This is a genomic window from Rhodothermales bacterium (genome assembly GCA_017643395.1).
Taxonomy (GTDB): domain Bacteria; phylum Bacteroidota; class Rhodothermia; order Rhodothermales; family UBA10348; genus JABDJZ01.
In genome coordinates this window covers 865,072-922,742 of the sequence record JAEPNP010000001.1, presented here as the reverse complement: position 1 = coordinate 922,742, position 57,671 = coordinate 865,072, and the positions used below count along the sequence as shown (strand labels likewise).

Sequence of the window (57,671 nt, the reverse complement as noted above, 5' to 3'; positions counted from 1 at the left end):
GCTCCTCGCACAACTCCGCCGCCCATGGTTTGCGCGTCAGGAAGACGTCCGGACCGTGCTCGATCACGAACCCGTCTGCCCGCTCGGTCATGAGCTTGCCGCCGGTGCGGCGTGCCTTTTCCAGCACGGTGACGCGGGCCTTACCCCGGAGTCGATATGCCACGGTGAGGCCGGCAATTCCACCGCCGACTATGACCACATGCGGAAGAGTCACCCGGCGCTGGATTCGTGCACGTAGTCTACCAGGCGCCTCACGTTGTCGACCGGCGTGTGAGGCAGAATGCCGTGTCCCACGTTGAATACGTGGCCCGGCCGCGCCGCCGCTCGACGCAGCACATCCTCTGCCCCGCCGCGCAGCGTCTCCCACGGCGCATGCAGCAGCACGGGATCGAGGTTGCCCATCACGTTCCGGTCCAGGCCAACCTGCTCCCAGGCGCTGTCGAGCGGAAGACGGAAGTCGACCCCGACCACATCGCCACCCGCGGCCGCCACCGCATCCAGGTGGCCCGACGTGCCGGTCGAGAAATTGATGACCGGCAGCCCCGTCTCCTGGGCTGCTTCAATCACACGTCTCGTATATGGTTGTACGAATCTTTCGTAATCAAGCCGTCCGACTGCGCCGGCCCAGGAGTCAAACACCTGGAGTGCGTCTACCCCGGCCTCCGCCTGGGCCGTCAGATAGTCTGCAACCACATCGCTCAACTTGCCCATGAGTTCGTGCCAGGCCTCCGGGTCGCTGTACATCAGCCCCTTCGCATGCGCGTAACTCTTGGAGCCGCCACCCTCAATCGCGTAGCTGGCAAGCGTGAACGGAGCACCGGAGAACCCGATGAGGGGTACGCGCAGCTCCTGCCGAACCAGCCGAATGGCTTCAAGTGTACCGCTCATCACGTCCGCCATCGGGGGAGTGGCCAGGCGCTCGATGTCGCCTCTGTTCCGCACGGGGTTGTCCAGGCGAGGTCCCACGCCCTTCACAAACTCGAGAGGCAGACCCATGCCCTGCAGCGGAGGCAGGATGTCCGAAAAGATGATGGCCGCATCCAGGTCGAAGGCCTCAATCGGCTGGAGCGTGATCTCGGCGGCCAGATGGGGCGTGTTGATGCAGTCCAGCATCGAGAAGCGCTCGCGCAACGCGCGATACTCCGGCATGTAGCGCCCCGCCTGCCGCATCAACCAGATGGGCGTGCAGTCGGCCCGGCGGCCATGACATGCTTCGAGAAATCGGGAGGTGCCTCGCTTCATTCGCCCGGCATCCGCGCGCGCTGCCACACCGCCTTGCCCACGAAGAACGGTCCCATCTGGGTGATGAAACCGGCCGTCTGCCTGGTCGAACGCATGTGCTCGACCACTTTCGAAAGCGGGGCCAACTCCTTGCCCATCAGGGCCACCAGGAAGTCGTTGTCATTCTGATCGAGGCCGTGACAGGACAGTCGCACGTCGTGCGCCAGATCGGCCTTGCCGTAGGCCCGCCCAATCCCTCCGTGCTCCATGAGCATCGTGCGCTGCTCGTCCGCACTCAGCATGGAGAACTCGCCACTTCGACGCAGCGGATACCAGATGACCCAGGGCCAGGCCGGGTTGCAGGCGTGTCGAACGGGCCGGCGGAGCAGGACATCCTCCAGGTCCTTTTCATAGCCGATGGAGTAGGTGCGCCCGGTCATGGTCATCTCCGGCCGACGGGTCAGCCCGGAAAAGGGGGCCGCGTTCAGCAGGTTGCGGAGCCCATCGACAAACCAGGAGGGGTCCTGGCTGTACGTCAGTAGCCCGACACCCTGCGGGTTCAGCACATCGGCGTACAGTGTTCCGCCAAGGCCGGAATCCTCCATGGCCTCCTGGAGTGGCTCCAGGCTGCGGGCGCCCGTAAACACCTGTAGCTGCATGAACAGGCGGGCGTCCAGGTAGGTGGTTTCTCCCTCGGCGTTACGGCCTTTCTCGGCCACGTTGATTCCGGAGGGTTTCTCTACGGCGATTTCCAGTGCCATCAGCTCAGCCAGCGGGCTGCGTCCTTTGCGTGATAGGTGAGAATGATGTCGGCGCCTGCGCGTTTGAAACCCATCAGGGCCTCCAGCACCACGGCAGGCTCGTCCAGCCATCCGTTTCCGGCGGCCGCCTTGATCATGGCATATTCGCCGGACACGTTGTAGACCGCGATGGGGTATTCGGGGAATGCCTCCTTCAGAGCCCGCACCACATCCAGATAGGGAAGCCCCGGTTTGACCATCAGAATGTCGGCGCCCTCGGCAATGTCCAGGGACGCTTCCCGAACGGCCTCGTGCGCGTTGGCAGGGTTCATCTGGTAGGTCTTCTTGTCGCCCGGCACATCCGTGAGTTGGCGCGGCGCGGAGTCCAGCGCCTCCCGGAACGGCCCGTAGAAGGCAGACGCATACTTGGCCGTATAGGCAAGAATGCCCACATCCGTATATCCGCCCTGGTCCAGCGCGGTGCGAACGGCACCGACGCGTCCGTCCATCATGTCACTCGGGGCGATGAGGTCTGCGCCGGCCTCGGCATGCAGAACGGCCATGTCGGCCAGGAGCGGAAGCGTGGCGTCGTTGTCGATGGCGCCGTCCCGGACCAGGCCGTCATGGCCGTCCGAGGAGTACGGGTCCAAAGCCACGTCCGTGATGACCAGAAGGTCCGGGCAGGCCTCCTTGACCGCCCGAATGGCCCGCGGATAGAGGCCTTCGGGGTTCAGCGCTTCGGTGGCGTCCGCATCCTTGAGCACATCCGGAATAGCCGGAAACAGCGCCACGGCCGGAATCTGCAGGGACTCCACCTCGCGACACTCCTCTACGAGCTGATCAACGCTCATTCGGAACTGGCCCGGCATGGAGGCGATGGGCTCGCGGCGCTCGGAGCCCTCCATCAGGAACAGTGGGGCCACGAGATCCGAGGGCCGCACGTGGTTCTCCTGCACCATCGAGCGCAGTCCTTTGGTGCGGCGGAGGCGGCGAGGGCGCTCCTTGGGACCTGTCAGGGTATCAGTCAACAAGAGGTTCATGCCTTGTCGAGGAAGTGGTCGGTCAGGGCGTCAATCAGCCCTTCAACCGTGCTTGGGTCGGCAGTGAGGTGTACCCGCATCCCCGCCTTCTGTGCCGCCGATGCGGTCACCGGCCCTATGCACGCGACAACCGCATCTTCCGCACGGCCACCCTGCTCGCGGAAGCCCGAGACGGTGGATGGGCTGGTGAAAGTGATCGCATGTACGTCTGACGGTGGCGGTCCCAACGCCGCGTTGACCGTTCGATAGGCCGGCGCACTCACTAGCCTGGCACCGCGTCCGCGGAGACGGTCGGCCAGTACCGGTCGCGCCCCTTCTGCCTGGGGGAGTAAGATGGTGGCCCCGCGCGCTTCCGGAAGGCCCTCGGCCAGGTGCTCGGCCTGGAACAGGCGAGGCACGTAGTCCGCCTCGATACCATGCTCGCGCAAAGCCTGGGCGGTCGATGAGCCGACAGCGGCGGTGCGGGTCGTCAACGGCCCGGGCGCCGCCGCAAAGAAGTACCGCACGGCATTGGCGCTCGTGAATACAATCCAGTCCGCTTCCGAAAGCGCATCCAGAACAGGTGACAGGTCTCCAGACTCGAATGCTATGGCGGGATGGCGCACGGCCTCGAAGCCCGCACGCTCGAGCCCATCGGCCAGACCGTGGGCCTGCTCGGCTGCTCGTGTGATGAGCACGCGCTTACGCATGCATCAGAGCCGCCGCGCCCGCATGCAGCGCCTGCGCGGCCAATTCCTTTCCAAGTGCCTCGGCCTGGCTACCGCGGCCCGAGACGCGCACCACGCGGGAGCCGTCCTCAGAGAACACTGCACCAGTTAGGGCAATGTCGCCCGAATCACGCACGGCAAAGGCGCCCACTGGACTGGAGCAACCGGCCTGCAAGGCCGCAAGGAAGGACCGCTCTGCGCTCGTTTCGGCCGCGCACGCGTCGTCATGGATAGCGCCCAACAGCTCCGTGACCCGCTGATCGTTCGCGCGACACTGCACGCCGATGGCGCCCTGACCGGGCGCCGGCAGCATGATGGAGGGCTCAAACGTCTGGGCAATACGGTCTTCCATGTCGAGTCGCTCGAGGCCGGCACGGGCGAGTACCGCCGCGGCGTACTCGCCGCGGTCCACTTTCGCCACGCGCGTCGGCACGTTGCCGCGAATGGAGCGGACCTCCAGGTCTGCACGCATGGACAGAATCTGCGCTGCGCGGCGCGGACTGCTGGTTCCGACCACGGAACCGGGCGGGAGTGCATGCAGGGGATCGCCGACCATGACATCCCGCGCGTCTCCGCGGGCAGGCACCGCTCCAACGGCGATTCCCTCCACTGCGGCCGTCGGAAGGTCCTTGAGCGAGTGCACCGCGATGTCGATGCGGCCGTCCAGCAGCGCGCCTTCCAGTTCGGCCGTAAACAGGCCCTTGCCGCCGATTTCGGGCAGGGGCGCATCGAGCGTGCGATCCCCACGGGTAACGAACTCCACGACCTCGATCTCAAGGTCCGGCCATGCCTGCTTCAGCAGCGCGCACACGTGCGCAGTCTGCCAGCGTGCCAGCCGGGACGTTCGGGTGCCCGCCCTGAGCGTCATGATTCAGCCGGCGCGCTCGCGCAACTGAAACAGGGCGCGTACCGTCCGGGCCAGCTCCTCGGCCTCCCCCTGGCCTGCCTCGCGGCGCAGGCCGGTCGTCGGGTGGTGATACAGCTTCTGCACCAGGGCCTGCGAGAATCGTTCGATGTGCTGCAGCACATCATCCGGCAAATCCGGAAGCCGATCCGCCAATCGTTCGAGCTCCGTGCGACGAATGTCGTCCGCCTGCCTGCGCAGGTCCGTGATCAGCGGCTGCACGCGCGCCTCGAGCAGGAAACGCTCATACCGCGCCAGTTCATCTTCCAGGATGTTCTCCACTGCAGGGATCGCGGTCTGGCGCTTCTCCAGAGATCCGGAGATCTCGACCTGCATGGCGTCCACATCAAGCCGCTGCACGCCGGCGATTTCGCTGACTTCGGGCTCTATGTCATGCGGTACGGCGAGGTCCACCAGCACCAGAGGTCGGTCGGGCCGGGACGCCATCGCCCGATCAACAAGCGCACGCTTGACCAGCGGATAGGGGCAGCCGGTGCAGCAGAACACCACGTCCGCCTGCCGAAGCACCTCCGGAAGCTCCATGAAGTCGAGGGCGCGTCCCTGTTCGCGCTCGGCCTGCTCCTGCGCAATCGAAAGCGTTCTGTTGACGAACAACAGATCTTCTGTGCGCTTGCGACGCAGCACCTTGATCACCAGGCGGCCGGTCTCGCCCAACCCGACGACGGCTGCACGCTTGCCTTCCAGGGTGCCGAGGGCCTGTTCGGCCTTGCGCACGGCCACTGAACTGACACTGACCGGGTTGGTGGCGATGTCGGTTTCGGCACGAGCACGGCGCCCCGCTTTCAGGGCGGATCGGAAGAGGTCATCCAGGGCAGGGCTGGAGGCATGATTCTCCTGGGCCAGTCGCCACGCGGCATCGATCTGCCCCAGAATCTGGGCTTCACCAAGCACGAGAGCGTCGAGTCCCGCGGCGACGCGGGCAAGGTGCTGGGCGGCGGCGAGGCCGTTCAAGCGGTACAGGTGCGGCTCCAGTCCCTTGATGCGCTCCCCGAGCATGCGCTCCAGAGTCTTCACTCCATCGTCCACACGATTCTCCGGCACGCTCGCGTAGAACTCCACCCGGTTGCAGGTGCTCAGTGCGACCAGTCCGGTCAGGCCGCTTTCGTGAAAAGCCAGCCCGAGCAGGGCGCGCATCTCCGCCGAGGTGAGCGCCAACCGCTCCCGCACCTTCACCGGGGCGCGGTGATGGCTTATACCCAGACAGAAATACGGAGCGACAGGTGTCATGCGATGGGGAGATGACGGCCGGAAAATGGCGATCGGCCGCCCTGCACGCAACGCATGCCGGCAGGTTTGACCGCCGAACGCGATTCATGCCGCCTTGGCGGGGGATTGGCGGGAGATTCTAGTACTCGGGAATGGTTGGATCGACCTCGCGGCTCCACGCCCGGATGCCGCCCTCAAGGTTCAGCACCCCTTCCACCCCGCGATCCGCAAGCAGCGCCACTGCCCGCGCGGAGCGCACACCGGTTCGACAGTAGACGACAATACCTCGACCTCCCGGTATTTCGTGGACGCGCGCTGCCAACTCCGCCAACGGAATCAGCACACCGCCCAGGGAGGCGATGTCTCGCTCCTCCGGCTGACGCACGTCCAGCAGGAGGTATTCCTCCCGGCTGGCGGCGAGCTCGCGGGCGGAAATGCCCGGCACCTGCGGCGGATCAGCCTGCACACCGCAGAAAGCTTCATAATCAACCAGCACCGTGATGCTTGGTGACGGCCCACACACCGGGCAATCCGCGCTGCGGGGCACGCCCAAGAGCTGCACGTCCATCGTCAGTGCATCAAAAATCAGAAGCTGCCCCACTAGCGCCTCCCCAATACCGAGCAGCAGCTTCAGCACCTCGGTGGCCTGCAGGGTGCCTACCGTGCCGGGCAGAACGCCCAGGACCCCACCTTCGGCGCAGGAAGGCATCAGCTCGGGCGGCGGCGGCACGGGATACACGCACCGGTAGCACGGCCCGTCCGGCATACCAAACACTGACACCTGCCCCTCAAATCGAAATACGCTGGCGTGCACGTTCGGAATGCCGAGCAGCACGCAGGCGTCATTCACCAGGTAGCGGGTGGGGAAGTTGTCGGTGCCGTCTGCGACGACATCGAAGCCCTGCAGCACCTCCAGCGCATTGCCGGCATGCAAGCGCGTGTCAAACCGCACGATCTCGACATGCGGATTGATCTCTCGGAGCCGATCCTCAGCCGAATCAAGCTTCGACCGGCCGATGTCGGAAGTCCCGTGCAGGATTTGCCGCTGCAGGTTGGTGGCGTCCACCGTGTCGAAATCCACGATGCCCAGGCGGCCCACACCCGCAGCGGCGAGATACAGCGCCAGTGGGGATCCCAGCCCGCCCGCTCCAACGATCAGCACGGACGCGGCTTTCAGTTTCTCCTGCCCCTCGACGCCGACTCCCGGCAGGAGCAGGTGGCGGGCATAGCGATTTCGTTCCTGGGGGGTAAGCACCCGGGGAAGGTAGTCTCGCGGGCGATGGGCAGGAAAAGCGCAAAAACGGAAACGGGCGGGCCGACCGTAGCCTACCCGCCCGCTCCATCGGCTGCCCGGACTATTTCAGCAGCAGCATCGTGCGTGTCTGTACCTGTCCACCAACCTCGAGCCGGTAGAGATAGGTGCCCGAGGCCACGTGTCGCCCGGAGGCGTCGCGCGCATCCCAGGTCACGCTGTGAGCGCCAGCAGGCAGTTGACCGCTCGAGAGGGTGCGCACACGGCGACCCAGCGCGTCGAATATCTCCAGCCGCACGGCCGATCCCTCGGACAGCGTAAAGGCGATGGAGGTCGTCGGGTTGAACGGGTTCGGGTAGTTCTGGTCCAGCGTGAAGGCTGCCGGGAGGGCCTCCGGCTCCACGGTCGCCGGCCGTTTGCGCGTCAGGGAGGACAGGCCGCCGAAGTAGTCATCGCGAAACTCGCCCTCAACGGCGGCTGCCTGCGACTCGGTTAGCGCTTCATTGAAGTACCGCATGCCGGCGATGGACCCGGAGAAGTAGTGACCGGTGCCGCTTGAGGGGCCGTCGTGGAATCTTGTGGCGTTCCACATCGCCCCGAGGCCGACTCGCCCGCTGTGCGCGAACAGCTGTCCGGCACCCGCCACCGAACCGAGACTGGTTCCGTTGAGGCGGCCTGATAACGTACCGTTCTCGCCGTCCAGCGTCAGCACCACCGTGTAGAGCGTGTAGTGCTCCACCGAGCCGGAAACCGTCACCGGTCCCCAGTTTCCGGCGCCGCCGTCTGCCGGGAGATTCCAGGCGGACAGGTGAACCTGCCCCTGATCCTGATACACGGCCAGGCCACGAGACGCACCGCCTTCCTCGAAAATGACCTCCCTAGCCTGCGTGTCGGGGCCGGTCTCGAACACCATTGCAACGGTCTTCGCGGCGTACGGTCCACCCAGGTTGATGTCCTGATGGTTGCTCAACCGCAAGTAATCATTGTGGCCGTCGAAGACCACAGCCGGCGCATCGCCAATCCACCCAGTGAGCACCCAGGGCTGCCGGCCCCCACTTCCTTGCGCGGCATCGTGCCCGTTGCCGGTCGCGTCAGGCCAGAGGTCCAGCGTATCGCCGTCAAGGTCCACCAGGTCCGTCGCCTCGAACTGGAGGACTGGATCGGGCGTCGGATCAGGCGTGGGATCGGGCGATGGCGTCGTGCCGCCTCCTGTGACGGTCAAGGTGACGGGCACATCCACCCGCAGCGCCCCGCCGTCGGCCGAGATGGCGATCACCGCCTGATGGGTGCCCTCGGCCAGTGTCGCGGCATCTATCGACACAGTCAGCGTCGCGGCAGCGCCGGCCGCCAGCGAACCGGACTCTGACGAGACCGCAATCCAGGGCCCGGGAGCGGGTCCGCCGGCACCACCGGTCAGGAAGTTCACGGCACCGGACAGGAACTCGGCGCGGTCCGCATCGCCCAGGTGAGCCGCCGCGAACGAGGCAGCCAGCGTGCGATAGGAGCCGGCGTCAAGGGCTACCGCTACGTGGTAGCCCCCCGGCGTATTCGTGAGCACGGGCTCGCCACCGTTCACGGGCTCCAGGTGGTCCACGAAATCCGCGAGGTCCGGGTCGGTCGTGTAGGTCCAGTCGGCCCCGGCGGCCCAGGTGCCGGAGACGCCCGAAATGCGATCCAGGTCGTTCGTGCCGTCGTCGACGCCTACCGCGCCGAAGTAGTCATGCACCGAGCGAGGGGTGTCGTAGGCCCACGTATCACCGCCCTCCATGTAGAGCGCTCCGCCGCCGTCCAGATAGTTCGACAGCGTATTGGCCTGCCCGCGTGTCAGCACGTGGTTGTACGGAAACGAACCCAGCGTGACGAGCACCATCTGGTAGCTACCGAGGTCGCCGGCCGCTCCGAGGGAGGTGACGTAGTCCGTCTGATGGCCCAGCGCGGCGAGATCGTTCGGAAGGTCTGCCCCGACCCCGGAGGGATCCCACACGAGCACCGAGCCACCGGAACGCAGCGTCACGTCTCTGAGGGCGCGAACCTGTCGTCGCAGGTGCTCCTTGTCGCGGCGAAGCACGTCCCTGCGCGCGTTGGTAGACGGCGGCACGACTGCGGCCGTGAAGGTCAGCGATGCAGAGCCCGTGTTCTGAAGGTTCAGTTCGAGCGATGTGGTCCCACCGGCCTCGACCGAGGCGCTGAGACTGGTGGGCTGAGCGACCAGCGACGGCCCGTCCGCGGTGGTGCCGCTGACCTGCGCCGAAACGGGGCCTTTGTTGCCGGCCTCGTCCACGGCGCGCAGGGCCACGTAGTACGTGGTGCTGGATTGCAGACCGGTCAGGCTCCAGGCTTCCTGCTGGCCTGCGTTTGCCGGAGTCGGTCCCACTGCGGAGGCGGCTGCTTCGAAATCGCCGATGGGGGTCGTGGCGTACCGGATGTCGTAGTGATGCGCCCGACCGGTCGAGCCGTCGTCGCCGGTTGCCGTCCACGTCAGGGCCAGCGAGCCCGATGTGGCACCCGACACGGAGAGCGCGGCAATGGCACCCGGCGCTTCATGGTCCGGGGCCGGGGGCACGGCGAGCGCCAGGGCTGCCGCGGCGTTCAGCCGACCTGCACCGAGTTGCCCCACTCTGGACGGGTTCAGACTGTCGATGTTGTCGGCAGACTGCTCCAGAATTGAGCGCACCTGTGCGGCCGTCATGCCGGGTGCATAGGAGGCCACGAGGGCGGCCACACCGGCCACGTGCGGGCAGGCCATGGAGGTGCCGTCGTAGGTGTCGTACCCGTTCACGACGGTGCTCAGGATGCCCGCGCCGGGTGCGGAGATGTCGACGTAGCTGCCGTAATTGGACCAGTTCGGAATGCGGTCCCCCTGGTCTGAGGCGGCCACGCCCATGACGCTGGGCAAGGAAGCCGGATAGCCCCAGGAAGGGTCGTTGGAGCCGTCGTTTCCGGAGGCAAAGACCACAAGGCCCCCCACCATGGGCTGGCCCTGGCCGCCGGCATTCTGGTTGAAGTAGTTGATCGCGTCCTCGATGAGGGAGCTCTGGTCGCCACCGCCCCAGCTGTTGGAGGCGATGACAGCGCCGTTATCGGCGGCATAGACGAACGCATTTGCGATCAGGTCATCCAGCGCGTTCTCAAAAATCTTCAGCGGCATGACGCGCGCACCGCCGCCGTCAAAGCCCCCGGCCACGCCGGCCACACCGACGCCGTTGTTGGTCGAGGCGGCGATGGTCCCTGCGGTGTGGGTGCCGTGGCCGTCCACATCCTGCGGACTGTTGTCGCCGTCAGAGAAATCCCAGCCGTGGATGTCGTCCACGAAGCCGTTGTTGTCGTCGTCGATGCCGTTCCCGGCGATTTCGCCCGGGTTGGTCCAGAGATTGTTGACAAGATCCGGGTGGTCCAGGTCGGCCCCGGAATCCAGGACCGCAACGATGACATCCGGCGAGCCGGTGGTCAGGTCCCAGGCCTCGACGAGGTCGATGTCGGCGTCATTGGCGGCGTTGTACTGCCACTGTGCCGAAAAGGACGGGTCGTCCGGCGTGCGGGCCGCAGCGGCTCCGGTGGTGGCTCGGATCTCGGTGCCCCGGCGCAGCGGTGTCTCCGAGCGGCCGGGCCGCGGTGTTGCGTCCGGGCGCAGCGGCGCTCCAGAGGATCCGCCCCGCATCGAGCGCTTGCGCACCCGGTCCACACGCTCCACGCTCAGGCTGCTCCGGTAGCGGTCCAGCAGCGCTTCGGACACGTCGACCTCCTTGACACGCAGCTTGTACCAGCGGTGCAGGCCGAATGCCCGGTGCCGCGCCTCGTGACGGCCAGCGTCCGGGAAGACGCGCACCATCTCGGCCGCACCAAACTCACGGTGCAGGCTGTCCAGGGAGGGGATGCCGGTGCGTACCCCGGCCTTGGTGGTGCTGATGCGCAGGGCCCGATCGGCCTCCGGCGTCAGCTTGATGAGAAAGGATCGTTCGACGCCCTGGGCAAACACAGCCGGGGCCGTCAGAATCGCGGCGAGTAGCAGCAGTAAGACACGCATGACTCCAGGAGAGCTATTGAAACATGGCTCAACCTATCTGTGCGGGTCTCCAATGCGCCTGAGGCACAGGGCGGAAACGGGGTGCGACCGGAGTGGGAAATGCGGGTCACACTTTAGTTGGGGCGGGCTAGGCGGGGTGGACCATCTGTATAGTAGAAGGTGGTCCATCTGTATAGTTGAAAGTGGTCCATCTGTATAGTTGAAAGTGGTCCATCTGTATATTACAATGTGGTCCATCCGTATTTTTCATCGCCCTTCCTCGATTTCTATTCGCTTTATCGCGTACCCAAAAGCGCGATTTAGGACCAATCAAGACGGATCCCGTGGAATCAGCTGCCTATAGAACACGCATAGTCGACAAAGAGCTCGACGAACTGCTGCCGCAGCTGCCGGCCATTTCACTGGAAGGCCCGAAAGGAGTCGGCAAGACTGAAACCGCGTCGAGACGCGCGGCCACGACGTACCAGCTGGACAGGCAGGCCCAGTTCGAGGTGATGCGCGCATCGCCCGACCTTCTGACCGAGGGGACTCCGCCTATCCTGATCGACGAGTGGCAGCGTATCCCGGAAAGTTGGGATGCCGTGCGCAGGGCCGTCGACGACAATCCGGCACCCGGGAGGTTTCTGCTGACCGGCTCTGCATCCCCGAGCACACCGCCGACCCACTCCGGCGCGGCCCGCATCGTGAGCGTGCGCATGCGCCCCTATTCCCTTCAGGAGCGCGACCTGGCATCGTGCACAGTGAGCCTGTCCGAGTTGCTGAGGGGTGAGGCAGCCAGAGTCTCTGGTGCTTGCGACCTGGAGCTGCGCGACTACACGGAAGAAATCGTTCGATCGGGCTTCCCCGCAATCCGACGCTATTCGGGTCGCGCGCTCCGGGCGCAGTTGGACAGCTACATCCAGCGGCTGGTTGATCGCGATTTTCCAGAGGCGGGCTACTCGGTCCGGCGCCCGCAAGTCCTCAAGGCGTGGTTGGCGGCTTATGCTGCTGGCACGGCAACTTCGGCCAGCTACGAGACCATTCGGGATGCGGCAACGCCCGGTCTGTCAACCAAACCGACCCGTGCCGCGCTGGAGCCCTATCGAGATGCGCTGGAACGCATGTGGGTGCTGGACAGCCTGCCCGCGTGGCTTCCCAGCCGGAACCCCATCGCACGGTTGACGCGCCCGCCGAAACACCACCTGGCCGACCCCGCGTTGGCAGCAGTGCTACTCGGGGTGGATGAGGAATCCCTGCTAACTGGCGTCGGGGGCGCGGTGGAATTTCCGCGTGACGGCACGCTGCTGGGGCACTTGTTTGAGAGTCTCGTGACGCAGAGTGTGCGGGTCTATGCGCAGCAAGCCGAAGCCAGGGTCTGGCACTTGCGCACCAAGGGTGGCAGGAGAGAAATAGACCTGATCGTAGAACGGAGAGATCAGCGCGTTGTCGCGCTGGAGGTCAAGCTGGGCGGCACGGTGGACGATTCCGACGTGAAGCACCTGACTTGGCTCAAGGAACAGCTGGGGGACGATCTGCTGGATGCGGTTGTCGTCAACACGGGTCCGGCAGCGTATCGGCGTCCAGACGGTATCGCCGTTGTGCCCGCCGCTCTGCTCGGCGCGTAGCCCTCACACCGGCCCCGACAGCCCTCGCCGCCACGCCCACGCCGCGGCCTGCACGCGATTCTTGACGCCGATCTTGGCGTAGATGCTGTAGCAGTGGCTCTTGACCGTGTTCTCGGCAATGAACAGACGCTCGCCGATCTCCTGGTTGTCCAGCCCGGCAGCAACCAGCCCGAGCACCTCGCGCTCGCGATCCGAGAGGACCGCATCGTCCGTGCCGCCACCACCCGCGGTGCGACGCTTCATCAGCCGCGCGGCGATGCGCCGGCTCAGCCACCCGTCCTCGCCACGCGCTACGCCGCGCACGGCGTCGGCGATGGTGGCGGGCACCTCATCCTTGACCAGATAGCCTGCAGCCCCGGCTTCCAGCAGGCCGAACACGTACTGCTCGTCATCGTGCGCGCTGAGAGCAAGGATGCGTACGGACGATCCTTCGGCCACCAGTTGCCGCGCGACCTCGATGCCCTCCATGCGGGGCATTTCCACGTCGAGTAGCAGTACGTCGGGCTCCACCCGGCGGGCGGCTTCCAGCGCCGCCTCCCCGTCCGCCGCCTCTTCGACCACCTCGATATCCGCGGCGTCATCCAGAACGCCGCGAATCCCCGCCCGAATGAGCGGATGGTCATCGGCAATCACGACCCGGATTTTCGCACTCATGCCGGCACCCTGAATACGAGCCGCGTTCCGCTGCCCGGTCGCGAATCCACCTCCATGGAGCCTCCAAGCGCGACAACCCGCTCCTGCGCGCCGAGCAGGCCAAAGTGTCCATCGGCCGCCAGTGCGGCAAAACCCGAAGGCACGCGGAATCCTGGCCCGTTGTCCGACACTTCGAGCACCGTGCCGTCATCGCCGACGCGCAGGGACACCCGCACCCGGCACGGCCGGGCATGGCGAATCACGTTGCTCATGCTCTCCTGGTACATGCGAAACAGGCCGAGGCGTGCGCGCTCGGGCAGCATGGTACCCTCGGCGGGCAGGTCCAGGTCCATTTCGAGGTCGTCGTACCGTTCCAGCAGCCGTTCGGCGTGGCTGCGAATGGCCGGCCCCAACCCGAAATGCACCAGCGCCGGGGGTCTGAGTTCGCCGCAGATGGCGCGTAGCTCATTCATGGCCTCGCCAATGGCACCGCGCAGGCCCTCCACCTTGCCGGGCGCGGTGTCCTGCAGCGCCTGCAGCTCAAAACCGGACAGCTGCAGTTGCTGTAAAGGCCCGTCGTGCAGTTCGCGGGCAATGTGCACGCGTTCCTCCTCCAGTCGCTGATTGATGCGCTGCTGCACCAGGATACGCGCATCCCGCTCGCGCACGCGATACCGCGTCCAGGCCCGCACGCCCTGCACGGCGAGCCCCAGCAGCACCAGCCCACCCATGAGCCTGAACCACCAGCGTTGCCAGAAGGGTGGCACGATGGAGATGTCCAGCGCCAGCGTCTGGGCGCTCCACAACCCATCGCCATTCGTGCCGCGCAGCCGGAACGTGTAGTCTCCCGGGGCCAGGTTGTTGTAGCTCTGGTAGCGTCGGGTGCCGGCCTGTGTCCACTCGGTTTCATCCGGCTCCAGCCTGTAGGCAAACCGGTGGTTTTCCGGAGCGACAAAGTCGAGCGCCGCGAATTCCAGCGACACATAGTTGCGGTCATGGGCAAGCCGCAGGGCCGCTCCGTCCGTCAGGTCGTGGGCGATGGGCTCTCCAAACACGTCCACGGTCGTGACCATGAGGGGCGGGTCGTAGGCGCGGAAGGACCATACCTCCGGATTCACCCGCGTGATGCCCTCGATGCCGCCGAAGAGCAGGGAGCCGTCGGGTGCCGTGGTGTGAGCACCATGGTTGAACTCGTGGCCGGGCAGCCCATCGCCCGGATCAAAGGCCCGGATGTCTCCGGTGGCCCGATCCAGCACAGCCAGGCCGGCGTTGGTGCTCATCCAGAGTCGGCCGTCTTCGTCCGGACGCACGGCGTAGATCACGTGGTTGGGCAGGCCGTCCGCTTCAGTGTAGACACGCGTGTCGGGGCCTGCTAGATGTACGAGTCCGTGGGGAGTACCGGCCCACTGGGTACCGTCTTCCGCCGGCCAGACTGAAAAGGCGGTGGGGCCGAGCAGGCCGTCATCGCTCACCGTCGCCTGAAGCGTCTCGGGGTCGAAGCGGGCCACGCCGCCTTCGGTGCCCAGCCACAGCGCACCGGCCGCATCCTCGGCGATCGACAATACCCAGTTTGCCCCGTGCAGGGAGTCCGGGTGGATGAGGTGTTCACGGACCTCATCGTCCACCATACGCGCCAGTCCCCAACCCGCTGTGGCCAGCCATACGGAGCTGTCACGGGCGATGTGAATCGCGGTGATCATGTCCGCTTCGAGCCCTGCCGCTTCGCCCGGGAGGTAGTGGGTGAATTGGTCCGTGTCAGGGTCCCAACGCGCGAAGCCCTCCCCATCCATGCCCAGCCAGACAGCGCCGTCCGGGTGTTCGGCCATGGCCAGCACCAGACCCCAGGGGATTGCGCCTTCCTCATCTTCGTCGGGGGTGCGATACTTGCGCAAGACCTCGCCGGCGGGAGTCAGTACGTCAACGCCGGTGTCGCTGGAACCGGCCCAGATCTCGCCGCCGCGGGTCTCCAGAAGGCTCCATACCTCCCGGTTCTGCATGGCCCTACCTAGCGCATCAAATCGCCGGGAGACCGGCGTGAGCAGCTTGGCTCCCGCCGAACTCGTTCCCACCCAGACCAGGCCGGAGGCATCCTCGAGGAGGCTGTAGATGGTGTCGTCTCCAAGCTCGAGCAGTTCATCGACCCGCACCGCCGTGCCGCCGGGAGGTATGGTGTAGAGCCCACCGTCTCCCGTGCCCACCCAGACCGTGCCGTCCGAGTGCGCCAGCACCGAAAGCACGAACTCGTTCTCGAGACCTGGCGTGCGGTGCACGGTTTCCGAAGCGGCATCGAGGTGCACGAGCCCTTCCGGCGTGCCCAGCCAGATGCCGCCGGAGGGGTCGGTGTCCGCTTCGATGCCCACGGGCAAGTAGGTGGTGTCGCCGTCGGTCGGCCAGAGCCCTTCAAATCGGAGTCCGCCGGCCATGCGTGTGAGCCCACCCCCTTCACTCGTGATCAGTAGGCTGCCGTCAACGGCCGTGCGCAGATCGATGACCCACGCGCCCGCCAGCCCTTCGCTGTAGCGTGTGGTGTCACCCGTCGCCGGGTTCAGCCGGAGCAGACCGTTGTCAGTGCCGAGCCATAGTGCTCCTGAAGTGTCGGGTGCGACCGCCGAGATCAGGATGTCCGGCAAGGCGACTCGTGAGAACGTGCGGGCTTCCCGGTCAAAGCGCGCAAGCCCGCCGGGCTCTGTGGCCACCCACAGGCTGCCCGCCTCATCTTCGGTGATGTCAACGACCGATGCCCCCGGCAGCGATCCTGGCTCATCCGGTCGATGGTTGAAGCGCGTCACTTCGTGACCGTCGAAGCGGTTCAGGCCGACTTCCGTGCCGATCCACACGATGCCCAGGCGGTCCTGGTAGATGACCTGCGCACTGGATTGGGACAGGCCCTCCGAAACCGAGAGCGTGCGCACCTGAAGGTTCTGTCCGGAGGCGCGAACGCACACCAGACAAAGGACCAGGAGGGGCAGCAAGCGGGGGGGCATGCCTCGAATATAGCCGCCTGGATGCGCTTTCTGCGGCACACGCGGCGCGGGCCGGGGTTGCAGGCTGCATGGCCCGAATTGTAGTCAAAATCGGTACGAGCGTGCTCACCGGAGGCGGGCTGTCCCTGGACACGGCACATATGGCGGAGCTCGCCGGGCAATGCGCCCGCTTGATGGCCGATGGGCACCAGGTGCTGCTGTGTTCTTCCGGCGCGATCGCCGCTGGACGCGCGCGCACAGGCCTGGCACCCTCAGGGCTACCGTCCCGGCAGATGCTTGCCGCCGTCGGACAAACCCATCTCATGCAGGCCTGGCAAACGTGCTTTGTGCCTTTTGACGTCGTGGTGGGTCAGCTCCTGTTCACCCGCGCCGATGTCGAAGACCGTCGTCGCTACCTGAACGCGCGCGATGCGCTGGAGGCCATGCTGGGGCACGGCGTGCTGCCGATTGCCAACGAGAATGATGCCGTCGCCACGGCCGAAATCCGGCTCGGCGACAACGACGCACTCTCCGCACTTCTGGCCGGGCTTTGCGGTGCGGACCTCCTGATCCTTCTGACGGATCAGCCCGGCTTGTTCACCGCAGATCCGCGTTCCAATCCGGAGGCGCGGCTGATCACGGATGTATCTCGCGTGGACGACAGGCTCCGGGCCACGGCTGGTGGCGCGGCCTCAGACGTAGGTACCGGCGGCATGGCCACCAAGGTGCTGGCGGCCGAGATCGCCGGCCGCGCCGGGGCGGCGGTTGTGGTGGCATCAGGGCATGCGCCGGACGTGATCATCCGAGCCACCGCCGGGGAGCCCGTGGGCACCCGATTCGCACCGACAAACACGCCGCTCGAGCACCGCAAACGTTGGATTCTGGCGGGGCCGGCGGCGCGGGCGTCGATCGTGGTGGATGCAGGAGCCGCCAATGCCGTGTTGTCGAACGGGCGCAGCCTATTGCCGGCGGGTATCCTTCACGTGGACGGGGCGTTTTCGCGAGGTGACACGGTCCGGGTCAGGGCCGAAGGTGGCCGCGAGCTCGGACGAGGCATAGTGCAATATGACCACGCGGAACTGATGCAGTTGGTCGGCCGGCGGTCCACTGAGATCGAGCAGATTCTGGGCTACTCCCGGGGCCCGGTAGCAATACACAGGAATGATTTTGTGGTGCAGGAATGAGTGTTGATCTGGAGTTGATGGGTCGGCAGGCCCGCGCGGCGTCTCGCGTTCTGGCTCGGCTGACGGGCGATGAGCGGGCTGCCTCGGTGCGGGCCATGGCCAAAGGACTGCGAGCCGCCAGTAAGGAAATCCTCGAGGCCAATCAGGCCGACTGTGCGGCGGCAGAGGGCGTGCTCGGCGCTGCGCTGATGGATCGCCTGCGGCTTGATGCGCCCAGGTTGGAGATGTTGGCAGCAGACGTCGATCGTGTGGCAGATATTCCGGATCCGGTCGGGAAGGTGATGGACCGGCGCGAACTCGAGAGTGGCCTCGACCTCAGCCGCGTGCGCGTGCCGCTCGGGGTGGTGGGCGTGATCTACGAGGCCCGCCCCAACGTCACGGTGGACATCGCGGCGTTGTGCATGCGCACCGGCAATGCATCCATCCTGCGGGGCGGCAAGGAGACGTTGCTAACGAATCGGGCTCTGGTACGCGTCATTCGTCAGGCGCTGCGGGACGCAGGCGTTTCCGCTGACGCGGTGCAATTCGTTGACTCCACGGACCGTGCCTACGTGCAGGACTTGCTGCGACTGGACCGTTTCGTCGACATGATCATTCCTCGCGGCGGTGCTGGGCTGCACCGGTTGTGTGTCGAGGCAGGCACGATTCCGGTGATCACCGGCGGTATCGGCATTTGCCACGCCTTTGTGGATGAGACGGCTGACCTGGACAAGGCCTTCGCGGTGATTCACAATGCCAAGACGCAGCGGCCCAGTGTCTGCAATGCGCTGGATACGGTCCTGGTGCATCGAGGCATTGCTGACGATTTTCTGCCGCGGCTACCCGGGCGCCTGCCCGGCGTGTCGCTGCACGCCTCTCCGGCGGCCGCGCACTGGTTGCCCCAGGCCGAGGAGGTCAAAGACGGCGACTTCGACCGAGAATGGTTGTCGCTCAGTCTGAGCGTGCATGTGGTTGAGGGGCTGGAGGACGCTCTGGACCACATCGACTGTCACAGCTCCGGCCACTCAGACTGCATTCTCACGCAGTCTGCGGAGAACGCCGAGCGATTTGTTGCCGAAGTGGACTCGGCCGCGGTATACGTGAATGCCAGTACCCGATTCACCGATGGTGGGCAGTTCGGATTGGGCGCGGAAGTGGCCGTATCAACGCAGAAGCTGCACGCACGTGGGCCTATGGGCCTGGAGGCGCTGACAACCTACAAGTGGGTCGGGCGCGGGGACTGGCTCGTGCGCGTCTAGGCCTCCGGGGCAGTCAGGGACTTGAGGATCGAGCAGGGATCGTCCTTGGTGGAGGCGGCGCAGCAGCTGGCCAGGTTGGAGAGGGCTGTCTCTATGCGCTGCAGGTCTGCGATGCGAGACCGCACGACCTGGATTTTTTGCAGGGCCTGTTCGCGTACCTGGTTGCAGGGGTTGCCGCCGGAGTCATACAACTCCAGCAGGACTGCGGCCTCGTTCAGGGTAAAACCAAGGTCCTGGGAGCGTTTGATGAAGAGCAGCCGTGCCACATGCTCGTCGCTGTAGACGCGGTACGAGGTGTGGCTGCGCGGCGGCTCCGGCATGAGGCCTCGTCGCTCGTAATAGCGCACCGTTTCAGGATTCACGCCGGCGCGCGCGGCAAGTTGACTTCGGGTCATTGCAGCGTGATGAAGGGGGGTGCCAAGGTAACGCTGGGCGGCCAGGGTGTGAGCGGCCATCCTCCGCCGCTCACACCCTTGTGGCGCTCCAAGGCCCGGGGAGGGCACGCAAACGGCGCGTAGTATGGTACAGGGTTCCCGGCGTTTTTCAGGCAGCGGGACTTGTGGGCGCGTGCCGCAATGATCGGCCCGGCCAGTGTCAGGAGGTGAACGCCTCCATGGTCACCGCGCAGTCAGGGAAAGCCTGGGCCAGCTTGCGGTCACCGGTGACGAGCGTGATGCCGAGTCGCCGGGCCAGTGCGATGTACTGCGCGTCGTAGGCGGTCCGGTTGCCTTCCGCTACGGCGTTGAGCACCTCACGGGCCGGCACAGGAATCGTCCTGACCCGAAAGCGGTCACTGACGGCGGCAGCCAGGCGGCGGGCTGTCCTCACCGGCATGCCGTGGAAGCGTACGTAGGATGCGAGCACGTTCCAGAACTCGTGCGGCCAGACGGTCGGCATGGCCCACTCGTCGTCCTTCTCCGTGACCCTGTCGGCCAACTCGGAGCGCTCGGGGTCCAGCCTCAGATAGGCGTAGCAGAGCACATCCGTGTCGACAACAATCACTTCTGTCCCTCCCGTTTCATGGACGGGTGATAGGGTGGCAGTCCCTCCATGCCAAGGTCCTGCCAGAGCGCCTTTCGTTCGGCGATGATCTCCTGTGCCGTCTGTTTGGCAGGCATCACAGCACTTTGCAGGCAGGCGATGACCTCCCTGTTCATGCTGCGGCCAGTGATCTCCGCACGCTCTCGCAGTGCCTGGAGCAGTTCCTCCGGGATCTGCTTGATGGTCAGGTTGGGCATGGCCGAATGGTGCCGAAGTGAAACCATTTTGGTTACCTACTCAGTTAGCTTGAGTTCCATACCCATTCAGAGGCCTCAGGCCTGAAGTGTGTAACGCTTGACCCGCCCACACCCCGTGAGTTTGATTGCGGAATGAAGCGCGCAGCCCCCATCGTTCTCTTGCTCCTGGTCGCCTGCGCGGCGCCGGTGCCGGAGGACGTGTCGCGGGAGATCGCTCTGCTGCCAGAGCGCGTGGACTTCAACTTCCACGTCAAGCCGGTGCTGTCGGACCGGTGCTTCAAGTGCCACGGCCCGGATGCAAACACCCGGGTGGAGGACATCCGGTTCGACACGCCTCGTGGGATCCGGGCGAGCAGGAAGCACATCGCCCGGCGCATTCTGGCCGAGGATCCGGAGGTGCGCATGCCGCCACCGGAGTCCAACCTGACGCTGTCTGCGCGGGACAAGGCGGTGCTGCTCAGATGGGTGGATCAGGGTGCGCCGTACGCGGATCACTGGGCGCATGAAACCCCGGTCCGTCCAGTCGTCCCGGTGCCTGCCCGGGCCGCCGGTCTATCGGCGGGCTCGGAGTGGCCTGCGCAGCCCATCGACCGTTTTCTGCGCGCCGCGCAGGAGCAGCGGGGCCTGGAGCCCGCCCCGCCCGCCGCCCCGGAAACGTGGCTGCGCCGGGTGCACTTTGTCCTGACCGGACTGCCGCCAAGTCCATCGGCCGTGGAGTCCTTCATGGCCGGTGAAGAGACCCGGGAAGAGGTGGTCGATGCGCTCTTCGCCAGCCCGGCGTACGGCGAGCGCATGGCTGTGGACTGGCTGGATCTGGCGCGCTACGCGGACAGTCACGGATACCAGGATGACGGCTGGCGTAACATGTGGCCGTGGCGGGACTGGGTCATCTCGGCGTTCAACCGCAACATGCCGTATGACCAGTTCGTGACGTGGCAGCTGGCGGGAGACCTGTTGCCGGAGCCCACACGTGAGCAGCTTCTGGCGACGGGCTTCAACCGGAACCACCTGCAGAGCCAGGAAGGCGGCATCGTGCTGGAGGAGTACCGCGTGGATTATGTGGCGGACCGCACGAACACGTTTGGCAAGGCGTTTCTGGGGCTGACGGCGGAGTGCGCGCGGTGTCACGACCACAAGTACGACCCCATGTCGCAGGAGGAGTACTTCGGGCTGTTCGCGTTCTTTAACAGCGTCAACGAGGTCGGCAACATTCCGTATGCGGGGGAGGCGTCGCCGACGGTGGTGCTGACGGACTCGCTGACGGAGGCGGAGCTGGCTGGCTTGCGGGAGGAGATCGCGGAGTTGGAGGGGCTGGTGGATCCGTCGCATGCGCGGTGGGATTTGGGCTTTTCTCGGTGGGACGCTCCGGGTCGGCTGGAGCCGGTCGGATTGATCGGGCACTTCCCGCTGGACGGGTTTGAGCTCGTGGACGACATCTACCGGTTGGAGGACCGGGCCTCAGACGAAACGGCCTACTTCTGGGGCGACACGGACAAGCTGCCGCACGTGGTCGCCGGCGTCGTGGATAGCGCGCTGGTTCTGCGCGGCGACGGTTGGCTCGACACGGGCAATCAGCGCTTCCGGTTCGACTGGCAGGACCCGTTTTCGATCGAGGTGCAGGTCAAGCGGTTGTCCCACAACGCCATTGGCCCACTCATGGGCAAGAGCGGGGGCCTGATGAACGGCAACCGCGGGTACATGATGTACATCGATCCGGACGGTCGGCTGCGGGCGGGGCTGTTCCACGTGGCGCCGGACAACGGGCTGGAGGTGGTGTCTCGGGACACGGTGGGCACGGGGGATTGGGAGCGCATCACCATGACCTGGGACGGATCGGGCACGGCCGATGGGCTCCGGCTCTATCGCAACGGCCTGCTGATGGAGACCGACGTGCTGGTGGATCGGCTGGAGCAGAGCATCGCCTACACGGTGGATCCGTTCACGCAGGACTCGACGAATTGGGGCGATCCGGGCAACCTCAGGCTGGGATTCACGGAGACGAATCAGCCGATGTTGAAGGAGGCGGCGCTGGATGAGTTCAGGGTGTGGGATAGGGCGCTGACGGCGGGAGAAATTTCGGGCCACCCCCCAAGTGCAGAGGAGGCTCGCGCGTTTTTTGTAACGGTCTACGGCGAGGATTACCCCGAACTCCACGCACGCCTCACCGCCCTCCGGGCCCGCAAAAACCGGCTCCTGACCCACACGCCGAGCACGATGGTCATGCGTGAGCGCAACGCGCCCCGGCAGACCCACCTGCTGAACCGCGGCGCGTATGACGAGCCGCGCCAACGTGTCGAGCACGCCACGCCGCTCGTGCCTTACCCCGATGACGCCCCGCGCAACCGCCTCGGCCTCGCCGAGTGGCTGTTCCAGCCTGACCATCCGCTCACCGCCCGCGTCGCCGTGAACCGCCTCTGGCAGCAGGTCTTTGGCATCGGCCTCGTCAGCACCAGCGACAACTTCGGCAGCCAGGGCGCCCTTCCATCCCACCCTGAGCTGCTCGACTGGCTGGCCGTGGAATTCCAGGAGTCCGGCTGGGACATCCAGCACATGCTGCGGCTGATGCTGCTCAGCGAGACGTTCGCGCAGTCGTCCTTAGGCGACACCGCTGAAGACTCCGACAACACCTGGCTGGCCCGCGCGCCGGTGCGCCGCCTGTCCGCCGAGATGATGCGGGACCAAGCGCTTGCCGCCTCCGGCCTGCTGGTCCGGGACATCGGAGGCCCGCCGGTCAGGCCCTACCAGCCCGAAGGTCTCTGGGCGCAGCTCGCAACCCGCAACGCCGTGCGCTACGAGGCCGACTCCGGGGAGAAGTTGTACCGCCGCAGCCTGTACACCATCTGGAAGCGCACCGTGCCGCCGCCGATGATGCTCACCTTCGACGCCACCGAGCGCAACCTCTGCACGGTGCAGCGCCAGTCCACCAGCACGCCGCTGCAGGCACTGGTGCTGATGAATGACCCGCAGTTTGTCGAGGCCGCACGGGTGCTGGGTGAGAAGCTGGTTCGGGAATACGATGAGCCCATCGCCCGAGTGCGCCATGGATTCCTGGCTCTCACCGGACGGCCGCCGAGTACGGAGGAGCAGGACGCGCTCCTGACCCTGGCCACCGAGCAGGCTGCCGCCTACGCCCGGAGTCCCCGTGACGCCCGGGCGCTCCTCGAGGTCGGGGAGTACCCCCGCGACCGCTCGCTGAGGCCTTCAGAAGCTGCCACCTGGGCCGTGGTGGCGTCCACCATCATGAACTTCGACGGGGCGACCACCTTGCGATGAAGTGTGACTGTGACCATCCGCTCGAGGACCTGAAGTTTCTGTCGACGCGGCGGCACTTCCTGTCGCGCGCCAGCATGGGTGTCGGGGCGATGGCGTTGGCGAAGCTCTTGGGCCTGCCAACAACCGTCAGCGCCTCGCCGCGGATGGCAGACCCGCTCGGCCCGCACTTCGTGCCCAAAGCCCGCCGCGTCATCTACCTCTTCCAGTCCGGCGGCCCCTCGCACCTCGAGCTCTTCGACTACAAGCCCCGCCTGCGCGAACTCAACGGGCAGGAGCTACCGGACTCCGTGCGCCGCGGCCAGCGCCTGACCGGCATGTCGGCCCACCAGAGTTCGCTGCCGATGGCCGGGTCGCACTACGACTTCGTGCAGGATCCGCGCACCGGCGGCTGGTTCTCGGAGCTCATGCCGCACACCATGAGCATTGCCGATGAGCTCTGTGTGGTGCGCTCCATGCACACCGAGGCCATCAACCACGACCCGGCGATCACGTTTTTCCAGACGGGCAGCCAGCAGACCGGCCGGCCGTCGATCGGCTCCTGGATCAGCTACGGCCTGGGCTCCGAAAACAAGGATCTGCCGGCGTTCTGCGTGCTGCTTTCCCGCACGCGCGACGGGGACCAGCCGCTCTACTCCCGGCTCTGGGGCAACGGCTTTCTGGCGTCCCAGCATCAGGGCGTGCAGTTCCGGAGCGGCGCCGACCCCGTGCTGTACCTGAACGACCCCGACGGCATGGACCGCACCATGCGCCGCAAGATGCTGGACGCGCTGCGTGAGATGCACCTGGCCGAGCATGCCCGCGTGATGGATCAGGAGCTCGATACGCGCATCGCCCAGTATGAAATGGCCTACCGCATGCAGGCGTCCGTGCCGGGGGCCATGGATCTGTCCGGTGAGCCCGACGAGGTCTTTGAGCTCTACGGCGAGCGCGCACGCACCCCCGGCACCTTTGCTGCGAATTGCCTGCTGGCGCGTCGTCTGGCGGAGCGCGACGTGCGCTTCATCCAGCTCTACCACCAGGGCTGGGACCAGCACGGCAACCTGCCGAACGACATCAAGCTCATGGCGGACGACACGGACCAGCCGTCTGCCGCGCTGGTGAAGGATCTCAAGCGACGCGGCCTGCTCGACGACACGCTCGTGATTTGGGGCGGCGAGTTCGGCCGCACCAGCTACTCACAGGGCAAGCTGCGGCCAGACAACTACGGGCGTGACCACCACCCGCGATGCTTCTCCATCTGGATGGCCGGCGCCGGTGTGGCGGCCGGCACGGTGTACGGCAGCACGGATGATTTTGGCTACAACGTGGCCAGCGATCCCGTGCACGTGCATGATTTCCAGGCCACGATGCTGCACCTGCTCGGGTTCGATCACGAGCGGCTGACGTATCTGCACCAAGGGCGGCGATTCAGGCTGACCGATGTGCATGGGGAGGTGGTGAAGGGGCTGTTGGCGTAGACGATTGTTGCATATTGTTGCGTACCGGTGCATCTTGTGGTAGCAACCACAGGGACCGATGAACACAGAGCAACTTCTCGCAGCCGCCCGGGAGGCACCGCAACAAAATCGCCTCGACGACCTGGCCGAAGTCGTCGAAACGCTCCGCACCAAGGGATACAGCTGGCGCCAGGTGGCAGAATTCCTGCAGGAGCGCGGCATCCAGACCGACCACACGCGGCTGTTCCGAAAGTTTGGCCCCAAGCCGGCCAGCCGCGGAGGCGTGGTCAAACCTATCACGGTGCGCAAGGCCAGGTACCGCGGGGAGCGGCTTACCAAACGGGGCAAGACCTGGCAGATCATTGATTTGCACCTGCCGTCGCCCCTGGTCAGCGAAATCCCGTTGACCGGCTACGCGTGGGCCGAAGATGGGGCCTCGTTCGATGTCGGCCAAGACGGCAGCGTGAGCATGCGCAAGACGGAGCTCGTGACCAAGTCCGGCGGCGCCTACCCCATGGCCTACGTGCGCGGCGAGTTCAAGACCGATCAAGGCGACTGGCGCGAGCGGGAGCTGTACATCGTGCCAAACTGGGATCTGCTTCTGTGATCGCCGCCGGGTTGCCGGATTCCGCGCCCCCGGATATGTTGGGCTCCCGCCAATCCCCTGACGCCATGTTGCGACTCCGCCTTCTCGTCTGCAGCCTCTTTCTGGTTGCCACCGCCACCGCCCAGTACCAGACCCCGCCGGATGAGCTGGCGCGCCTGGTCGATGCGCCCTCTGCCCCGCAGGTCAGCATCAGCCCCGACAACGCGATGATGGCGATCCTGGATCGGCAGGCACGGCCGACGATCGAGGACCTCGCCCAGCCCGAATTGCGGCTCGGCGGTCTGCGCATCAATCCGCGCACGTTTGGTCCCAGCCGGACCACCTACACGACGGGCATCAGCTTCAAAGAGGTCGCCCCCGGGAACGCGCAGCGAGTGACCGGCCTGCCCGATGACGTGCGCATCTCGTACGCGAACTGGTCGCCGGACAGTCGGCACCTGGCGTTTGCAGTGACACGCCTGGACGGCATCGAGCTCTGGGTGGCCGATGCGGAATCGGGCAGCGCCCGTCGCCTCATCACCACCGACGTCAACGCCGTGCGCGGATGGCCCTACCGGTGGGCGCCGGACGGGGAATCCCTCTACGCCCTGCTGGTGCCGGATGGCGCCGGTGACGCCCCGGCCGCACCGGACGTGCCCACCACCCCGGTGGTACAGCAGACCGATGGGCAGGCTGCCGCCGCCCGTACGTATCAGGATTTGCTGGCTTCGCCGCATGACGAGGACGTATTCGAGCATTTCGCCACCTCGCAGCTCGCTCGGGTGGGCCTGAACGGCATGGTCACGCCGCTGGGAGATCCCAACATCTACATGGGCTTCACCCCATCGCCCGACGGACGGTATCTCCTGGTGAGCACGGTGCATCGGCCGTACTCGTACCTGGTGCCAGCCAGCCGCTTCCCGAGCTACTCGGATGTCATCGCTGCCACAGACGGCAGCCTCGTTTTCCGCCTGGCCGACCAACCCGCCATCGAGAACATCCCCACGGGCTTCGGCTCCACCTACCTCGGCGTGCGCTCCGAGGCATGGCGACAGGACCAGCCCGCCACGCTCGCCTGGGTCGAGGCCATTGACGGCGGCGACGGCAAGGTCGAGGCCGAAGAGCGCGATGCCATGTTCCACCTCGCCGCGCCGTTCGACGGCGATCCTGCCCGCATCGCCACCCTGAAGTACCGCTACGCCGGCGCTTTCTGGAGCGATGAGGGCTACTTCCTGGTGCAGGAGCGCTGGGTGCAGAACCGTGCGCGCCGCATGTATCGGGTCGATGACAACGGTGATCAGACCCTGGTCATGGACGTGTCCTACGAGGACCGCTACGCAGATCCCGGCTCCCCGATGTTCCATGAGGGCGAGATGGGCTACGTGCTGGCTACCCGAGGAGACGCCGTGTACTTCACCGGCGCGGGCGCATCGGCCGATGGGCAGCGTCCCTTCGTACAGCTCCGCAACCTGTCGGACGGCTCCGTGGAGGAGGTCTTTCGATCCCGGGATCCCCGGTATGAATCACCCATCGGCCTGGTGGGCGATGGGCACCTGCTGATTCGCACAGAGGCGGTCGACGACCCGCCGAACTACGCGCTGGTGGAGCTTGGCAGTGGGGAGACAACCGCCGTCACCGACTTCCCGCATCCGTACCCGGATCTGAAGGACGTGCACAAGGAGCTGATCACATACGAGCGCAAGGACGGCGTGAAGCTGTCGGCGACGCTCTACCTGCCGCCGGGCTACGAGCGCGACCGGGATGGTCCGCTTCCGGCGCTGGTCTGGGCCTACCCGCGCGAGTTCAAGTCGGCCGCCGCGGCCAGCCAGACCACCGGATCGCCGTTCCGGTTCACGAGCGTGTCCGCCAGCGGCGCAGTGCCGTTTGTGACGCGGGGCTATGCCGTCATCAACAACGCGGCGATGCCGGTGATCGGCGAGGGTGACGCCCAGCCGAACGACTCGTTTGTCGAGCAACTGGTCATGAACGCCGAGGCGGCCATCGATGCGGGCGTTTCCCGCGGTGTCGTGGACCGGGACCGCGTGGCCATCGCCGGCCATTCCTACGGTGCGTTCATGACGGCGAACCTGCTGGCGCATTCGGATCTCTTCCGCGCCGGCATCGCCCGAAGCGGCGCCTACAACCGGTCACTGACGCCGTTCGGATTCCAGGCTGAGCCGAGGACCTTCTGGGAAGCGCCTGAGACGTACTTCGCCATGTCGCCCTTCATGAATGCGGACCATGTCGACGAGCCCATCCTGCTGATCCACGGCATGGCCGACAACAACTCCGGCACCTTCCCCGTGCAGAGCGAGCGATTCTACCACGCGCTCAAGGGCCTCGGCGGCACCGCGCGCCTGGTGATGCTGCCGCATGAGAGCCACGGTTATCGCGCCCGCGAGTCGGTGATGCACATGCTGTGGGAGACCTCGAACTGGCTGGACAACCACGTGCGCGACGCCGTGCCGCGGCGCGTATCGGTAGACGGTCCGGTCGGAAACGACTAGACCCGCACCAGCCTGATCGGGTACGTCTGCTCGGCGTTCCACTGGCACACGTACAGGTTTTTATCCGCGTCCACGCACACGTCGTGACAGTGGCGGAAGAGGTCCTCCTGCTGCACCATCAGCTGGAGTTCGCCGTCCCGGTATTCCGGCGCGGTGCCGCCCGGGTTGGACACCACGCGGTTGTCCCTGTCGAGGATCGTGACGAAGCCCGAGTTGGGCGTCTGGTTGAGGTAGCGCAGCCGCGACCAGCACACGCCGCTGAAGAGCATGTCGCCATGCATTACCGGTCGGCACACGTAGGCGCCGGGCAGGAAGACGGTCTCCAGGTACTCCCCGTCGAGGGTGAAGCGCTTGAACGCGTTGTGTCCGCGCGATGTGCAAATCAGTGTTGGCTCGGCCCCGCCCCTGGTGTCGATGGCGACTCCGTGCACCGTCGAGAACTGGGCGTCTTCGTTGCCGCTGCCGCCGAACTTGCGGATGAAGTCTCCTGTGGGGGAGAACTGCAGGACGAACTGAGAGCCGTAGCCGTCGGCCACGTAGATGTCGCCGTTGGGGGCGACTGCGGTCTCTGTTGGTCGGTAGTTCTGGTCTGTCTCGTAGGCGCCGACTTCCTGTGGGGTGGGGAGTTGTTGCAGCACGCGCCCGTCCAGCGTGGTCTGGACCACGCGCGGGTTGCCGTCGAAGCCGTTGTCGCAGATCCAAAGGGTGTCCCCGGAGAGCGTCAGCCCGTGGCCGTATGGGTACTCAGTGCCCCAGGAGTCCAGGAGCCGGCCCGAGCGATCGTAGATCAGCACGTTGTTGCGCGTCTCATCCGTGATCATAATGAGGCGACCCGCCGCGTCCTGCACCATCTCATGGCAGTTCTTCACCGGGTGCGCCATCGGGTCCAGGTTCCCCCACTCGAGGTCCACCTCGTAGCGGTAGTCGCCGTGGCCAATGATGATGCCCGACAGCGCACGCTTCGAGATGATGGTGGGCAGCGCCGGCAACGCGGCGATTCCCGTGGCGGCGGTCCTGACGAAAGCGCGGCGATTCATGGCAGCTCCGGGCGATGCGGTCTTCAATCTACTTGACCCAAGCCGTCGGGGCAGACGATTCTGGCGACGTCATGTCTGTGCGCGTTCTGAGATTCCATCTGGCGGCTGTTCTGGTGGCCGTCGTGGCGTTGCTGCTGGGGTTGGATCCGGCGGACTCGCCGTCTGATGCGGCGCGGTTCTTCGGGCGGTTTCATCCGGCGCTGGTCCACCTGCCGATCGGCGTGCTGGTGGTGGCGGTGCTGGCGGAGTTTGTCGGACCGGAGCAAGCCTGGGCGCAGCGGTTGTATCTGCTGGGGGCGTGGATCGGGGTCGTGGCGCTGGCGGCCGGGCTGAGTATGGCGCAGGCCGGCGGGTATGAAGCAGAGACGCTGCGGTGGCACAAGTTCGGAGCGGTGGGGCTTACCGTGTTTGCGGTGGCGATGCCGCTGTTGCCGCGCCTGGCCTCTTTGGTGGTGTTACCGCTGCTGGTGGTGGTCGGGCATGAGGGCGGATCGCTGACACACGGGCCGGACTTTCTGAGTGAGCATGCGCCTGCGGCCTTGCGGCCTGTGCTGGGTTCTCCGGCGCCCGGGCTGCGGCTGGGTGATCCCGATACGACCACGGTGTTTAGTGGCGTGGTGCAGCCGATTCTCGAGGCGTCCTGCACATCCTGCCACGGCGCTGGGCGGATGCGCGGCAATCTCGACCTGCGTTCCCGCGACGGGATTGAGGCCGGTGGCGGAGACGGGGCTGTGGTGCTGGCCGGGCGACCCGAGGCGAGTCCGCTGATTCAGCGCACGCTGCTGCCGCCCGGGGAGGAGAAGGTCATGCCGCCGCGTGACGGGCCGGTGCTGAGCCCATCGCACGCGAGGTTGCTGGCGTGGTGGGTGGCGGACGGAGCGTCGTTTGAGCGCACGCTGGCGGAGGCGGGGTTGCCGCCGGACGTGCAGCAGATTCTGGAGGCGGCCGGTCTCGGGGCGGTGCGGACGGGTGTCTGGGCGCTGGACGTGGAGCCGGCGATGGAGGAGATGATCTACGCGCTGACCTCACGCGGCGCGCGGGTGCAGCCGGTGGCGGAGGGGGAGCCGTTTCTGCAGGTGCGGTGTGATACGGCAGAGGCCTGTCTGGGCGATGGGGGGCGTGCGCTGCTTGGGCTGGCGGATCAGGTGGTGTGGCTGGATATGGCGCGGAGTGATGTGACGGATGTGTCCGCGCTTGCGGGGATGCGGCACCTGGAGAAGATTTGGCTGCAGAAAACCGGGGTGGTGGATGTGTCTGCGTTGGCGGGGTTGGAGTATTTGGAGTACCTGAATCTGTCGGAAACGGCGGTGGAGGATGCTTCCGCGGTTGAGCATGTGCCGGGGCTGTACCTGTGGGGGAGCCCGGCAGGCGAACTATGACTATCCAAGCGATTGAGCGATGAACACAATTTGGCTTGTTGTATCCCCAGACGGTCAGGACGAACCTGCCGAAGCGTATGTGCGACGCGTAGACGCCTTGGCCAGCGTCGAGGGAAGTCGAGAGGGCGCGCTGATTCAGGAACTGCGGCTGGTATTTCCCGCGGAGGCGGAGGATCGCCGCTGGAAGGCCTATCAACAGACCATCATCACAGACTCTTTTGGAGTGCGTTGGACAGGCCACGGGGCCGTTGAAGAGCTTCCCGGAGACCCCATCTATGGGGTCACAGCTCACAATCCTAACGGCGTGCCGCTCTCCGCCATGGAAAACGAAGACCGTCAGGCGACAATGCTACGCGAAGTAGCGGACCACGGATGGACCTACTGGCCCGTGGTCGGAAGTTCTCAGGATGGCCTCTTGAGTGAGGAAAGCGTGGCGTTGTGCGGATTGGGAGAGGAGCAGGCCCTGGCCCTCGCGCGAAAGTGGGAGCAAATCGCCCTGTTCTTATTGACGAATGATGACTTGATGGTCATTTCGTGTGCCGATGGGCAGCCGGTTTCGCGGCGCCCGCGCCGCTCGTAGAAATGGTCATTCGATGGTTGACGTACCACAGGCTGGGTTTGTGTGTGTCTGCTGAAAAAGCCGTAGGCCCGGAACTGCGGTTGTCCCATCGACATTTGGGGACGCTATCTTGCTACGCGCGAGATCATTTGCCCTATAGCTCAATTGGCAGAGCGCCTGACTCTGGATCAGGAGGTTCAAGGTTCGAATCCTTGTAGGGCAACATGGGGGACAAGGAGTTAGGGGATCTACCCTTTCTTCTGTCCCCCTTTTTTATGACTTGGGTCTGACTTGGGGGGGGGGATCGACGCCCCCCCTTTTCTACACCCAAGCGTTATACCCAAGAAAGACCTTCGCATCCCATGTGTCTGTAACAAAAACCCCCAAGTTGCGTATAAAATAGCAGTTATTGGGCCAATTGAGTGACTCCAATGTTATACCCAAATGGCCATTTACCAATCAGATAGGAGGTATCTATTATGGTGGATAAGAATCAGAAGAAAGAGGCGGTCGAGTTGATCATGGACTTCCTCGACCACGTCGTCGAAAACACCGACTACCGTGTGTATGGACGGTATAAGGACTCGGTGACGATCAAAATCCCACAAGGGTGGGGGACTAAGGAGGAAAAACGAGGTTTTTGGTTCTCGTTCAAATTGGACGTTCCCACACGTACCGACCTCAAGTCAGAAGTCCAACGGTACATGGACACAATCCACTAAGTGGGGTCGATTCCGTTACATCATTCGTTTTGTAGTCCTCTAATGGGAAAACCCTTGTGAGGTCAACGGATGAAACGGTTTACTCAAGTCCTAAAACACGTAGGACTGATTGTCGGAGTGTGGTTGTGTGAGTGGTCAACGAAGGATCTCGTAGCCGAAGTTCTTCGCTCGTCGAATCTCAATGATCAAGTAGATCCAACTTGATGGATTGGAAGTGTTTGTCGAACCCTTCGGTCTTCCACCAATCCATTCCCCAATCCACACATTCACGTTTGTAGGATTCAAGATCTCCATCGACCCAAATTCCACGTTGGTCCTTCTTGAATCCTGTTTTTCGTCGTAGACGGTGTTCCACATCTGTTGGAACCATCTTTTCTCGTCTGAACGAACGACCCCTTTCTATCTCTCCTTTTCGTTCACCACGTTTCACCCTTCCCAAAGTGAATCGCACGTAGGTGTAGAGGTAGTCCCGAACACGTTTGAACGTGACCGCGGTTTTTGGTCGGTACCCAAGAGTCTCTCTAATCGTCCGATTGAAATCTTGAACCTCACTCAGTTCTGAAACGAGTGGTTCAAGTTCTGCAATCCTCTTGTCAATCATTCTGACAAGAGTTCTCTCACGACCAAAGGATTGACGAAAGTCGGTACTCCATTCTTCGAAGGGGATCGGTAGATCGACACCCTTTCCAATCCTCTTCTCTTCGTTCTCCCTTTTCCAACGGAGGAGTTTTTCCCTCAGTTCGGATACGTCATCACTCATGATTCTGTAGACACCCTTTGGTATCTCAAAATGTTATACCCGAGAATCTGTACACATACCCATAAATTGCAACAATGTCAACCTTTTTGCGTATAAAAGTGTGTTCAATGGGATGATAAGACAGTATTTGGTTATACCCAACGAACGTTAGCATAATCACAAATAGAGGTTCTAAAGATGATTGAATCAACCAACGGTCAGTCCACCGTAACGGACACAACGACAACTCGGAATGAGAGGGTGGAACCCCTACACAAAGGTTCAAATCGGACGGAGGTGATCCTATGGGACTGATGATCAATACCTACCTCCACGAAACGGAGTCCCCACTCTTGAGACTTGACCACAACGATCTCAAGATGAAGGTATCAGAGATGTCTCTCTTGAAGACCACAGACGAGACACTCACCAAGATGGACGAAGTGGTCGAATGGTTATGGGAGGGGTTGACCATCGACCAAGATGAAACGGGAAGAATCCACACCGTGGTGGATCATGGTCATGTTCAGCAACTCACCAAAGAGAGGTTGAGGAGATTGGTCTACGGTAACCGTGAATTTCTACTGTCCATCCACCAAACCCTTAGAAGTCTTGAGTCCATAGACGAACACTTCTCTGATCTCCAATACCGAATGAGGGTGTTTCTCTCAGAGTGGATTCTGATGGGAGTCGGTGTACTTACTGTAGACTTGGAGGACTACAAGGATCGGTTCGAAGACTAATCCAACTCGTACAAGTCCATCATCTCCATTGTCTCGTAATTGGTGTACTTGACAGTCTGAGATACGGAACTGTGGTTGATGAGGTGGGAGACTTTGACGAGTGATAGATGATCACCCGATTGAAATCCACGTCGAATAGATTGAACGACGAAGGTCTTTCTCAGACAATGAGATGACGGATTTCCCTTGACTCGGATTCCATACTGATCAAGGGTTGTCCGAAGTCTCAGATTGAAGTTCTGAACACTCATCGGAGATAGACCCTTTCCCTTATTCGATGTAAAGATGAAGTGGGAAGGGTTGGGGTCGAGGATATTGTAGACCGTCGAGACGATCGTCCTCACCTTATGGGTGATTCTGATCAATCGAAGTTTGTTGGTCTTCCGTTCTCGGACCACCATGTCATCACCATCGTGAAGGTTCACCACGTCCTTCCAACGGAGAGACATTAGATCCGATACCCTAAGACCAAAACGACAACCAAGAGTGATCTGAAGAAGGTTAACACCATCCTGTGGACGTTCTGTCTCCATGAACGTCATCAGTAGTTGACCTTCCAATTTCTTGACCTGTCCCCACTCAAGAGGAAAGGTTGTGGTCTTCCTTTTCGACATGGTGTTATACCCAAGAATGTTGTAGAAACCCCTGCTATCGGGTACGACAGAATCTACAATATGTTGCACATATGTGACTTACTGAAGATTCTGAAGACCGCAGACCACGAAATCGTCGTTTCTGACTTGGAATCGACGATTTGATACCCTCGACAATGTGTCCTTTCTAAAGAAAGTGAAGATTTATGTCGTTGGGGTACAGGGAGTTACAGTGACAACACCAAAATGTCCTGTCGAAATCTGACGTTTTCAGATTCACCCTAATACTTATTGGTAGACGGTGACCCAATACGACCGTCTACGACTCGACTTCTGAAATGGGAAAACCGAAATGACGTTACCATTTCTGTACCCAATCAGCACTTAACCTAAAACTAATATATACAGATGATTACAATGAACAGTATCACCAAAGAATATGGTAGTTGGATTGGATCAATGAAGTGGGATCAGTTCCTCACCATTCGGAAACGTCCCTTCTCCTCAAAACGAATCCTGAGGACGATCACGGAATCGATTTTCGATACTGACAAGACCTTGGATCGTCTCTTCTTCGTCACCGAACGATCCAACGATCACAACAACTTCCATACTCACATTCTGACGAGTTCTCCTAAACAATCGACCACAACCAAGACCCTCCTGAAACTGAAAGGTCTTGACGTGTGGGATGAACCTGTTAAGGACAACGAAGGGGTTTCAATCTACCTGTCCAAATGGATCGGACAACCGAATGTGACCGACTACGACCTACTTATAAGGGAGGACTAAACCACTAACGACGAGATACCAATGATCGAAAACATCAATACAGAGATTCTTGAATCAGAACCACTCACAATGACCACGAAGGAGACAGTTCAATGTCTCGGTTCATCACCTTCTACAATCACACGACTGAAGTCGAAGGGGATACTGACACCCGTCAAATGGAAAGGGGTCAACTACTACCGAAAATCAGATGTGAAGGACTACCTCCGTGAGAGTGGTGTATTCGATTTAGTGTATCAGAATAGATGAGCTGACAGACGTGGGTGAAGTCAGCCCATAGTGAGTGATCGAGTCAATTCTCGAAAGGTCTGACGTGTCCTCACCATGACGTTGGTTTCCTGTCGGAAGGAGAGAACCATGAAAGTGATGAAACTGACGATTCAGACCATTACGGACTCGGTCCTAAACGATCGCAAGCCACTGAAGGAAAGACTGGAGATGGTCGACGTTTTGATTGATCTCCTTCAGAACTACAAGAGAATGATGTTCAGGAGGACTCAAGTCTGGGGGGACGAAAAGGCAAGGAAGCGGCGGTAGTCCCCCCCACCCTTTTCTCGTAATCGAACGGCACCGGCTGTCAAGAATCGCCGGCAGACCCGCTGCCATGTCCCGACTGGATTTTGACCTCTAGAGTTGCTGTGGAAGCCGATGGCAGAAAGCCTTACTCTAGTTGGGTACACCATAGCTGCACATATGTCTGACTTCTCTTCCATTTCCTCGTTTATCTGGAACGTGTGCGACGATGTCCTGCGCGGCCTTTTTAAGCAACACGAATACGGAGATGTAATTCTCCCATTCGTCGTTCTGCGCAGGCTTGATTGTGTTCTCGAATCCCAAAAGGACGAGGTGGTCTCGCTATTCGAGGAGTGGGCCACGAAAGTGGATGATCCGGCCCCGATCATTCTCAACCAAGTTGGGACCACGTTCTTCAATCGCTCCCGCTATGACCTGAAGCGGCTAACGGGCGACCCCAACAACATTCGGATCAACCTAGAGCAGTATCTCGACGGCTATTCGCACAATGTGCGGGAGATCGTAGAGAACTTTGGGCTGGCCCGTCCGCTGCAGAAGCTGCATAAGAACAACCGGCTCTTCCTGTTCATCGAGAAGTTTACGGAGATAGATCTTCACCCCAGCCGCGTGTCAAACCACACGATGGGCCAAATCTTTGAAGAGCTGCTTCGCCGCTTCTCCGAAATGTCCAATGAAACAAGCGGCGAGCACTACACGCCTCGGGACGTAGTGCGGCTTCTCGTCTCTCTCATCTTTAACGAGGATCGCGAGCGGCTGGAGAGTCAGGGGCTGGTGCGATCGGTCTACGATCCATGCTGCGGCACGGGAGGTATGCTCTCAATTTCGAAGGAATGGGTTCACGATGAAGTGAACCCTGACGTGGAGCTCAGATTGCTTGGGCAAGAGCTCAATCCCCAGACGTACTCAATCTGCAAATCGGACATGCTGGTGACAGACGACGATCCCGACAATATCCGTCTTGGGTCATCTCTGTCGGAGGACCGGTTTGTTGGGGAGCGTTTCGATTACATGATTACCAACCCGCCGTATGGAGTGAGTTGGAAGTCCGAGAAGGATTTCGTGGAGGAGGAAGCAGCAAGTTCGCTCGGACGATTCTCGGCTGGCACCCCACGATCGTCGGACGGACAGCTGCTCTTCCTACAGCACATGATCTCGAAGGTTGACCCAGATCGTGGAAGTCGAATTGGGATCGTCTTTAATGAGGCACCTCTCGTATCCGGCAAGCCGAGTAGTGGTGAGTCGGAAATCAGGCGGTGGATTATCGAGAATGACTGGCTTGAAGGAGTTGTGCGCCTGCCAGATCAGCTCTTCTTCAACACCGGCATTACGACGTACCTCTGGATCATATCAACTCGGAAGGAGGACCGGAGGAAAGGGTTGGTACAGCTCATCGATGCATCCGGCTTGTTTTCGCCTCTGCAGAGATCGCTCGGAAACAAGCGGCGCCGGTTGGAGGGCGATCACATCTCACGGATCCAGTCGGCCTATGAGTCGCAGGAGGAGTCCGAGATCTCAAAGCTGGTTCCGTGTGATGGATTCGGCTTCGCTGAGTACACGGTCTCACGACCGGTGGAGGGGGGCGCCAAAGACAAGTTTTCGATCTCCGTTCCGCTGGCGGTAGACGAGGAGGAGTACCTAAACAGCGAAGTATTCAGCCATTTTCGCGACGGGTGGGTACTGGATCGTGGCCGGAAGCGACTCGGCTATCAGGTTCACTTTGGAGAGCACTTTCCGCCCGACTACGAATCGCGCGAGTCGGGGGCGATTACTAGCTCACTGAACGAACTCTGCGACGAAATCGACGACAGTGTCTCGTCTCTTCGATCACTACTCAAGGGACTATCGGACGCATGAGCACCATTCATACTTGGGCCGAGCTACTCGACAGCGAACGTAGCGACTCGCTTGTTCCAATTTGGTCAGTCGCGAGACTGGTTCGAGACAAGCGGACCAAAGCGGCTTCCGACCTCGCTGTGAGTCCTGAGAATGTCGAGCCCTTCACCGGTCGGTTGCTATCGGATACGTCAAAGTATGAAGGCGAAGGGTGGGCCTTTCAGGCCGGTGATGTACTCTTCAATAAGCTCCGGACCTACCTATGCAAGGTTGTGCATGCCCCGCGCGACGGCGTCTCAATGGGCGAAATGATCGTCTTGCGGCCTGAAAGGGTTGATTCCACCTTCTTCTATTACACTATGCTGTGTGATGGTCACGTTTCACACCTGAGCAGCTTGTCTTCTGGTGTGAAACAGCCGCGGACGGATCCGGCTACGATCCTCGATTCTCGTATTCCGGTGCCTCCTCTCAATAGACAGCGCGAGTTAGTCGACGAGCTGGCTGAGAGGCTACAAGCGATCGATAAGATCGAGCGATCGCTAGTTCGATCGTCGCGCGACAGAATCAAGCTTCGGCAGGACGCAATTAGGGCGCATATCCCTTGGGTACAGTCCGGCAGTGCAGCCACGACAACCGAGTTTGTGCCGCTATGGAGTGTGGCCCGTCTAATCCGCGACAAGGCCGAGGCACTCAATGGATCTGTGAAAATCAGCCCTGAGAATGTCGAGTCGGGCACAGGAGTAGTCAGGTCACTTGAGAGCGCCTACACGGGCAGCGGTGTGCCCTTCAGGACTTCCGACACGCTCTTCAACAAGCTTCGAACCTACCTTGCCAAGGTCGTGTACTGTGACTGGAACGGCTATTCAATGGGTGAGATGCTGGTTATTCGGCCAGAACAGATTGTACCGAGATACCTGTACTATACACTCTCCCATCCGGACACAGTCGATCAGCTGTCGACTCTTTCGACTGGGGTCAAGCAGCCGCGTACAGATCCGTCAGTCGTGATGTCGACGCCGGTGTGTTTGCCAGACCGAGGGACTCAGGAGAGGGTAGCGCATACCCTCTCCGAGATCGACGACGAGCTTGGGCGAATTCGGACGAATGAGGAACGCAGGTTAGCAGAGGTTCGCGCGCTTCGCCGCAAGCTCATAGCCGAGATGGTCTTCAAGGCCGCGAGCGAGGAGATCTGACTGGACGTTGGCTAGCGAAATCGCTAGTCTCACGGTCACGTCTTTTCGCACTTCGTGGCCAAGCTCACACTACCGTTCCCGCCTCTGAAGATCATGGACGGTGAGGTGACCCTTCACGATCTCAGGGCACTTGATCGACCAAAGTCCTCAGCACGGTTGCGTCGCTATTCCCGACGCAAGGGGCCTCGGACGTCTGTTCGCAAGAACGGTCTGCTTGGCTGGCGAGGGAGTACCCCACACAGAAGCAAGACAAGCAGGTTAGGTCGGCAACGACTTCGTACTCGACGGCCTTCTCGCGCTACAACTCCGCTGCGGCGAGGAGTCTCTCTGTGCGTGCGGTCCGAAGTCGGACATGCCGAACGGGGTGGCCATTTCTTTCATTTCCGCAAGGGCGACACCGACATCGAACTCTACGACATTCAGGAGGATGTGATTGGACGAGTCGCTAACCTGAAAGCGCTCTTGGCATTCATTCGCCACGTGTCGGGTCAGGCGTACTCCGAAAGCATGTGGCGGCGCTGTCAGGAATTCAATCTACGGACCGACTAGGCTGCGATAGCAGGGACAACAGCTGGTGGGGTTTTCTGCCCTCATCAACGTACTGTCGCCGGCCCTGTCGAAGTTCTTCTGTCTCCCAAGCTCTCCACGCGTATGAGCGGTTGAGTAGGATGATGTAATCACAGCTGTGCTCTACTGCTGCTGCAACCAGATTCCGCCGTAGTCCGGCATTGTTCTTGAACTGGCTGTCGACCCGCACAATGGCTGAGACTTCGGGAGAACTGGCCTTGAAGGTAGCTGGCAGCTGACCGGCTGCCGAAAGGCGCGTGACAGTGAATCCGTCAAAAGCCATCAGTAGCGACTCGGCGCCTGTGCTTAGGCAAGACGTGAGGAATCGATCGTAGGTCTCCTCGACCCCAGTTTCACGCACCCGTTCTGGTATCCAGCTGTCCTTACCAGTAAGGAAGCGAGACACTTTACCTAGGTTGCCTTCTTCGTATTTGTATCCCGTCGCGGTAACGTGAATGGCTGTTCGGTAGTCGAGGCCTTGTAGCCGCCCTTGCGCATGCGATGCGGAAGCAGGTGGAGAGTTTAGCCAAGCGCAATCACGGAATTGGGCCAAAGCATAGGCGTCGAAAACAAACCAGTCTACTACTTCTGGAAAGCGTGCGTTTGGCACCTCTTCATCTCGGCTCCAGCGCCAAGTCATGATGAGCACCACATCGCAGCCTTTTCGAATGTCCTTGAGCGCCGTATCAAAATTCGCAGCGCGTTCTTCCGCGACTACCTCAACTGTTTTGACCTCTATTCGAACGCCGAGCTCCCCGTCGTCACTGCGAAAGGCGAGATCCGGATACCGGTTTGCAACGACGAGAGTACAGGTGACGTCGGCAACTCCGGCTTCTTCGAGGACGATCGTGGCTGCGTAGGCGAACTCGTACTCCAAGAGCGTTCCTACTCTTGTGCGCACGTCCGTCAAGTTGCGTTGGTTAACAGGGAAGAGCTGATCGTCAAACTGACGACAACTCCTGCGCAGCGTGACAGAGTTCATCTTCTCGATTGTCGGCGCCACTACTTCGCTAAGTAGGCGCTCTATTCGGTCTGTCGCTGGCAGGTTGTCAAGCGCTAGAACCACGTCGCGCGGTGTCTCTGGCGCGTTCATCGAACTGAAGAGTGCAAGCTGTGGCGCACTATGTTTCTGCATTTGCATATTCGAAGAGAACCGAGGCACTTGCCGAACCACTTCTTACTCCACTGGCAGGATGGGGCCGGCATACGCATATGAAAGAAATAGACTTCGAGTCTGCAATTGAGAGTGACCTAAGGAGCCGAGGTTTTCGGTCTTTGCACTACTCAACGTACGATCGGCAGACGTGCCTGATTACGGCGGAGCTTGTGCAATTCGTCGAGGAAACGCAGCCGAAGAAGTGGGCGAAGCTGAAGGAGACGTACGGCGCCGAGACGGAAGCTCGCTTTTCGCGGTTGGTGTCAGATGAGGTTGGAAGGCGCGGGTTAATCGAGGTGCTCCGTGGAGATATCAAGCACCGAGGGCTCCACTTCAGCCTTCTATACTTCGAACCCAAAAGTGGACTGAATCCTCGGCACCACGCCCTTTTCGAGCGGAACCGGTTCTCCTTGGTTCGTCAACTCCACTATTCCTCACGGTCTCAGAACTCCCTAGATGTAGTCTTATTCGTCAACGGTCTGCCTATAGCGACTTTGGAGTTGAAGAACGAGCTGAGCGGGCAATCGGTTAGGGATGCCGAGCGTCAGTATCGGCTGGACAGAAACCCGAAAGGTGAGCCGCTTCTCCAGTTCAAGCGCTGCCTAGTTCACTTCTGCGTCGACACAGATCAAGTCTCGATGACGACTCGGCTGAGTGGAGAGGACACGCAGTTCCTGCCGTTTAACAAGGGAATTGAGAACCCTGTCAACCCCCTTGGTCCACGAACACATTACCTGTGGCAGGAAGTCCTAGCTCCAAGGTCGCTGCTGGACATCGTCGAGAACTTCGTTCATGTCTCAACAAGGCGGGAGCGGGTTTTCGATAAGACCAGCGGCGGGTTTGTCGACCGAATAGAGGAGAAGCTAGTATTTCCTAGATACCACCAACTGGACGTCATTCGGTCTATTCGGACAGCCTTGATTGCCGAGGGTGTCGGAACTGACTTCCTGATTCAGCACACGACAGGATCTGGAAAGTCTTACTCGATCGGGTGGTTGGCGCACATGCTGACCTCCCTCCACCGCTCAGAGCGGGAAACGGGTCGGCTGTTCGACTCAGTGATTGTGGTGACCGACAGGAGGGTTCTTGACCGTCAACTACAGGCGACGATAAGGCAGCTGGAGCGGACCGGCGGAGTAGTGTATGGTGTCGAGAAGGGGTCGCAACAGCTAAAGGAATACTTGGAGCAGGGCAAGCCGATAGTTGTCTCGACTATCCAGAAGTACCCATACATCTCCCAGTCCATCTCGGCACTTAAGGGGCATCGGTTCGCAGTGATCGTCGACGAGGTCCATTCCTCTCAAAGTGGAGAGAACAGGCGCCACCTCAATAAGGCCCTATCTACGGATGTGGTGGACGAAGACCAAGACGTTGGGGACTTGGATGGTCGCATTCTTGCCGAGATGAAGAATCGCGGGCGTCAGTCCAACGTGAGCTTTTTTGGGTTCACGGGGACTCCCAAGGCGAAGACCCTCGAAATCTTTGGTCGAAAGGACTCTAGAGGTCTTCCCCGTGCTTTCCACACCTACTCAATGCGACAGTCAATCGCTGAGGGTTTCACACTAGATGTGCTTCGCAACTACACGACCTACAAGAGGCACTTCGAACTGTCCAAAAGGCTGCGCGACGACCCGACATTCCCTCAACGCACATCCTCGCGTGAGCTTGTCGGTTGGGTCGACCTTCATGAACACAGCATCCGCGAGAAAGTCCAAATCATCCTCGATCACTTCGCACACCATACGCGGAAAAAGATTGCTGGGAAGGGCAAAGCGATGGTCGTCGTCTCTTCAAGGCTAATGTGCGTTAGGTACAAGCAGGAGATGGATCGGCAGCTACTTGAGTCGGGGCTACCGTTCAAATGCCTCGTAGGCTTCAGTGGCGCTGTGCAAGTAGATGGAATTGAGTACACGGAGGCTGGCATGAATCCAGACGTGTCCTCTATTCCCGAAGCGCTGAAGAGACCTGAGTACAGGGTCTTGATAGTGGCGAACAAGTTTCAAACGGGCTTTGACGAACCTTTGCTACACACGATGTACGTCGACAAGCGTCTGCGGGGGCTACAATGCGTGCAGACACTGTCGCGGCTAAACCGCACGAGCCCAAGTAAGAATGACACGTGTGTTATCGATTTCGTCAATGAATCGGCAGACATACTCGAGTCCTTCGAACCGTACTTCGGAGAGACAATCCTCGAGGAGACAACCGACCCCAATCGGCTATACGCGTTGCAAGCCGATATCGAGGGGTACCGCATATTCACAGCCAGAGAGCGAGACGAGTTCTGTCGCATCTTCTTGGATGCGAGCACGAGAGATGAGCAATTCCTTCCCATAGTCGACCGTGTGGTTGACAGATGGAGGGACCTTCCTCACCAAGAGGAGCGAGAGCGCTTCCGATCGGATTGCTCCTCCTTCGTCCGTCTTTACGGGTACGTCTCACAGATCGCGGACTTCTTTGAGACTGATTGGGAGAAGCTCTACGTGTTCTTGCGGGCAATTCTAAAGAAACTGCCTCGAGCGCAGAGAGAGGGCATCGACTCGTTGCTTCAGTCCGTGGACTTGGACTTCTTCAGAATGGAAAAGCAGTTTGAGGGGTCCTTGTCGGTTTCTGGACCGGATCCGCCGCTTCAGTCCGTTTCGCTCGGTAGTTCGCTCTCATCAGAGGATGAGAAGGACTTCCTGTCAGCGATTGTCCAACGAGTCAATGACGCATATGGGATCGATTTCGAAGACGAGGATCGTGTCACACTTGAGGAATTCAGGCTCAAGGTCTTTCAGAGCCCTGCCATTGAGCAGGTGCATCGCGGAGACAACTCGCCCATAAACAAACGAAAGAAGTTCATGGACGAGAGTAACTCCGTGCTGCTCGACTTCGTGAACGAGCGGCTGACCTTCTACAAGCTTCTAGATGGGAATCCAGAAATGAAGCGGACTCTCATGGGCATGATGTACGAGGAATACCTTTCGGAGAACGGGTTTCGTTCCTCGTGATTAATCAAGGCTGGTCGACCATCTCGGTGACCTAGAATCCCTGAACAAGGACTCGTTGAAGTTGCTCGTCGGTTCGGGTGTAGTGTTCAGTCATGTATGTGCTGGTATGACCCACATACTCGCCGATCTGAACAATATTCTGAGTGTTGTCCACTTGCCGAGTAATGAACCCACGTCTCAACGAATGAAGTGGGTAGGGTGGTAGACCACACTCCTTCAGAAAGACCTTGAATTGTCTTCTGATGTTCGACCGGTAGTAGGGTAGACCACTGTCCTTGTCCATCCTCCTGTTTTTAACCGAATTCGGATTTCCAAAGACATAGGTCTTGTTTTGCGGGAATCGTGTTTTCAGTTGTTTGAAAACATCGTCCGTCAAATGACTGACATCAATCGACCTTAGTACCCTCTTCGAGTAGATGACCATCTTATCCATTGAGGGCGTCAAATACGAGTACGACGGTTTGTTACCTCCATCAAGAGTCTCGTAGGGTTCGGTCGGATTCCATTTCAAATCGATGAGTTCTCCAACTCGACAACCTGTCCTCATTAGACAGTGAATGAGATAGGTCGGTGGTCTTTCTGTCTGTGGGAGAACCTTGGTCTTGACGTGATCAAAAAGAGTATCCCAATCCGATCCTGTTGGGGTATCTCTCCTAAGGACATCGAGATTTCTCCTTGGGGAGTCGAATTTGATACCGTCGATTGGGTTAGACGTCAGTTCTCCGTTTCCCTTGAAGTGATTGAAGAAGGTTCTGAGATGACGGAGATGAAGGGATAGACTTGGTTCACTCAGACAACCCTTGTCGGTAAAACCGATCGTTCTTCCCTTTGTGATGTGATCACGGATGTGATCTTCGGTCACCTTCTTCAACTGTAAACGACCGAATCTCTCAGTCATCTCTCGTCGGAACGTGAACAACACCATTCTGTCCGCTTCGACGGTCCTTTGTGACAACTCCATGTTCTTGACTCTTCGGTCGCGCAGTTCAAGGTATTCGTCAACCTTGTTTGAGAGTCGCGTGGTTACGGTACCACGTTTGCGAATTCTCTCTCTCCACAGTTTGTCTTGATCCCTTTTGAGGTTCTCGACCTTTTGCTTCTCTCGACGAGTAGGTGGAATAGAAGTCTTCAGGTGGAGAGAGTATTGATGTCGTTCCTTTTGTCCTGTGTTTGGGTCAAAGACATAGATCTGATAGATCCATCGTCCATCACGATTGTCTTGGTACACTGATGACATCACCAAGTCCGAACTGTTGGGATATCAAGGTACGACTTGACTTGGCTTCTGACTTGGGTCTCGCGCTATTCGATCCTATGCTCCACAAGTCATTCTCTCCCATATTGTTAGAGACGATTTGTTTTGAACCGCATTCCTCTGGATCAGGAGGTTCTAGGTTCGAATCCTAGTAGGGCAACAGTTTCTGGCGGGTTTGAGCGACGGGGGCAATCATCCCGTGGTTCTCGTGTCGATCGAGGCAGCGATGAGTAGTGGACGGCCGGCAGAGGATTGGAACGTTTCGATCTACTTCGAAGGCGGAGTCCCGACTTGGTCGATGCAGGTCAAAGCCGGCCGGTCAGGAGCGTCGATCGTAGCTCGGACATGGAATGAAGTCCTGGGGGACGTCGTTCGGACAATCGATGGATCTGACCCTCGCACCCTGGCCGGGTTCTTGGCATCGGAGGCAGCGTTCCTCTCGGGCTTCGCAGTCGGTGGAGCCGCCTATGGGCGCTGCGAGGGACTTCCCGAGCATCTCGGGACACTCATGCTCTTGGCTGCAAATCACGACCCAGACCTTCCCGGCCGTGAACTGGCGATGCAATTGCTTGGACTCCCCGCAGGGGCAGATCTGCCCGCCATCGTCTCGGCTCTCGACCCGCTCGAAAAGGGCGTCATGTCGACCGAAGGCGGCCGGAAGAGTTGGCTATTGAGTCGGTTGGCTGAGCAGAGGGGCGAGTCAGTGACTTCCTTTCTCGAATCGGTGCCAACGGGAGAGCTAAAGGTTTTCCTCAATCCACCAGCTCTCTGAGGCCCCAGGCTAGTCTACCAGAGAGTGCGGGCCCGAAGCTCAGACGCGGCGAGGCGTGGAACGACGCGGGTATCGAGCGGGGTGTGAACCTGCATCGCACACACCCACACTGATTCTAGGCGCGCCTTGCACCCACGAATAATCGTCGTTAGCGTGGACACTCGTTGTCAGAGTCGATATGACGAGCACATCCCCTGTAAGACTGGTCAATGATCCTGGACGGGTAGGCGCCCTCACAGGAAAGGATCGCCGCGGCGGCCCAATCAGGTATGTCCAGGTTCGTTTTCCAGACGGCCTGGGCTGGTATCCCGAAGACCAGGTTGAGTCGGTTGCTGAGATTGAGGATGCCTTCGACCTTGTCGGCGCAGGCAAACTTGGAGGACCTGGTGATCTGCACAGAATACTGGCACACACCCGTATTACCGGTGGGCTGACGGACTTGCTCTATAGCATGGAGGCCACGAACACGGAATTCCATGCATTCCAGTACAAGCCGGTTCTCAAGCTGCTGGACAGCCCCTCGAACTCGCTACTGATTGCGGACGAGGTTGGCCTTGGCAAGACCATCGAGGCGGGGTTGATCTGGACCGAGCTGCGTAGCCGGGTTGACGCCCGCAGGCTCGTTGTAGTCTGCCCTGCGGTTCTTCGGACGAAGTGGAGAAGAGAGCTCAAACATCGATTCGGCGTCGACGCCAGAGTGGTGAACGCCCACCAGATGATCGAACTGCTCAAGGAGGCCCGCAACAACACGGCCATGAGTTTCGCGGTCATTGCTTCGATGCAGGGCCTTCGACCAAGTGCAAACAGCCGAGCCTCCCAGCAGCTATTCGCCCTCTTGTCAGAGTTGGAATTCGAAGCTTCGCTGTTTGATCTCCTGATCGTCGACGAGGCCCACTACCTTAGAAATCGGGAGACGGCGACAAACCGGCTGGGGCGAGCGCTGTCGGCCCTTTCGGCGCATAAGGTATTCCTATCCGCGACTCCCGTACATCTAGGGTCGTCAGACCTGTTTCAACTGCTGCACTTGTTGGATGAGACGACATTCAACAGTCAGGTCATTTTCGACGAGGTTCTGAAGGCCAACGCACCCCTTGTCGCCGCCCGCGACGCCGTGCTAAAGCCACCACCCGACTGGCCTACCTACCGCCACTGTTTGCGGGTCGCCCTCGACCACCCCCTGCTCGAGGGGAATCAGCAGATACAGTTCCTTCTGGAAGAGGCACCGGCCGAAGAAGAGAGCCTTGAGCCGGCAAGCATCACCGACTTGGCCTATCGGGTCTCAGAAGCGAACCTGCTGTCCAATGTTGTGACACGGACTCGAAAGCGAGACGTGACGGAATGGCGGGTGATTCGGGAACCTGTGTCCGAACTGGTCGAGATGACTCTGCTCGAAAGGCAGATCTATGATCAGGTGACAATCGCGGTGGCGGAGTACTGCCAAAAATTCCCAGAGGCGGAAGCTCTCTTGGTTGTGATGCCACAGCGCCAGGTAGCCAGTTCAATCCCAGCTGCGATCAGACGCTGGCAGGCTCCCGCCGTTAGTCCTAAGGCCGCGAGTCTTGGACCCCTCGAAGCCCCCGACCACGAAGAGCACCTCTTCGACGGTGAACTACCCGGGCCTCTCACCAGCTTCCTGATGGAACGGGTCGGACGGACGGCGGACTTCGAAGCTCTGAAGCAAGGCGATTCGAAATACCGCCGGCTACGGGGGCAGCTACGCCAGTACCTATCGGAGAACCCCGGGGAGAAGATTGTCCTCTTTGCTTACTTCAAGCCGACCCTGTATTACCTAGCGGAACGCATGCGCGACGATGGCCTCCGGCCCGTGGTCCTTGTCGGTGGGCTGGCGGACAAAGATTCGGTGCTTCAGTCGTTTGCGGATCCGGCCGGACCTCAGATTCTGCTGGCATCCGAGGTGGCCAGCGAGGGCGTCGACCTACAGTTTTCGCGCGTGTTGGTGAACTACGACCTTCCCTGGAATCCGATGAAGGTCGAGCAGAGAATTGGGCGCATCGATCGCATTGGTCAAGAGGCCTCCTCCATCAGCGTATGGAATCTAGCGTATGCCGACACCATCGACGAGCGGATACTGCAAAGGCTGTACAACCGCCTCGACATATTCCGCTTTGCCTTGGGAGATCTGGAGGCAGTCTTGGGGGACGAGATTCGGCAAATGACTCAGGAACTCTTGTCACGCCAGCTGACTCCCGAACAGGAGGTGAGCCGGATCGATCAAACCGCGGCTGCGCTCGAGAACAGGAAGCGGGAGGAAGAAGAGTTGGAGGGGCGTGCCAGCCATCTTTTGGGTCTGGGTGACTACGTTCTTCAAAAGATCCACGACGCTCGTGAATATCATCAGTGGCTAACTCCCGCTGACTTAGAGCGATACGTCCTGCGCTACCTGAGGGTATCCTACCCGGGCGGCTCCGTCGAAGCGCAGCCGGGAGCCCAGAACCGCTACCTGGTTCAGCTGTCCGACAAGGCAAAGCACGACCTATCTCAGTTCCTCGAGCGTGACAGGTCGGGACAGGTAACGAGGCTTCATGCCTTTGACCCAGCGCCGGTAGATTGCATTTTTACCAATGCCGTCACTAGCGGCCCGGTCGGGGTTGAGGTCGTCAATCACCTGCACCCCGTTGTGCGGATGATCGGAGCTCAATTGGAGGACAACCCCGTTGGAATGCACCCGGCGATTGCTTGTCGACTTGCCGAAGGTCCTGAGGACCTTGTGCCGGGAGACTATCTCTTCTTTGTTCAGCGTTGGGTGGCCTCAGGACTCAGAAACCACCGACAACTCTCTTACAGCGCTTGCCGGGTGGATGGGCGACGACTGCCGGACGAAGTCGCTGAGTTGCTGGTTCGGTCGGCCGCGCTAGGAGGTGTACCCTGGGTCGATTGCGCGTCGACAGTCGACCTGGCGGCCGTTGAGGAGGGGGTGTTCGGCCGACTAAAGCTACCGTCCGACTCTGCCTTCGGAGACTGGGCTGATGATCTGCGCCGCCGCAACTCCGACCTCGCGTCGTTTCAGAAAGCAAACTGGCAGCGGTATCTCGAGTTGAATCTTGAACGCCTCTCGGAGACACTGGATGGTCACATGCAGCGTCTGGAAGCGGTTCCCGCAAGCCAAAAAGGTCGGTATCGCGGCCTCGTCGCGGCGACGCGCAAAAAGATCGACAAGCTTCAAAGTCAGTATGACAGGGCGCTCTTGAAGATCAGTGAACGCGCAGAGCCTACATTCGACAATCGTGATCTTGCCGTGGGGATAGTGAGGGTGGGACGATGAGCTTCTGGAGCACTTTGAGTCGGCTTCTCGGCAGAGACCGCGCGAAGGAAGGCAAGTTGTCTGATCATCCGGCGGCCCCATCGGAAGACTCCGAGTCACGGCGCAACTCCCCGCCCGAATACCGGGATATGGAGCAGGGCGAGCGTGCGGCCGAGCAGCAGCATCCCTATTCACTGGTATCTCGCCACGCCAACAGAGATTCTGGGACCCAGTCTCCAGTGGGCGCTGAGCCAATCCCTTCGGCGCCAGAGTCAGTCTCAATCACCGACCCCGAACCGCCTGCAGTCGCGCGACTTTTGGCGTCTCGGCCGCCGCGGTATCTGACGATGGGACTGGACTGGGGAACCTCCTGTACAAAGGCCGTAGTGCGAGACCGCTACGGGCAGGAGGACCCTGCATTCGTGGTGGCGTTTGATGGTTGTGAGGACGCCCCGACCTACTTCCTGCCTTCTCGGTTTTTCAGAGCACCGGACGGTACCGCGGAGTTGTGTGCGAGCTCACCAGATTCAGCACCGCTTGACGCGGTGAAGCTGGATCTGATGGACGAACAATGCTTTGGTGAGAAGCTTGAGGCGACGGAGGAGTACTGTGCAGCCTACCTGCGACTGGCCATTGTAGAAGTTGAGCACCAATGGAGGTTGCAGTGGGGGGACCCCTACCAGTCATTCGAAATTGTCTGGGAGATCAACGTTGGCATTCCCGCGGGCGCGATTGACGAGTCGGAGGTCGTTTGTCGTTTTGAGCGGGTGGCGGAGCTCGCCGTCTCACGCCTGCCTCACGCAACATTTGGCAGCCTCACCTCAGTCAACGTGGTGCCAGAAGTCGCGGCCCAGGTGGCCACTTACGCCAAGTCACCGCTAAGGCGAGAGGGACTACATTTCATCGTCGATGTTGGAGCTGCCACCGTGGACACCGCCGCGTTCATTCTGAAGCAGAATGCGGAAGGGGACGACGTGTATAGCCTTCTGTCCACAAGCGTGGAAAAGCTCGGGGCTTACCGGCTTCACTGTGCGAGAATCGACGCTATCGAAGCCAGTGGAGGGGCTGTCACTCCCGGTTTTCGATCCACCGTGCATCAAGTGCCAAATGACGTCGCGTCATATCTGTCGGACGGCTCGGCGGGCCACCGGGTCTTGGATGGCGTTGACACGAAGTTCCACGCATTCACCAAGCGATCGATGCACCAGGTACTTCACCATGTGCGGAAATACATGTATCCCAACGCCCCCGCTTGGGCGATTGGGGCCAGGTTCTTCGTGTGTGGTGGTGGCTCGGCAGTCAGTGTGTACCAAAAGGCGAATAGGGCCTTGTCAATTTGGTGGCATGAGAATGGCCGCGAAATCGCGCCATTTGAGTTCCAGGGCATTTTGCCTCCAACAAACTTGCGGTGGAGCAGTGGCCCGCCACAGCCCGAATTTCATCGACTGTCGGTAGCTTACGGCCTGAGCTTTCCGTTTGTCGAGGTCGGCAGGGTTCGCTCGCCAGGCGAAATCGCTCCTGTTGAAGCACCTGAGCGAGTGATCTCCCAGTTTGCATACGAAGACTCAAAAGATCTCACATGACGGAGCACGGGTACCCGGACTTCTTGCGCCAGCACTTCTTCCACCTCTACGCCATTGCTCTGGCCGATCTTCGTGTGGCTCCGTCAGAGCTGGAGATGCTGGTCAGTTTCGGAGTAGAGCGCGGGATCTCGAAGGTCGATCTGGAGGATTTGTTGCTCTCCCCGGCCCCGTTTGATCCAGAGATTCCGCCGAGCCGGGAGGGTCGACTGTCCTGTCTGTACGACTTTGCCCGGCTTGCCTGGGCGGATGGAGTGGTAGTTGAGGAAGAACGGAAGCTGTTGACGCGGCTTTGCGGGTTGTTTGGTTTTGAGGAGCAATCCGAACGGCTTTCCTCACGCTTGTTGAGTCTTGCTGAGACCGGCGAGCCCCCTGGAAAAGTGCAGAGTCTCGTTGAGTGGAAACAGTAGGGTCTGAGGGGAAGTCCGTCGCCCGCAAGCGTCCCACTTAGGGGCATCTATGTATCGCTGCTAACAGCTGCCTTGCCAAGCGGGATGGCGCGTCCACAGTCAGGGCATCGACCATGCGGCTCTCCGGTCGTGGCGAGTCTTTTTGCTTCCGATCCATCCGGACTCAAACTGAAGTGGCTGCCCCGAGCCCTTCTCCGCCGCCTCCGACGGGTGCGCTTGCCATTTCCATGAATTGCTGGACAGCGATTTTTTAGGTGCGCGTCGAGGTTCGATTTGTGAATTGTGCACTTGCATTTCGGGCAGATCTCCGAGCTATCTGGATCTCCGGTGCTTCGCGGGCTCACATTTTCGACTTTGATCGACCCCGTGTCGGCAAATTCCTGCAATTCGCCTTTCGATGGCCCACAGCGCTTCCTGAGGTGGGAGTCCAGCAATTCGGACGCGACCGCTCGCCCACATTGAGGGCAGCGTTCCGTTGGGACGTAGGTCCGAACCGCCCGCTTCTTCTTACGCATTCAAGGATTTACCTAGGTGGTATAGAGAGAGCTTCCGAGACACAGCACATCCGCCCCTCAGAGAGGTTATGGATCAGCGGACTCCGACGACCTAGTTCAGCCCTAACCCCTTAAACGCCGCCTGCCGCATCTCCCCATAGAAGACCGGGTCCACGTTCTCTAGCACTTCGGCGCTCACATCGAAGAAGCTCCGCTTGTTCTCGATCGGGATCAGGGCCCGTTTGGCTCCATTGTCCATCGCTACCTGGAGTGGCTCAACCAGGGACCTGACCGGCTTCACATTGCCCTGAATGCTCATATCCCCGAGCACTAGCAGTCCCGGCTGGGGGGAGAGCTTCCGGAGCGCGGAGAAGGCCGCGACGAGAAACGCGACACCGACCTCGGCTTCAACCTTGTTACCTAGTAGGTCGATGGCCTCCACGTGGAAGTCGGATGTGTCGAACTCTCTCGCAATGCCGAACGCGTTCTTCTGGGATTTGAGGTAGCTAAAGGCACGGTTGACGGATTCCTTGATGCTACCGCTCAGTCCACCGGCGGCCTTAAGCTTGCCAGTGCCAGTGGATATGCTGATTTCGAGGCGATACAGTCCGACGGTCCCGTCCCCACTCACGCTTGCCGCATAGACTGTCCCCGGTGGTAGCGGATCGGCCGATATCAGATCTCGGCCGCCCTGCTCGGGTACGCCGACAAACCGCTCCTCGCCCGTGGTATTGTCCTGGTAGCTGAACGAGGTGTGGTAGTACTCGAAGGAGCCCATCTTCTTGAGCTGCTCCTTCACTCGACGGCGACCTTCTACCGCGAGATCCAGGATTTCCTCCAAGTCCTCTCGCGACACCTCTCCATGGGGATAGAGGATTTTCACCAGACCTGATACCGATCGCCGGACGGCCTTGCGGTCACGTGCATTCAGGTGGGCTCCGAGCGAGAAGTGATGGTCGATGATCTCGGTGAAGTTGTGCTTCCTTAGGTCTCGCAGCGCTTCGGCCAGATAGTCTACCACGAAGCCGTAGCGATCGGTGAAGTGCTCATTGCGCATCTTCGGCATCTCCCAGCCCGGCAGGTAAAAGTGCAGCCGGTCAATGAACGCCATGTCGTCGCGAATAACGTCGGGCATCGGTGCAAAGAGGTGCCCTGACTGGACCATCACGTCTATCGGCTGTTGCGTATTGCCGAACATGGCGATGCTGGCGTACCCGGCCTCAGACTCGCTTCCTCGCTGAAACTGGCCTGACTCGCAGTAGGTCTTCATCGTAGTGATGACCTCCTTTGGCATCTTCTGCAGATCTGCCACCTCGTCGAACCCCACTACGTCCCAGATCTGCACCATGCCCTTGTGCCGGCCGGACATGTGTCCAAATAGGTTCGCCACCGTGGTCGGACCGGTCAGGAGCGCCGAGTACGGGGACAGTTCTTGAATGGCGTAGCTCTTGCCAGTCCCGCGAGGTCCGAGCTCAACAAGATTGTAGTTGCGCTCGCACAAGGGAATGAGGCGGGTGAGGAATAGCAGCTTCATCCTGCGCTCCATCACCGAGGGCTCGTACCCCATGCTGCGAAGCATGAAGTCCACCCACTCGTCCGTTGTGAACTCCCGTCGGCCGCTCCGGTAGTCGTCCAACTTGAAGGAGGCGAGCTGAATTGGCGTTAGGCGGGCGATGCGGAAAGGGGCCTTCTCATCGGTGTCGTCCCACTGCATCTCGACCTGCGCCCAGATACCCCCCATCAGGATGCGGTCGAAGTCGCGGACGTAGTGCGTGGGGATATGGACGTACTTGTGACCGAAGTTGGATACTTCGGCCCAGTATTGTGAATCGACCAGCCGCACTTTCACCTTGTCGATGAACGTGTGGCTTCCCTGTTCCTTGACCCGGCTCTGCGCCTTGGTGGCTTCGTCGGGACGGATGTAGTTCTCGCTGAGTGTATCGTTGACGACCTGCAACCCCATCTGGATCGCGGTCTCATCGGACGATGCGCAGTATTTGCCCAGTAGGTACTCCAGCACGAAGACCGGCACGTTAGCGCCCACCTTCACCTTTCGAACTAGGTCTTTACGCACCACCTTGCCCGCGAAGACCCTGTTGACCTTGTCGTCTAACTCATCACGCCCAACGGCTATGCGTTCTGTCATATCAGTTCACCGATCTCAATTTCGTCGGACTGAGCAAGGATGGTGTCCGAAGCCGGGTCCATCACAACGATGCGAACCTTCTTGCTGGTTTCGCGGGTGAGCATCATCCCTACACTAACTGAGCTCCCGGGCGGGAGCTGCAAAGTCGCCGTGGCGCGGTCGAACTGCGCCCCGGTTGCCATTCCGGCGCGTCCAACCTCCTGTCCATCTCCTATTAGGACTACTCTGGCTGAGATGGGCTCCGGATTGAACATTTCCGTCTCGCGGACGAGGCGGAAACCAAAGGTGCGATTGGTGAGGACTCTGGGGTAGCCCTCTGCCACTACGGTATTGCTGCCGGCTGTTTCTGGCTCTCCCGTCGGCATGCGCAGCGAGATTACAGGGATGACTAATTCCTGGAGGCTACAGCCACCATGATGGAAAGCCAGATCGCCACCACATCTGAATACTGCTAGTCCGGCTGGGAAGATGAAGTCAAGGTCGGTCTGATAGCCAAGCTGCGCACCGCTGACTCTGACGCTTGCTGCCGACGTCTGGCCGCCGCGTCCGGCCCAGCATCGTCGATGCTGGTCGATCGTGTCGCCGCCTGGCTTGTCCATCATCATGTCCTCAGCCTTGCGAATGGAGAACTGGTGGCCGTGATCGCTGGTAATGACGAAATGCGCCACGCCCGCTTTGGCAAGCTTGCGGACCGCCCGGGCGATATTCCCCACCACCGTGTCCATGATCTGCCTGGCGAGGAGGCCGCCATCCATCTCCCCCAACCCATCGATTGACTGCGAGCGGACGACTATGAGATCTGCACCAACAATCTTCGTCCTGAGCGCTTTGATCGACTTCTGCAGGAGGAAACCCAAGTCCATATCGACTGAGTCCGGCCGAACGGACCTGAGGTACTTCTGCCTTTTAGCAAGATCGGGTAGGACCTGACCCCCGATCTGAGATGCCAGTCGCTGCTTGTGCTCCACGACCGAGTAGCCGCCGGATGCTCCAGGAAGGAGAGCCCCCATTCCGAGCGGGGTGATAGAAGGCAGCACGCCGACTGCGGGCTGGAGGACCAGCTCCGAGGCGTTGTCCAGCTGCTGTACGAGATCCGCCCCCATTTCGAACCGCATTGCGTCGACGAAGAAGTAGGCGACGGTGCCTGACTTGGGCTCAACGAGGTCCGAATAAATCTGAGTCTGATGGAGCACCTCGGGTACGGTCCAGGACGATTCCACCAGGGCCTTGGTGAACCCGTGGGCCATTTGCTCGAGGAGTTCCTCGTGGCCTCGGCGAACCACCCAAAGCGCCTTCGCGAGTGGCTCCTCCGGCTCGTCTTCCATGCTGGCCACCCAGTGCTCCAGCGCACGCTGCGTCTGGTCTGCTCTATACCAGCCATCCTGTTTCGTGTACGCGCCTATCCACTCTGCCGCTCCACCGCTGACCATCTTGATCGCCGGGGTCAACTCACTAACCAAGGACCCGAGCTCCGCCGCAAGCCGACAGGCCTCCCACTGCGCAAGCCGGTCTAGAAAGCTCGGATGATCGACCCAGAAGCTGTGTCCCCGTCCCGAGACAATCGCGAGTGCTTCTTCATGCCGACCGTCTGAAATGAGCTTCGCCGCAAAGCCAAGTAGCACCCTCTCCTCGAATCGAAACGTGTCGATTGAGCCAAGCTCCTCCGGGTTCACGATTGCGTCCGAGAGATCAAGCTCTGCTTCAATAGCGTCGGCCTGGGCGATGTACCCCTCGCCGAGCTTCCTGAGCTCCTCCGCTACCGACCCGATGCGCTGACGCGCTTCTGAAGTGGTCGGTTCTGGCACAAGCGAGATGCAATCAGGAGGATTGCCGGTAAGGTCCTGCCGAAACTCGTTGACCAGCACGAACCGAAGCGTCTGCTTTCGTGCTTTTGCCAGCGAAACGGATCTCTCGATCGGCAGCCCCAGTCGGGCATGAATGAGACGGTAGAGTTCAGGCTGAGCCACCTTGGACTCCAGGTTGGCATCGTAGTCATCGGTCGCCAGCCACTTGCAGATCAAGGATTCACTGCTCCCTGAGCCCAGAACAAGCTTGAGCATCGAGCCCTTGTCGCCGCCTTCTTGCTCCAGCAAGCGCTCGATGTCCTGAAATGTGAGGGCATCGGGTGCCAGCATCTCATCGATGTCACCGTCGGTGAACCGCGTTCGGAGCAGGTTGCGGGCAAGTCGCCTCAGCTGCGGTTCGTAGCACTCGCCGGCAACTTCGAGCTCCATCAGGACCGAGCCCTGTCGATCACGCTCTACCCCCGGCACATAGACCAGGACTGCCTCAGGTCTTTCGGCCTCTACGACAGGTTCCAAACTGGTCTTCAGCGAAAAGAATGACCCTTCAAATCGTGCCAGGTGCGAGATGGAGTCTCCTACAACAATCCGGGGAAGACCACCAAGCCCTGTCCCAACAACCTGATGCCCGTCGATGAAAGAGGCGAACTCCTCTCGGGGGTCGTAGAACACGACCACGCGGTGATCCCGAAGCCTACGGTCAAGCTGGTCCGCGAGGTAGTTGGTGAATGAACGGCTCATGTGGTTCGGCGATTGCGTCCACGCTTATTGCCTCCGCTTGGAGCAGGTGCGGTCAACAAACCTTCAAGGGCGGCCTTGACCGCTGCGGACGAACGTTCTGCGATCAACTCATCGACTCGCGCCGGAGTAATCTCTCGGGGCTTCCATTTGCCGCCGCTGTCTTCGTACCAGAACGCGGCTTCGAGGCCATGGGCGATCGCCAAGCTTCGTTCCTTCCTGCATTTCCTCACAACGCGTTCGGGCCATAGGTGCATGGCCAGGTGAGCCCAGTCGAGGTCGCCTCTGACTAGCTTGTCCCAAACCGTCCTGCACTCGCGTTGCCAGGCTTTGTGCTGCGGCACTAGTCGCCAGAGCAGAGCAAAGTTGACGGCCACACCATCGTTGAGGTCTGGATTCCACAGCGGTGCGATTCTCTCGATTTCGGCTAGGAACCCGCGAAGCTCCGCCACGAATTCTTGCTGGGCCTGAAGCCCCCTTCGTTGTTGCGTTGAGGGATTCAAGCCGATTTCCTGTCGAAGGGAGGTCAGCCTGCGTTCTTCGTGTTCAACCTTCGGCCGGACGAGGTCGTTTGCCAGCTGATAGAAGGTGTCGCGATTGAAGCGGTGGTAGTAGCACCAAATCGAGTATGAGCTAGATGGAGTGGAGAGCTGCCAGTAGACGGGGGCTTTGCGCCTCGATTTGCTGTATGTCCTGAGGTGGAGGGCAAAAAGACCCTTGGATTTCCGGAAGTATGTGGTGAGATCGGACTCACCAAGCATGCCGGCCACGCTCTCAGCAGGATCTCCTTCGGCGGGAAATAGTGCCTTGAGTGACCGGGAAAGCTGCCTCGAGAGGTCCAGCTCATGTCCGGGGTCGTCAACAAGGACCCCACCGAGAAAAGTGTCATTGTCCTGGCCTCCCAGACCTACTTCTGCCTCCTCTACTGACGGCGTCAGCATGCCCGGCGGGCGATGGGGTTGAGGTGCGAGCGGGTCCGGCAGGGGCGGCGTAGCCAAGTCTCCTGATGCGATGCGAAGATCCCAGCGCCCGAACGCAACACCTAGAAGGTACTGGACGAGGCGGGCGGCGAAGGATTCGTTCGCTCGAGGGTCTTCGGCCGCCAGGACCTCAGGCACATGCACGTCTGGGATTTCTTCTACAATCGCCTTCCAGTCGGAAAGCGCGAGATTGTAGTGCTGCCTGACCTTCTCGTCGATTTCGTGTTGCAGCTCCACGTAGGCATCCGACAGTTCCTTCTCGCGCTCAAGGAGTCGTCTGGCAACGTCGGTCGGCCCAGCGAAATCGCTTAGTGGGGCAAGCGGAGAGCAGAAAAGCGCGGTCGACTCGTCGCGTGTGTCTGCCTCCGCTCGCAACAGCCAGGCTCGACGGCCTAGGTCGGCGAGCAGAGGATCCGAGACCGCGCTGGCGGGGATAGGCAGGCGCTGGACAAGGCCAACCTCATACGAATTCGCCCCGGCACCTCCTTCGGCCTCGGCTGCGCCCAGGCTGAGGCTGATGAAGTACGAGAGCGGGCGGCTGTTCAGCAGGGCCAGAAGGGCAAGGGGCTCCCCGTTGATCTCAACAATCGCGGGGCCCTTGTCCCCGAAGGCGCAGGACCCAGCCAGTGCCCTCGGGGCGAATCGCTTGTTCGTTCGCCTAGGCCAGGTCAATCCCGGCTTCGTGTAGTGCTGAGTGTTTCTAAGCACCCCATGCCCCCAAGCGTTGAGCTCTCGGGCATCGTCTCCCCAATTCACCTGCAGGTGAACATCATCGTGGTAAGGACTGTACTCGCCGCCTTTCGCGAAAGGCAGCCACGTGGTTCCGAGGTGGGCTGCTGGGACTTCCCACCTCAACCTGAGGAACCGAAAGTCGTCGCTGGTCTGAAGCCCGACGCGTACGCTGGCGTGATTCTCCTCAAGTCTCGGCAGGTCGACAAAAGCGTCGCGAAGAGCTGGAGAGCACCAGTACCCGAATGCAGCGTAAGGCAGCTTCTCGAACTCATCCTGAGGGCAACGAAACACCAATTCGTTCTCCTGCCCGTCAACTACATCGCGAATAGCCTGTCCTAGAGCATCCTCTTTGTCGGGCAGCCCAAAAAGCCTAAGGAAGGTCGCCTCCTCATCGTTTTCCTCTGCCTTGAGCACGTAGGCTGCTGTGCGTACCGTCGCACCATCGAGGACGTGCCCTCCCAGGTGTGCCATCAGGGTCAAGCTGGAGCGAGCAAGTAGGACCCGTCGTCGCCATGGCTCGGACGTACGTCTGAAGAAGCCCATTTCCGTAGAAAGCACTCCCACGAGGCCACCCCGTCCAAGCGAGGTCACGGCGCGCTCCACGAAAGGAGCAAACAGGTCCTGCTTGCTGCTTGGGTACTCCTGTTCGATAAAGGCCGCCAACTTCGGCGTTGCGGTCCCGAACGGAGGGTTCATGACGATCACGTCGTACCGTAGTCGACAGACGTCGATGAATGCGATGCCGGCAGCCGTGTCTTCGGCGAAGAGTCGACGTTGGAGCTGGGAGCCGACCCTGCCTCCCTCAGCGTAGTCGCGAAGCGCTCGGTAGATCTTAGACTCCGCGTGTAACCAGAAGTCGGCCGGGGGGAGGTTGTTGACGTCG

At 61.0% G+C, this 57,671-nt stretch carries 42 protein-coding genes and 1 tRNA gene (2 of these 43 only partly in view); 21 read left to right on the top strand and 22 right to left on the bottom strand.

The features are described from left to right. The 9 genes from hemG to JJ896_03550 form a co-directional block, all read right to left on the bottom strand. Positions 1–214 carry the beginning of a protoporphyrinogen oxidase gene (gene hemG / locus JJ896_03590; protein MBO6778717.1) on the bottom strand. Its footprint begins 1,118 nt before the window's first position, so only the first 214 of its 1,332 coding nucleotides appear in the window; it begins with the start codon at positions 212–214; its stop codon lies beyond the left edge, outside the window. After that, positions 211–1,242 (bottom strand): uroporphyrinogen decarboxylase, encoded by a 1,032-nt coding sequence (gene hemE, locus JJ896_03585; protein MBO6778716.1) that lies wholly within the window; start codon positions 1,240–1,242, stop codon positions 211–213. The genes hemG and hemE overlap by 4 nt, the downstream gene beginning before the upstream one ends. Then, complete coding sequence (locus JJ896_03580; GenBank protein ID MBO6778715.1) at positions 1,239–1,982, bottom strand: chlorite dismutase family protein; 744 nt, start codon at positions 1,980–1,982, stop codon at positions 1,239–1,241. Before JJ896_03580 ends, hemE begins: the two co-directional genes overlap by 4 nt. After that, on the bottom strand, positions 1,982–3,001 hold the full coding sequence (hemB, locus tag JJ896_03575; GenBank protein ID MBO6778714.1) for a porphobilinogen synthase: 1,020 nt from the start codon (positions 2,999–3,001) through the stop codon (positions 1,982–1,984). The genes JJ896_03580 and hemB overlap by 1 nt, the downstream gene beginning before the upstream one ends. Beyond that, positions 2,998–3,690 (bottom strand): uroporphyrinogen-III synthase, encoded by a 693-nt coding sequence (locus JJ896_03570; protein MBO6778713.1) that lies wholly within the window; start codon positions 3,688–3,690, stop codon positions 2,998–3,000. Before JJ896_03570 ends, hemB begins: the two co-directional genes overlap by 4 nt. Continuing rightward, positions 3,683–4,576 carry a hydroxymethylbilane synthase gene (gene hemC / locus JJ896_03565; protein MBO6778712.1) on the bottom strand — a complete coding sequence of 298 codons (894 nt, stop codon included), beginning with the start codon at positions 4,574–4,576 and terminating at the stop codon, positions 3,683–3,685. Before hemC ends, JJ896_03570 begins: the two co-directional genes overlap by 8 nt. 3 nt (positions 4,577–4,579) lie before the next feature. Then, positions 4,580–5,860 carry a glutamyl-tRNA reductase gene (locus tag JJ896_03560; GenBank protein MBO6778711.1) on the bottom strand — a complete coding sequence of 427 codons (1,281 nt, stop codon included), beginning with the start codon at positions 5,858–5,860 and terminating at the stop codon, positions 4,580–4,582. 118 nt (positions 5,861–5,978) lie between these two features. Further along, positions 5,979–7,094, bottom strand: coding sequence for a molybdopterin-synthase adenylyltransferase MoeB (moeB, locus tag JJ896_03555; GenBank protein MBO6778710.1), 1,116 nt, complete (start codon positions 7,092–7,094; stop codon positions 5,979–5,981). 100 nt (positions 7,095–7,194) lie between these two features. Beyond that, positions 7,195–11,115, bottom strand: a complete 3,921-nt coding sequence (locus tag JJ896_03550; protein ID MBO6778709.1) for a S8 family serine peptidase — start codon at positions 11,113–11,115, stop codon at positions 7,195–7,197. A gap of 323 nt (positions 11,116–11,438) precedes the next feature. Between JJ896_03550 and JJ896_03545 the strand changes: the two genes are divergently transcribed. Further along, positions 11,439–12,719 carry an ATP-binding protein gene (locus JJ896_03545; GenBank protein ID MBO6778708.1) on the top strand — a complete coding sequence of 427 codons (1,281 nt, stop codon included), beginning with the start codon at positions 11,439–11,441 and terminating at the stop codon, positions 12,717–12,719. A gap of 3 nt (positions 12,720–12,722) precedes the next feature. Here JJ896_03545 and JJ896_03540 read toward each other — a convergent pair whose 3' ends face one another. Together JJ896_03540 and JJ896_03535 are read right to left on the bottom strand one after the other, a co-directional pair. Further along, complete coding sequence (locus JJ896_03540; protein ID MBO6778707.1) at positions 12,723–13,373, bottom strand: response regulator transcription factor; 651 nt, start codon at positions 13,371–13,373, stop codon at positions 12,723–12,725. Then, a complete protein-coding gene (locus tag JJ896_03535; protein MBO6778706.1) occupies positions 13,370–16,336 on the bottom strand; it encodes a hypothetical protein in 2,967 nt (988 codons plus the stop codon). The genes JJ896_03540 and JJ896_03535 overlap by 4 nt, the downstream gene beginning before the upstream one ends. A gap of 68 nt (positions 16,337–16,404) precedes the next feature. On the opposite strand from JJ896_03535, the gene proB reads away from it, so the two are divergent. Both proB and JJ896_03525 read left to right on the top strand, forming a co-directional pair. Further along, a complete protein-coding gene (gene proB / locus JJ896_03530) occupies positions 16,405–17,499 on the top strand; it encodes a glutamate 5-kinase (GenBank protein ID MBO6778705.1) in 1,095 nt (364 codons plus the stop codon). Next, positions 17,496–18,737 (top strand): glutamate-5-semialdehyde dehydrogenase, encoded by a 1,242-nt coding sequence (locus tag JJ896_03525; protein MBO6778704.1) that lies wholly within the window; start codon positions 17,496–17,498, stop codon positions 18,735–18,737. Before proB ends, JJ896_03525 begins: the two co-directional genes overlap by 4 nt. On the opposite strand, the gene JJ896_03520 is transcribed toward JJ896_03525, so the two are convergent. From JJ896_03520 to JJ896_03510, 3 genes are all read right to left on the bottom strand, one after another. Next, positions 18,734–19,132, bottom strand: a complete 399-nt coding sequence (locus JJ896_03520) for a MerR family transcriptional regulator (GenBank protein MBO6778703.1) — start codon at positions 19,130–19,132, stop codon at positions 18,734–18,736. The two genes, JJ896_03525 and JJ896_03520, sit on opposite strands and share 4 nt — an antisense overlap. A 199-nt stretch (positions 19,133–19,331) precedes the next feature. Continuing rightward, positions 19,332–19,739 (bottom strand): type II toxin-antitoxin system VapC family toxin, encoded by a 408-nt coding sequence (locus JJ896_03515; protein MBO6778702.1) that lies wholly within the window; start codon positions 19,737–19,739, stop codon positions 19,332–19,334. Beyond that, entirely contained in the window at positions 19,736–19,975 is a 240-nt protein-coding gene (locus JJ896_03510; GenBank protein ID MBO6778701.1) for an Arc family DNA-binding protein, read from the bottom strand. The genes JJ896_03515 and JJ896_03510 overlap by 4 nt, the downstream gene beginning before the upstream one ends. A 132-nt stretch (positions 19,976–20,107) precedes the next feature. On the opposite strand from JJ896_03510, the gene JJ896_03505 reads away from it, so the two are divergent. The 4 genes from JJ896_03505 (at position 20,108) to JJ896_03490 (ending at position 27,777) form a co-directional block, all read left to right on the top strand. Continuing rightward, positions 20,108–23,248: a DUF1553 domain-containing protein gene (locus tag JJ896_03505; protein MBO6778700.1), complete on the top strand. Its 3,141-nt coding sequence runs from the start codon at positions 20,108–20,110 to the stop codon at positions 23,246–23,248. Further along, positions 23,245–24,705 (top strand): DUF1501 domain-containing protein, encoded by a 1,461-nt coding sequence (locus JJ896_03500; GenBank protein ID MBO6778699.1) that lies wholly within the window; start codon positions 23,245–23,247, stop codon positions 24,703–24,705. Before JJ896_03505 ends, JJ896_03500 begins: the two co-directional genes overlap by 4 nt. A 58-nt stretch (positions 24,706–24,763) precedes the next feature. After that, entirely contained in the window at positions 24,764–25,291 is a 528-nt protein-coding gene (locus tag JJ896_03495) for a hypothetical protein (protein MBO6778698.1), read from the top strand. 65 nt (positions 25,292–25,356) lie between these two features. Beyond that, a complete protein-coding gene (locus JJ896_03490) occupies positions 25,357–27,777 on the top strand; it encodes a prolyl oligopeptidase family serine peptidase (GenBank protein ID MBO6778697.1) in 2,421 nt (806 codons plus the stop codon). Here the strand turns inward: JJ896_03490 and JJ896_03485 are convergent. Then, entirely contained in the window at positions 27,774–28,814 is a 1,041-nt protein-coding gene (locus tag JJ896_03485; GenBank protein ID MBO6778696.1) for a hypothetical protein, read from the bottom strand. The two genes, JJ896_03490 and JJ896_03485, sit on opposite strands and share 4 nt — an antisense overlap. Before the next feature lie 71 nt (positions 28,815–28,885). Between JJ896_03485 and JJ896_03480 the strand changes: the two genes are divergently transcribed. The 3 genes from JJ896_03480 to JJ896_03470 all read left to right on the top strand — a co-directional run bounded on the left by JJ896_03480 (position 28,886) and on the right by JJ896_03470 (position 30,975). Continuing rightward, the gene (locus JJ896_03480; GenBank protein MBO6778695.1) at positions 28,886–30,193 is read left to right on the top strand and encodes a hypothetical protein; all 1,308 of its coding nucleotides are present in this window, start codon (positions 28,886–28,888) and stop codon (positions 30,191–30,193) included. Positions 30,194–30,212: 19 nt separating this feature from the next. Beyond that, positions 30,213–30,773 carry a DUF3293 domain-containing protein gene (locus JJ896_03475; GenBank protein MBO6778694.1) on the top strand — a complete coding sequence of 187 codons (561 nt, stop codon included), beginning with the start codon at positions 30,213–30,215 and terminating at the stop codon, positions 30,771–30,773. 129 nt (positions 30,774–30,902) lie between these two features. Then, positions 30,903–30,975 (top strand) — tRNA-Gln (locus tag JJ896_03470). Positions 30,976–31,652: 677 nt separating this feature from the next. On the opposite strand, the gene JJ896_03465 is transcribed toward JJ896_03470, so the two are convergent. After that, a complete protein-coding gene (locus JJ896_03465) occupies positions 31,653–32,234 on the bottom strand; it encodes a hypothetical protein (protein ID MBO6778693.1) in 582 nt (193 codons plus the stop codon). Between the two features lie 284 nt (positions 32,235–32,518). Here JJ896_03465 and JJ896_03460 point away from each other — a divergent pair, with 284 nt between their 5' ends. Then, positions 32,519–32,956, top strand: coding sequence for a hypothetical protein (locus tag JJ896_03460; GenBank protein ID MBO6778692.1), 438 nt, complete (start codon positions 32,519–32,521; stop codon positions 32,954–32,956). On the opposite strand, the gene JJ896_03455 is transcribed toward JJ896_03460, so the two are convergent. After that, entirely contained in the window at positions 32,953–33,570 is a 618-nt protein-coding gene (locus JJ896_03455; protein MBO6778691.1) for a tyrosine-type recombinase/integrase, read from the bottom strand. The two genes, JJ896_03460 and JJ896_03455, sit on opposite strands and share 4 nt — an antisense overlap. Before the next feature lie 396 nt (positions 33,571–33,966). Between JJ896_03455 and JJ896_03450 the strand changes: the two genes are divergently transcribed. The 5 genes from JJ896_03450 (at position 33,967) to JJ896_03430 (ending at position 38,450) form a co-directional block, all read left to right on the top strand. Further along, on the top strand, positions 33,967–34,341 hold the full coding sequence (locus JJ896_03450; GenBank protein ID MBO6778690.1) for a hypothetical protein: 375 nt from the start codon (positions 33,967–33,969) through the stop codon (positions 34,339–34,341). Between the two features lie 21 nt (positions 34,342–34,362). Beyond that, a complete protein-coding gene (locus JJ896_03445) occupies positions 34,363–34,590 on the top strand; it encodes a helix-turn-helix domain-containing protein (GenBank protein ID MBO6778689.1) in 228 nt (75 codons plus the stop codon). Between the two features lie 444 nt (positions 34,591–35,034). Continuing rightward, positions 35,035–36,729 (top strand): SAM-dependent DNA methyltransferase, encoded by a 1,695-nt coding sequence (locus tag JJ896_03440; protein ID MBO6778688.1) that lies wholly within the window; start codon positions 35,035–35,037, stop codon positions 36,727–36,729. Continuing rightward, the gene (locus tag JJ896_03435) at positions 36,726–37,901 is read left to right on the top strand and encodes a hypothetical protein (GenBank protein ID MBO6778687.1); all 1,176 of its coding nucleotides are present in this window, start codon (positions 36,726–36,728) and stop codon (positions 37,899–37,901) included. The genes JJ896_03440 and JJ896_03435 overlap by 4 nt, the downstream gene beginning before the upstream one ends. A gap of 333 nt (positions 37,902–38,234) precedes the next feature. Beyond that, the gene (locus JJ896_03430; protein ID MBO6778686.1) at positions 38,235–38,450 is read left to right on the top strand and encodes a hypothetical protein; all 216 of its coding nucleotides are present in this window, start codon (positions 38,235–38,237) and stop codon (positions 38,448–38,450) included. Here the strand turns inward: JJ896_03430 and JJ896_03425 are convergent. Beyond that, positions 38,431–39,450, bottom strand: a complete 1,020-nt coding sequence (locus tag JJ896_03425) for a hypothetical protein (GenBank protein ID MBO6778685.1) — start codon at positions 39,448–39,450, stop codon at positions 38,431–38,433. The two genes, JJ896_03430 and JJ896_03425, sit on opposite strands and share 20 nt — an antisense overlap. A 230-nt stretch (positions 39,451–39,680) precedes the next feature. Between JJ896_03425 and JJ896_03420 the strand changes: the two genes are divergently transcribed. Further along, on the top strand, positions 39,681–42,617 hold the full coding sequence (locus JJ896_03420; GenBank protein ID MBO6778684.1) for a type I restriction endonuclease subunit R: 2,937 nt from the start codon (positions 39,681–39,683) through the stop codon (positions 42,615–42,617). A gap of 31 nt (positions 42,618–42,648) precedes the next feature. On the opposite strand, the gene JJ896_03415 is transcribed toward JJ896_03420, so the two are convergent. Further along, the gene (locus tag JJ896_03415) at positions 42,649–43,479 is read right to left on the bottom strand and encodes a site-specific integrase (protein MBO6778683.1); all 831 of its coding nucleotides are present in this window, start codon (positions 43,477–43,479) and stop codon (positions 42,649–42,651) included. Between the two features lie 619 nt (positions 43,480–44,098). Here JJ896_03415 and JJ896_03410 point away from each other — a divergent pair. From JJ896_03410 to JJ896_03395, 4 genes are all read left to right on the top strand, one after another. Further along, on the top strand, positions 44,099–44,644 hold the full coding sequence (locus tag JJ896_03410; protein ID MBO6778682.1) for a hypothetical protein: 546 nt from the start codon (positions 44,099–44,101) through the stop codon (positions 44,642–44,644). A gap of 178 nt (positions 44,645–44,822) precedes the next feature. Beyond that, on the top strand, positions 44,823–47,927 hold the full coding sequence (locus JJ896_03405; protein MBO6778681.1) for a DEAD/DEAH box helicase family protein: 3,105 nt from the start codon (positions 44,823–44,825) through the stop codon (positions 47,925–47,927). A 524-nt stretch (positions 47,928–48,451) separates the two neighbouring features. After that, positions 48,452–49,489 (top strand): hypothetical protein, encoded by a 1,038-nt coding sequence (locus JJ896_03400; GenBank protein ID MBO6778680.1) that lies wholly within the window; start codon positions 48,452–48,454, stop codon positions 49,487–49,489. Continuing rightward, the gene (locus JJ896_03395) at positions 49,486–49,896 is read left to right on the top strand and encodes a TerB family tellurite resistance protein (GenBank protein ID MBO6778679.1); all 411 of its coding nucleotides are present in this window, start codon (positions 49,486–49,488) and stop codon (positions 49,894–49,896) included. The genes JJ896_03400 and JJ896_03395 overlap by 4 nt, the downstream gene beginning before the upstream one ends. A gap of 606 nt (positions 49,897–50,502) precedes the next feature. Here JJ896_03395 and brxL read toward each other — a convergent pair. The 3 genes in view from brxL to pglX are tightly spaced (each overlapping or abutting the next) and all read right to left on the bottom strand, a layout consistent with a single transcriptional unit that may run on beyond the window. Then, positions 50,503–52,536: a protease Lon-related BREX system protein BrxL gene (gene brxL / locus JJ896_03390; GenBank protein MBO6778678.1), complete on the bottom strand. Its 2,034-nt coding sequence runs from the start codon at positions 52,534–52,536 to the stop codon at positions 50,503–50,505. After that, positions 52,533–55,079: a PglZ domain-containing protein gene (locus tag JJ896_03385; protein ID MBO6778677.1), complete on the bottom strand. Its 2,547-nt coding sequence runs from the start codon at positions 55,077–55,079 to the stop codon at positions 52,533–52,535. The genes brxL and JJ896_03385 overlap by 4 nt, the downstream gene beginning before the upstream one ends. Next, positions 55,076–57,671 carry the 3' portion of a BREX-1 system adenine-specific DNA-methyltransferase PglX gene (gene pglX, locus JJ896_03380; protein MBO6778676.1) on the bottom strand. Its footprint extends 1,484 nt past the window's final position, so only the last 2,596 of its 4,080 coding nucleotides appear in the window; its start codon lies off the right edge, out of view; the stop codon is at positions 55,076–55,078. Before pglX ends, JJ896_03385 begins: the two co-directional genes overlap by 4 nt.

Excerpts from the sequence above, each read along its gene's own strand:
- hemE (MBO6778716.1), bottom strand. The coding sequence starts at position 1,242 with ATGAAGCGAGGCACCTCCCGATTTCTCGAAGCATGTCATGGCCGCCGG.
- JJ896_03580 (MBO6778715.1), bottom strand. The coding sequence starts at position 1,982 with ATGGCACTGGAAATCGCCGTAGAGAAACCCTCCGGAATCAACGTGGCC.
- hemB (MBO6778714.1), bottom strand. The coding sequence starts at position 3,001 with ATGAACCTCTTGTTGACTGATACCCTGACAGGTCCCAAGGAGCGCCCT.
- JJ896_03570 (MBO6778713.1), bottom strand. The coding sequence starts at position 3,690 with ATGCGTAAGCGCGTGCTCATCACACGAGCAGCCGAGCAGGCCCACGGT.
- hemC (MBO6778712.1), bottom strand. The coding sequence starts at position 4,576 with ATGACGCTCAGGGCGGGCACCCGAACGTCCCGGCTGGCACGCTGGCAG.
- JJ896_03560 (MBO6778711.1), bottom strand. The coding sequence starts at position 5,860 with ATGACACCTGTCGCTCCGTATTTCTGTCTGGGTATAAGCCATCACCGC.
- JJ896_03550 (MBO6778709.1), bottom strand. The coding sequence starts at position 11,115 with ATGCGTGTCTTACTGCTGCTACTCGCCGCGATTCTGACGGCCCCGGCT.
- JJ896_03540 (MBO6778707.1), bottom strand. The coding sequence starts at position 13,373 with ATGAGTGCGAAAATCCGGGTCGTGATTGCCGATGACCATCCGCTCATT.
- JJ896_03535 (MBO6778706.1), bottom strand. The coding sequence starts at position 16,336 with ATGCCCCCCCGCTTGCTGCCCCTCCTGGTCCTTTGTCTGGTGTGCGTT.
- proB (MBO6778705.1), top strand. The coding sequence starts at position 16,405 with ATGGCCCGAATTGTAGTCAAAATCGGTACGAGCGTGCTCACCGGAGGC.
- JJ896_03525 (MBO6778704.1), top strand. The coding sequence starts at position 17,496 with ATGAGTGTTGATCTGGAGTTGATGGGTCGGCAGGCCCGCGCGGCGTCT.
- JJ896_03520 (MBO6778703.1), bottom strand. The coding sequence starts at position 19,132 with ATGACCCGAAGTCAACTTGCCGCGCGCGCCGGCGTGAATCCTGAAACG.
- JJ896_03510 (MBO6778701.1), bottom strand. The coding sequence starts at position 19,975 with ATGCCCAACCTGACCATCAAGCAGATCCCGGAGGAACTGCTCCAGGCA.
- JJ896_03505 (MBO6778700.1), top strand. The coding sequence starts at position 20,108 with ATGAAGCGCGCAGCCCCCATCGTTCTCTTGCTCCTGGTCGCCTGCGCG.
- JJ896_03500 (MBO6778699.1), top strand. The coding sequence starts at position 23,245 with ATGAAGTGTGACTGTGACCATCCGCTCGAGGACCTGAAGTTTCTGTCG.
- JJ896_03495 (MBO6778698.1), top strand. The coding sequence starts at position 24,764 with ATGAACACAGAGCAACTTCTCGCAGCCGCCCGGGAGGCACCGCAACAA.
- JJ896_03490 (MBO6778697.1), top strand. The coding sequence starts at position 25,357 with ATGTTGCGACTCCGCCTTCTCGTCTGCAGCCTCTTTCTGGTTGCCACC.
- JJ896_03485 (MBO6778696.1), bottom strand. The coding sequence starts at position 28,814 with ATGAATCGCCGCGCTTTCGTCAGGACCGCCGCCACGGGAATCGCCGCG.
- JJ896_03480 (MBO6778695.1), top strand. The coding sequence starts at position 28,886 with ATGTCTGTGCGCGTTCTGAGATTCCATCTGGCGGCTGTTCTGGTGGCC.
- JJ896_03475 (MBO6778694.1), top strand. The coding sequence starts at position 30,213 with ATGAACACAATTTGGCTTGTTGTATCCCCAGACGGTCAGGACGAACCT.
- JJ896_03465 (MBO6778693.1), bottom strand. The coding sequence starts at position 32,234 with ATGAGTGATGACGTATCCGAACTGAGGGAAAAACTCCTCCGTTGGAAA.
- JJ896_03460 (MBO6778692.1), top strand. The coding sequence starts at position 32,519 with ATGGGACTGATGATCAATACCTACCTCCACGAAACGGAGTCCCCACTC.
- JJ896_03455 (MBO6778691.1), bottom strand. The coding sequence starts at position 33,570 with ATGTCGAAAAGGAAGACCACAACCTTTCCTCTTGAGTGGGGACAGGTC.
- JJ896_03450 (MBO6778690.1), top strand. The coding sequence starts at position 33,967 with ATGAACAGTATCACCAAAGAATATGGTAGTTGGATTGGATCAATGAAG.
- JJ896_03445 (MBO6778689.1), top strand. The coding sequence starts at position 34,363 with ATGATCGAAAACATCAATACAGAGATTCTTGAATCAGAACCACTCACA.
- JJ896_03440 (MBO6778688.1), top strand. The coding sequence starts at position 35,035 with ATGTCTGACTTCTCTTCCATTTCCTCGTTTATCTGGAACGTGTGCGAC.
- JJ896_03435 (MBO6778687.1), top strand. The coding sequence starts at position 36,726 with ATGAGCACCATTCATACTTGGGCCGAGCTACTCGACAGCGAACGTAGC.
- JJ896_03425 (MBO6778685.1), bottom strand. The coding sequence starts at position 39,450 with ATGAACTCTGTCACGCTGCGCAGGAGTTGTCGTCAGTTTGACGATCAG.
- JJ896_03420 (MBO6778684.1), top strand. The coding sequence starts at position 39,681 with ATGAAAGAAATAGACTTCGAGTCTGCAATTGAGAGTGACCTAAGGAGC.
- JJ896_03410 (MBO6778682.1), top strand. The coding sequence starts at position 44,099 with ATGAGTAGTGGACGGCCGGCAGAGGATTGGAACGTTTCGATCTACTTC.
- JJ896_03405 (MBO6778681.1), top strand. The coding sequence starts at position 44,823 with ATGACGAGCACATCCCCTGTAAGACTGGTCAATGATCCTGGACGGGTA.
- JJ896_03395 (MBO6778679.1), top strand. The coding sequence starts at position 49,486 with ATGACGGAGCACGGGTACCCGGACTTCTTGCGCCAGCACTTCTTCCAC.
- brxL (MBO6778678.1), bottom strand. The coding sequence starts at position 52,536 with ATGACAGAACGCATAGCCGTTGGGCGTGATGAGTTAGACGACAAGGTC.
- JJ896_03385 (MBO6778677.1), bottom strand. The coding sequence starts at position 55,079 with ATGAGCCGTTCATTCACCAACTACCTCGCGGACCAGCTTGACCGTAGG.